The organism is Pseudomonas sp. NPDC089392, assembly GCF_044749595.1.
Lineage (GTDB): Bacteria > Pseudomonadota > Gammaproteobacteria > Pseudomonadales > Pseudomonadaceae > Aquipseudomonas.
On sequence record NZ_JBIVIF010000003.1, the window covers coordinates 172,024 to 229,694 of the forward strand.

Sequence of the window (57,671 nt, forward strand, 5' to 3'; positions counted from 1 at the left end):
GCAATGGTTTTGGGTGCAGCAGAACTGTTGTGCCAACGCCGCAACTTCAATGGAACCGTGCGCTTCATTTTCCAGCCAGCGGAAGAGCATGGCTGTGGCGCCAAGGCCATGATGGCGGATGGGCTATTCGAGCGTTTTCCCGTTGACGCACTCTACGGTGCCCATAACATGCCAGGTATGCCGGCCGGTCACATCGCAACCCGGGTAGGTGGGATCATGGCCAGCGAAGACAATTTCGTCATCCGCATCCAGGGGCAAGGAACCCATGCTGCTCGCCCGCACATGGGGATCGACCCGCTGGTCATCGGGGCGCACATCGTGCTGGCGTTGCAAACGGTGGTTGCGCGCAACGTGGACCCCAGCTTGTCGGCCGTTGTCTCCTGCACCGAATTCACCACCGACGGCATTCGCAACGCCATACCCACTCATGTGGTCATCAAAGGTGACACCCGCAGCTACGACCCCGGCGTGCAAACGCTGCTGCAAACGCGTATGCGCGAACTCTGCCTGGGTATATGCGCCGCACACGGCGCTACCTGCACGTTTGAGTACACCCACGAGTTCGCACCCACCGTAAACTGGCCTGAGCAAACCGCCTTGGCCGTTGCGGCGGCGCGTAATACCGTGGGTGACGCGGCGGTGGACGCCAATGTCATGCCGATGATGATCTCGGAGGATTTCGGCGCGTTCATTCAGCGGATACCCGGAAACTTCGTATTCATTGGCAACGGCGCGAGCGGGCAAAAAGGCGCCACGCCTCTGCACAATGCCGCCTACGATTTCAACGACGAAATTCTTCTCACCGGAGCCCGTTATTTTGCCGAGGTGGTTCGCCTGGCCCTGCCAGCCTGAGCAGCCCCCGATGAAGCGCCCGAGCCTTGTTTTCGGAGCGTTTAGACGCATGCCTGCAGGCTAATTGCGGGCGATGGGTTTGATCCCCTCACGTAACGGAAGCGACGCACCAGCCCGTCAAGCTCGTCGGAAAGCCCAGCACTATGGCGGCTTGCTTTGAAATACTTATTGGGGCCATCGTCCGCGCTGGCCACTTCCGGCTGAGCCGCCAGAAGATCCACATGCTGCGTGATGCCTTCGAAGAAAATGGTCATCGCATTACTGACGAGCCGCCAGAGCGGTTCGGTTGGCTGGACCAAGGTGGGTGCTGTTTAAAAAAAAAAGCCGCCAGCGTGGTGGCGGCCAGGTCTTGGGCCGAAGCTTCGACTAAGTGGTGAGGAGGTATGTGCCCGCCGCCCAGTTTGGCGGCGGGCAAACCGCAGAGAGCACTCTGCGTGCACGGATAACTGCTTCATCAATACGCTGGGTGAGAACAGCCGATGACGCCGATACCCGAACCTGTAGCCAACATCCAGGAACGCTGGCGCTGTACAACGATCAACCCAGTACCGAGCCGATCACTTCATCGAGGATGGCAATACCGGCCTCGATCTCTTCAGCGGTGATGATGCAGGGCGGCGCGACGTGGATGCGGTTCTCGACCACGAACGGCAGCAGCCCACGCTCCATCAGCTTGTTCTTCAGCACAAGCATGGTCTGGGCAGCCAACGGCGCACGGGTCGCCTGGTCGCTGACGAACTCCAGGGCCCAGAAGACGCCGGCGCCACGGACTTCGCCGATGGCCGGGTGACGCTGCTGCAGTTCACGCAGACGCGGGCCCAACTGCTTCTCGCCGATTTCCTGGGCGTTCTCGACCACGCGCTCTTTGCGCATGGTGTCGATCGACGCGACAATCGAGGCCATGGCCAGCGGGTGGCCGGAGTAAGTCAGGCCGCCTGGGAAGAAGTGGGTGTCGAAGTAGCTGCTCAGTTGCTCCGAGATCACCACGCCACCGACAGGTACGTAGCCCGAGTTCACACCCTTGGCAAAGGTGATCAGGTCCGGCACCACGCCATAGTGCTCGAAGGCGAACCACTTGCCGGTGCGACCGAAACCTGCCATCACTTCGTCGAGGATCAGCATGATGCCGAACTCGTTGGCCAATTCGCGCACGCCCTGCATGTAGGCGGCCGGGGTCACCAGCACGCCGGCGGTACCCGGCAGGCTCTCCAGCAGGATCGCGGCGATCGAGTTCGCGCCTTCGCATTCGATCACACGACGCAGGTGGCGCAGGGCGCGCTCGGTTTCTTCCGCCTCGGTCTGGGCGTTGAACTCGCTGCGGTACAGGTACGGGGTGAAAAAGTGCACATGGCCACGGGCGTATTCGTTCGGTACACGGCGTGGGTCGCCGGTGGCCACGATCGCCGAACCGGTGTTGCCGTGGTAGGAACGGTAGGACGACAGCACTTTGTCACGACCGGTGAACAAACGCGCCATGCGGATCGCGTTTTCGTTGGCGTCAGCGCCACCGTTGGTGAAGAAGACCTTCTTGAAGCCGGCCGGGGCCTGCTCGATGATGCGTTTGGCGGCTTCGCCGCGCACCAGGTTGGCTGTTGCCGGGGCAATAGTAGCCAGAGCGCCGGCTTGTTCCTGGATTGCCGCGATGACCGCCGGGTGCTGATGCCCCAGGTTGGTGTTGATCAGCTGGCTGGAGAAGTCCAGGTAACGCTTGCCGTCGTAGTCCCAGACAGTACTGCCCTCGCCGCCGGCGATCACCAGAGGGTTGAGTGTTCCTTGGGTAGACCACGAGTGGAATACATACTCGCGATCAAGATCTTTCACGTATTGATTGGTAATCGCCATGATGCTTGTCGACCTATTTATAGAGTGAGCCAGACGCTGTAAGGGTGACGAACGCCTGCGCCGTCGCGGTTCTCCGTCAGAACAGTGAATGACGCAGGCATCCGAACCAGGGGCTTGCCTTAGCTGTTGCTAGGGAAAGCGAATTGAGCAGCCTCATGGCTGGTGCGTTTCGGCCAACGCTGGGTGATCGCCTTCTTGCGGGTGTAGAAGCGCACACCGTCCGGGCCGTAAGCATGCAGGTCGCCGAACAGCGAACGCTTCCAGCCGCCGAAGCTGTGGTAGCTGACCGGTACCGGCAGCGGGACGTTGACGCCGACCATGCCGACTTCGATCTCGTCGCAGAACAGGCGCGCCGACTCACCATCGCGGGTGAAGATGCAGGTGCCGTTGCCGTACTCGTGGTCGTTAATCAGCTTGATCGCATCTTCCAGGCTGTTCACGCGTACCACGCACAGTACCGGGCCGAAGATCTCTTCCTTATAGATGCGCATTTCCGGAGTTACACGGTCGAACAGCGTGCCGCCCACGAAGTAGCCGTCTTCGTTGCCTGCCACTTTGAAGCCACGGCCGTCCACAACGACCTTGGCACCAGCGGCAACGCCGTCATCGATGTAACCCAGCACCTTGTCACGCGCAGCAGCGGTGACCAGCGGGCCCATGTCCAGGCCGCAAGAAGTACCGGCACCGATCTTCAGCGCCTTGATCTGGGGTTCGAGCTTGGCGATCAGGGCGTCTGCCACCTGGTCACCCACGCATACGGCCACGGAGATCGCCATGCAGCGCTCGCCGCACGAACCGTAGGCAGCGCCCATCAATGCGCTGACGGCGTTGTCCAGTTCGGCGTCTGGCATCAGCACCGCGTGGTTCTTGGCGCCGCCCAGGGCTTGTACGCGCTTGCCGCGCTTGGTGCCTTCGGCGTAGATGTATTCAGCGATCGGGGTCGAACCGACGAAGCTCAGGGCCTTGACTTCAGGCGCCTCGATCAGTGCGTCTACCGCTTCCTTGTCACCATGCACCACGTTCAGCACGCCTTTTGGCAGGCCGGCTTCGTGCAGCAGTTCGGCGATCAGCAGGGTCGAGCTTGGGTCGCGCTCGGACGGCTTGAGGATGAAGCAGTTACCGCAGGCGATGGCCAGCGGATACATCCACAGCGGAACCATCGCCGGGAAGTTGAACGGGGTGATGCCGGCCACTACGCCGATCGGCTGCAGATCGCTCCAGGCATCGATGTTCGGGCCTACGTTACGGCTGTACTCGCCCTTGAGGATCTCGGGAGCGGCACTGGCGAATTCGACGTTCTCGATACCGCGCTTGAGTTCACCGATGGCATCTTCAATGGTCTTGCCGTGCTCTTCGCTGATCAGCTGGGCAATACGCTGCTCGTTCGCCTCCAGCAGCTGCTTGAAGCGGAACATCACCTGGGCGCGCTTGGCCGGCGGCGTGTTGCGCCAGGCCGGGAAGGCGGCTTGGGCCGAGTCGATGGCCTTTTGCACGGTGGCGCGGCTCGCCAGGCCCAACTTGTGGATAGCCTGGCCAGTGGACGGGTTGAACACATCCGTGGTGCGGGCGTCGTCCGCGATGTGCTCACCATGGATCAAGTGCTTGATAGTTGCCATCTTCTTTCCTCGAGCTTGGTGACAAGCTGTCTATTTGTTGTATGAAGGGAGCCCCCGTCGCGCGGGAGCGTGCTGATCAGTCGATACCGTGCAAGGCTTCGCCCACGGCATCGAAAAGACGATCCAGTTCCTGGGGTTGGGTATTGAATGTTGGGCCGAATTGCAGCGTGTCGCCGCCGAAGCGCACGTAGAAACCTGCTTTCCACAACGCCATGCCCGCTTCGAACGGGCGAATGAGCGCATCGCCATCCCGTGGCGCAACCTGCAACGCACCGGCCAGGCCACAGTTGCGGATGTCGACGATGTGCCGGCTGCCCTTCAGGCCATGAATGGCCTTCTCGAAATGCGGTGCCAGTTCCGCCGACTGCTGAACCAGGTTGTCCTTTTCCAGCAGGTCCAAGGTGGCCAGGGCAGCTGCGCACGCAACCGGGTGGGCCGAATAGGTGTAACCGTGGGCGAACTCGACCGCGTATTCAGGAGATGCCTGGTACATGAAGGTGTTGTAGATCTCGCTGGAGGCAACCACGGCACCCATCGGGATGGCACCGTTGGTGACCTGCTTGGCGATGTTCATCAGGTCCGGCGTGACGCCGAAGTACTCGGCACCGGTCATGGTTCCCATGCGCCCAAAAGCAGTGATTACCTCATCGAAGATGAGCAGAATGTTGTGCTGATCGCAGATCTCGCGCAGGCGCTGAAGGTAGCCGTGCGGTGGCACGATGACACCCGCCGAGCCGGACATCGGTTCGACGATGACGGCCGCGATATTGGAGGCATCATGCAGCTCGATCAGCTTCAGCAATTCATTGGCCAAGGCCACGCCGCCCGTCTCGGCAGCTCCCTTGGTGAAGGCCAGGTCTGGCTGCAGGGTGTGCGGGAGGTGATCGACATCCATCAAGGGGCCGAACATCTTGCGGTTGCCGCCTATGCCACCCAGCGAGGTGCCAGCAACGTTCACGCCGTGATAACCGCGGGCACGCCCGATCAGCTTGGTTTTTTGTGGCTGACCTTTCAGGCGCCAGTACGCGCGGGCCATCTTGATAGAGGTATCGGCGCTCTCGGACCCCGACCCCGTGAAGAACACGTGGTTGAGATTACCGGGTACCAAACCGGCAATCTTCTCAGCCAGCTGGAACGACAAGGGGTGGCCATACTGAAACGCTGGCGAGTAATCCAGGGACACCAATTGCCTTGCAACAGCGTCAGCAATTTCCTGCCGGGAATGGCCCGCTCCGCACGTCCACAATCCCGAGAGGCTATCGAACACCTCGCGGCCATGCTCATCAATCAGGCGATTACCTTTGGCACCCACGATGAAGCGTGGGTCTTTCTTGAAATTCCGATTGGAGGAAAATGGCATCCAGTGCGATTCGAGCTGGAGGCCACTGGCCAAGGAGAGAGGTGTCTGCAAGGCCTGGTTCATGACGGTAATCCTGAGCGTGGTGTGATGGGCCTAGCTTGTGCTGGAAAGTCATGTGCGATAAATCTATATTTTCTTGCAGTCAGTTATTGGAAAACTCACGCATGACCAAGAAGACACCCCTGCATCAGGTAAGTGATTTTGACCTCAGGCTGCTGCGGGTTTTCAAAACCGTCGCCGAATGCGGCAGTTTCTCCGGCGCCGAAAGTGCGCTGGGCATCACCCGGTCCGCCATCAGCCTGCACATGGGCGACCTGGAAAAGCGCCTGGGAATGCGCTTGTGTCAGCGGGGGCGCGCAGGCTTCGCCCTCACCGACGAAGGCCGTGAGGTGCTGCGCGCCAGTGAAACCGTGCTGGTGGCCATCGAGGGCTTTCGCAGCGAAGTGAACCAGATGCACCAACAGTTGCGCGGCGACCTCAACGTCGCGATCGTCAACAACCTGGTCACCCAGCCGAAGATGCGCATCACCCATGCGCTCAAGGCCGTGCGCGCCGAGGGCAGCGGCGTGCGTATCAACCTGAGCATGAGTACCCCCGGTGAAATCGAGCGCGGCCTTCTGGATGGCCATCTTCACGTCGGCGCAGTACCACTGATTTCGCCCCTGTCCGGCCTGGACTACAGCCTGCTCTACGAGGAACGTTCAAACCTGTATTGCAGCCACGAGCATCCGCTGTTCGCCCATGCCGCCAGTGTCACCGACATACAACTGGCACAGGCCGATGCCGTAGTGCCGACCTACCGGATGACCGCCGAGGCGATCGGGCTGCACCAACTGCTCAACTTCGGGGCTTCGGCGACTGACCGTGAAGGGATCGCCTTTCTTATCCTCACCGGCAGCTACATCGGTTTCCTGCCCGATCATTACGCCGCCACCTGGGTGGAAAAAGGCATCATGGCAGCGCTTGACCCCAACCGCCTGTACTTCGATGCCAAGCTCGCCATCGCGACCCGCAAGGGGCGCCGACCTAACATGATCCTTGAGCGTTTTCTCGACGAATTGCAGTTGACCGGCAGCCCCGCCTAGCTTCGCCCCTCCTCCCCCACAGCGCCGTCCCCAATCACTTTTTGCAACTGATCGGGGGCGCTTTGCTTCAAAAAATTCTTTCAAGCGTGTTGACAGCTTGCGCAGAGTCGCAATAGCCTGAATGCATCGCTGCACACATTGCGGCATTCAAATAAAACACAGCGATTCGTTTGCTTGCTCTTCTGCCTACAAAAACAAATTACCGGAGAGATTCAACATGGCACGGTCCCTTTCACGCAAAGTCAGCGCTGGCGTTGCATGCCTTACCGCAGCCCTGGCGATGCTGTCGCATCCTGCGGCGCACGCCGACACGCAAACCTGGCAAAATGTCCAGAAAGCCGGCGTACTGCGGTGCGGCGCAGCTGTCGCAGCCCCCTATGTGATGCGCGACCCGGCCTCGGGCCAGTACAGCGGCTACTTCGTCGATCTGTGCCGCGATTTCGCCGAGAACGTACTCAAGGTAAAAGCGCAGTTCGTCGACACTAGCTGGGATAACCAGGTGGCTGGCCTGCAAAGCGGTAAGTGGGACATGGCCATGGCGCTCAACATGACCCCTGAGCGTGCAAAAGCAGTGGCCTTCTCCACTCCCGCCACTGACTACCAGGTTTCGTTGCTGATCAATGAGAAGAACCCGAAGTTCAGCGGTGCCGGTAACGCCATCACTGATTTCGACAAGCCTGGCGTCACCATCGCGGTCATCTCCGGTACCGCCGCTGACAAAGCTGTCACTGTTGCCATCAAGAACGCCACGCTGATGCGTCTGCCAGGCTCGGACGAAACGCGCATGGCACTGATGTCGCGCCGCGCCGATGTGCTGGCTGACGCCAACGACACCAACCACCTGTTCGCCATGGCCAACAGCTGGGTCAAGGAAGTGCTCCCTGTCCCCGCCATGGCCAAGCAAGGGGTGTCCTTCGCCCTCGCCCATGACACGCCTGCTGCAGACCTCGCCCAGCTCGATGCCTATCTGACCCAGCGTCGCGAGTCGGGCGAAATCGACAAACTGGTGGACAAGGCCAGCGCCGAAATCATCGCGGGCAGCAAAGCCCAGTAACTCCAGCGGACATACAGAGGGCCCGGCTCAGGGCCCTTCCGGAGACGACTGCAATGACCACTCCTCATTTGGTGGCTTCCCAGCCACAGGCTTCGCTCAACCCGAATTTCGACATGAACGGCAATTTCATCCAACTCCGCGACGTGCGCAAAGCCTACAGCGAACAACTGGTCGTGATGGACCAGATGAACCTGGACATGCGTGCCGATGACCGTCTCGTCATCATCGGCCCATCGGGCAGCGGCAAAAGCTCGTTGCTTCGTGTGTTGATGGGCCTTGAAGGCATCCAGGGCGGCAGCATCCAGTTCCAGGGCAAGCCTTACATCGACGGTGCGCGCAAACAGGGCAAACCTCTGGATGAAGTCCTGCACAAGCAGATCGGCATGGTGTTTCAGCATTACACCCTGTTCCCTCACCTGTCAGTGCTGGGCAACCTGATCCTGGCGCCAGTCAAGGTCCATGGCCTGAGCAAGGCAGAAGCGACCGAGAAAGCCCGCGCCTACCTCGCCCGCCTGGGCTTGGAGAGCAAACTGCACGCCTACCCGAGCCAGCTGTCCGGCGGCCAGAAGCAACGCGTGGCCATTGCCCGTGCACTGATGCTGGAACCGCGCCTGATGCTGTTCGATGAAGTGACCTCGGCGCTGGACCCGGAGATGGTCATCGAGGTTCAGAACGTGATGATGCAACTGGCCGAACAGAAGATGGCGATGATCATCGTCACCCACGACATGCACTTCGCCCGCCACATCGCCACCCGCGTGGTGTTCTGCGCCAACGGCAAGGTCGTCGAGCAAGGCCATCCCGAACAGATCTTCACCCAGCCCAAGGAAGCCCGCACCCGCGAGTTCCTGGAAAAGGTCGTGCATTTCGATTGAGGGCACTGCCATGAACTACCAATTTGACTTCCATTTCCTCAACGGCAGCCTCCCGGCGCTGCTTGACGGGCTCAAGGTAACGCTGGAACTGGCGCTGGTCTCGAACCTCATCGGTGTCGTCTGCGGCTTCCTGCTGTGCTTGATGACCCTCAGCCGCTGGTTCTTCATCCGTTGGCCAGCGCAACTGTTCATCGAGTTCTTCCGCTGCACCCCGGCGCTGTTGCAAATCGTCTGGTTCTTCTATTGCGTGCCGATGCTGTTCAACGTGTTCATCGACCCCATCGCCATGGGCTTCCTGGCGCTGGGTCTGAACCTCACCGCGTTTAATGCCGAGGCGTACCGCGCCGGTGTTCAGGCAGTGCCGCGCGAGCACCTGGACGCCTCGATAGCCCTGGGCTTGAAGAACTGGCAACGCACCGTGTACGTGATCCTGCCGCAATCTCTGCGTAGCGCGCTGCCTGTGCTGATCACCAACGGCATCGGCACCCTGCAGCAAAGCGCACTGGTGGCCATCGTAGCGGTCGCCGACCTGATGTACGTGGGCAAGAGCTTGGCCACCGAAGCTTATCGCCCATTGGAAACCTACACCCTGATCGCCCTCATCTACTTCGCCATGTCGCTGCCGATCGCGCAACTGGTGCAGTGGTTCGAGCGTCGCCAGGAACTGGCCGGACAGCGCTGAGGAAATCACCATGCCACTCGATTTTTCGGTTGTGCTGGGCTACTGGCCCGTACTGCTCAAGGGCCTGGCCCTGACTTTGGCCTTTACTGGCGTCTGCGCGATCTTGGGCAGCCTGCTCGGCTTCGTGGTCAGCATGCTACGTCAAGTCAAACTCAAGGTAGTACGCCTGCCATTGACGCTCTATGTAGAGTTTTTCCGCGGCACGCCGTTGTTGATCCAATTATTCTGGGTGTTCTTCTGCTTCCCGGTAGTGTTCGGCTTGGATATCCCTCCGTACGTCTCGGTGCTTATCGCCCTGACGCTGTTCATGGGTGCGATCACCAGCGAAACGTTCCGCGGTGCACTCAAGTCGATTGCCAGCGAACAACATGACGCCTGCACTGCCTTGGGGCTGACTTCCAAGGTCAAGGTGGTTTACGTGATCTTCCCCCAGGCCCTACTGCGTGCCGTACCCCCGCTGCTGTCGAACGTCGTCAGCCTGTTCAAGGAGAGTGCACTGATCTCCTCGGTAGGCGTCGCCGACCTGATGTTCGTGGGTCAGAACATTTCCAACAGCACCGCACGCCCGGTCGAGTTCCTCTCGGCGGTGGCGGTCATTTACTTCCTCGTAGCCTTCCCGCTGACGCGCTTGGTCGGCGTGGTCGAAGGGCGCCTGCTGCGCCGCTATGCCTACTGACCCGACCTGACCGGTCTTGACTACTGTAATAACCCTACGGAGATTCAACATGAAACTGAACGGTATCCTGCCAGCCCTCGTCACCCCATTCGACGCCGCTGGCAAAGTTGACCACGACACCCTGGCTTCGATCCTCGAACATCAACTGAAGGCAGGCGTGAGCGGCTTTGTACCACTGGGTTCGACCGGTGAGTACTACGCCCTGACCAATGAAGAGCGCCGCCAGATCCTGGCTACCGTCAAGGAAGTGGTCGGGGACCGCGGCACCCTGATCGCCGGCGCCAACGGCTCTTGCACCCGCGAGGTGCTGGAGCAGGTCAAGCAGACCGTCGATGCCGGCTACACCAACCTGCTGATCGCACCGCCTTACTACGCGCTGCCCTCCCAGGAAGAGCTGCTGGCCCACTACAACACCATTCTCGAGACCTTCCCCGAGATCAACGTAGTGCTCTACAACTACCCGATCCGCACCAACGTCGAAGTGGGCATGGACGTGATCGCCGCCCTCAACGACCACCCACGCGTGATCGGCATTAAAGAAAGCAGCGGCAACCTGTTGCGCGCCATCGAGATCGGTGAAAAATACAAAGGCATCCAACTGTCCTGCGGTTCCGACGACCAGGCGCTGGACTTCTACCTGTGGGGCGCCGACAGCTGGATCTGTGGCCCAGCCAACATCTTCCCGGAGAAAGTCGTTGCCTTCCACAAAGCCTTCACCAGCGGCGACATCCGTGGCGCCCAGCAAGTGATGCGCAGCCTGTTCCCGGCAATGGCCAACCTGGAAAGCGGTAAGTTCGTGCAAAAAGTGAAGTACGGCGCCGAGCTGGCCGGCTTCAAGGTCGGTAACGCACGTGCACCACTGCTGCCGCTGACCGACGAAGAAAAAACCGAGTTCCGCAAGGTTTTCGAAGCTTCGCAGCAGTAAGGCAACACGGGGCCGCCCAGCGGCCCCCTTCGTAATCTCTCTGGATACGAGACAGACTCATGAACACCCCACAATCGTCATCGCAGAACGCCGTAGTCATCGGTGGCGGTATCGTCGGTGTCTGCTGCGCCTTGTACCTGCAGCGCGAAGGCCACAAGGTCACGCTCATCGACCCCGCGACACCGGGCGACAGTACCGCCAAGTGGAGCTGCGGACAGATGGCGGTCAGTGAAGTCATTCCACTGTCCAAACCGGGCATCCTGATGAAGATCCCGGGCTGGCTGCTGGACCAGAAAGGCCCTCTGGCTCTGCGCCCGAGCGCGCTGCCGGGCATCCTGCCCTGGTTCCTGCGTTTTCTGGCCTGCGCACGCTCGTCGAAGATCCATGAGATCGCCGAGGACATGGCGCGCCTGACCCAAGACGTCTACACCGACTACGCCCCGTTGCTGGATGCCTGCCCGGACAAAGCCCTGTTGGGTGACCGCCCTATCCTGGAAGTGTTCGACTCTCCAGCCGGCCTGGCCCACGAGCGCCCGCACCTGGAGCTGCGCAAGCAGTTGGGGTTCAAGTCCGAAGAACTCGACGGCGCTGCCATCGGCGACCTGGAGCCGGCACTGGCCGGAAAATTCCAGCATGGGCTGATGTTTCCTGACTGGCGCGCCGTCAGCGATACCGAAGGCTTCATTGCCGCACTGACCGAAAGCTTCATCGCCCAAGGTGGCGTGCGCCTGCGTCAGAAAGCCGTGAAGATCGACGAAAACCACGACCGTGCAAGCGGCGTGACCCTGGCCGACGGCACCCGTCTGCCAGCCGACCACGTGGTAGTGGCGGCCGGAACAGGAGCCCGCCCGTTCTTCGACAGCCTTGGGGTGAACATCCCGCTGGCTGGCATTGCGGGCTATCAGGCCGTGTTGCCCACGCCTGAGGTCGAAATCCGCCACTCGGTGATCTACGCCGACGGCGGCTTCTGCTTCGCCCCGATGACGCGCGGCCTGCAGATCGGCGGCACCATCGAATTCGCCGCCCCTGGCGCCGAACCGAACTTCAAGCGCGCCGAAATCATCATGGAAAAGGCCCGCCGCGTACTGCCACAACTCAATACCCAGGGGATGGAGTTCGGCGTCGGCTACAGGCCGTTCTTGCCAGACACCAAACCGGTCATCGACCGCTCGCCCCGCCTGAACAACGTGATCATGGCCTTCGGCCACGGCCAGCTCGGCCTGACCCTGGGCGCCACCACCGGCCGCCTGGTCGCCGACCTGGCTGCAAACCGTACACCGGCACAAAACCTGTCCGCATTCAGCGCTCGTCGCTTCGCCCTTATTGGAGGTACTGCATGAACCGCTACGACCAGTTCTACATCAATGGCCAATGGGTCAGCCCTGTTCAGGGCGGCAGTTTCAATTCGTATGACCCGAGCGACGAAAGTCTGATCACCAGCGTGGCCTCGGGTACCGAAGAAGACATCGATATCGCGGTCAAGGCAGCCCGCGCCGCCTTCGACGAGGGCCCGTGGCCGCGGCTGAGTGGTGCCGAGCGTGGCGAGTACCTGCGCAAGATTGCCGACGGCATCCGTGCTCGCCAGGAAGAGTTGGCCGAGCTGGAGGTGCGCGACAACGGCAAGCCGTTCCCTGAAGCCATGTGGGACATCGGCGACACGGCCGGTTGCTTCGACTTCTATGCCAACCTGGCCGAAGAGCTGGACCGCAACCGCGAGAAGCCTGTGGCCCTGTCCGACGACCGTTTCAGCTCGCTCGCCCGTAAAGAGCCGATCGGCGTCGCCGGTGCCATCGTGCCGTGGAACTTCCCGATGCTCATGGCTTCATGGAAGATCGCCCCGGCCCTGGCCGCCGGTTGCAGCATCATCCTCAAGCCCGCCGAGCAGACCTCGCTGACCGCCCTGGAACTGGCTCGCATCGCCGATGAAGCCGGCCTGCCTGCTGGCGTGCTGAACATCGTCACCGGCCCAGGTTCCAAAGTGGGTGCCGCCCTCACCGCCCACCCAGGCGTGGACAAGCTGGCCTTCACTGGCAGCGTGCCGGTCGGCAGCCGCATCATGCAAGCCGCTGCCCAGGACATCAAGAACGTGACTCTGGAGCTGGGTGGCAAATCGCCCTTTGTGATCTTCGCCGACAGCGACATCGAAAAAGCCGTCGAGTGGATCATGTTCGGCATCTTCTGGAACAAGGGCGAAGTCTGCTCGGCCACTTCCCGCGTGCTGGTCGAGCGCTCCGCCTACGAGCCACTGCTGGCCCGCCTGGCTGAGGAAACCCGCAAGATCAAGATCGGCAACGGTATGGAAGAAGGCGTGCTGCTCGGCCCGCTGGTCAACCGCAGTCAATACGAAGGTACACTGAAAGCCATCTCGCGCGGCCTGGAAGAAGGTGCACGCCTGGTCTGCGGCGGCGAGCGCCCAGCGCACCTGGACAAAGGCTTCTACCTGCAGCCGACCGTGTTCGCCGATGTGCCGGAAGACAGCTGGATCTGGAACGAAGAGATCTTCGCTCCCGTCGTGTGCATCCGCCCGTTCGACACCGAAGAGGAAGCGGTCAAGTCGGCCAACAACTCGCGTTTCGGCTTGGGTGCCGCGGTCATGTCCAAGGACATCGAGCGCTGCGAACGTGTTGCACGCAAGTTCCGCGCCGGCATCGTCTGGATCAACTGCTCGCAACCGACCTTCACCGAAGCACCGTGGGGCGGCTACAAGACCAGCGGCATCGGCCGCGAACTGGGCGAATGGGGCCTGAACAACTACCTGGAAACCAAGCAGATCACCCGCTACGACAGCGAACAGCCTTGGGGCTGGTACATCAAGTGAGGTAACACCCATGCGTTGGAAACAGACGCTTCAGCTGGCTGAGGTGCACTGCGAGGGCGAGATCGGCAAGGTCATCACCGGGGGCGTCATCGGCGTCCCGGGTGCCACCATGCTCGACAAGATGAACTACATCAACGAAGTCGACGACAGCCTGCGCCGCCTGGTGACGCTGGAGCCGCGCGGCTGCCTGCAGATGTCGGTCAACCTGTTGCTGCCGCCGACCCGGCCCGAAGCTCAAGCCGGCTTCATCGTGCTACAGGCCGACAAAGCCCACCCGATGTCGGGCAGCAACTGCATCTGCGTGGTCACGGCCCTGCTCGAACTGGGCATGGTGCCCATGCAGGAGCCGGAAACTACGGTCGTCCTCGACACGCCAGCAGGCCTGGTCACCGCTCGCGCCCAGTGCGCAGACGGTCGCTGCCTGAACGTGTCGCTGGACATGGTGCCGGCCTTTGTCGAGCACCTGGACCTGGCGATCGAAACCGAAGCCTTCGGCACCATCAAGATCGATGTGGCTTTCGGCGGTGTGTACTACGCGCTGATCGACGTCGAGCAGGTCGGGCTGTCGATTGCACCGGAAAATGCCCGGCAGCTGGCCGATGCTGGCGTAGCGCTGAGGGAAGTGATCAACCGCCAATTGAACATCCAGCACCCCTTGCTTCCGTCAGTGAACGAGGTGGCCTATGTGATGTTCCGCAACCGCCTGGACGACCGCACCTACCAGACCTGCACTACCCTGCCCCCGGGCCGGGTAGACCGGTCGCCCTGCGGCACCGGCAGTTCGGCCAATCTGGCCACTCTGGCCGCGCGCGGCAAAGTACAGACCGGGGATCACCTGGTATCGCGCTCGACCATCGGCGGCCAGTTCCAGATTGCCCTGCTCGGCAATACAGAAGTCGCCGGCAAGCCGGCGGTACTGCCTCGGGTAACTGGGCGAGCCTGGCTGTACGGCCTTCAGCAGTTGGGGGTCGATCCAGATGATCCGCTCGCTGCAGGCTTCATGCTCAGTGACACCTGGGGAGAAGGCTGACCGCATTGCCCCTACAGCCATGCCCGGACACCCCGGGCACGGCTTTCTGATGCCCTCAACGGAGTAAAGCCATGCGTTTCAAGCAAGTGCTGTCTGTAGTGGATTGTCATGCTGAAGGTGAAAGCGGGAAGGTCATCGTCGGGGGTGTGGGCCAGGTGGCAGGCCATACCATGTTCGACAAACGGGTCCATCTGGAAACGCACATGGACCATATACGCAAACTGGTACTGTTCGAGCCGCGAGGCGCGGTTTGGCACAACGCCAACATCATTCTGCCCTCCAATCACCCTGAAGCAGACATGGGGTATGTGATCCTCGAGACTACCGAGTATCCCGCGATGTCTGGCTCAAATACCATGTGCGTTGCGACTGTACTACTCGAAACCGGCATCTTGCCGATGCACGAGCCGGTGACACAGCTGACGCTCGAATCTCCAGCCGGCCTCATTCGCGTCCGCTGCGAATGCAAGGACGGCAAAGTCACCAGCGTGCGTTTGGTGAACCAGCCTGCCTTCTGCTACCACCGCGACTGCAACATTGAGGTAACAGGGCTCGGTACCGTCCGAGTAGACATCGTCTATGGTGGTATGACCTACGCAATGGTCGAGGCCGCAGACCTCGGGTTCAGCATCGCCCCATCCGAAGCCCGGGAGCTGTGCGATGTGGGGCAGCGCATCAAGCAGGCAGCCGTTGAGCAATTGCCTGTAGAGCACCCGCTCAACCCGGCGATTCCGGGCATCACCAATACCGAGTTCACGGGCCCGCTGCGCCGTGAGAACGGTGTCCTCCATTCCAAAAACTGCGTGGTCGTATCACCGGGGCGCTGTGACCGCTCCCCTTGCGGGACTGGCTCCTCGGCGCGACTGGCTTTGCTACACGCTCGAGGCCTGATTGCTCCAGGTGAGTCATTCATCCATGAGTCGATCACCGGTAGCCGATTCACCTGTAGTATCGATGGCCTGAGTGAAGTCGGGCCCTACGCTGCCGTGATTCCCGCCATCGCGGGTCAAGCCTGGATCACGGGCTTCTACCAAATGGGTATAGATCCTACCGATCCTTATCAAACGGGCTTCACACTGTCTGATACCTGGATGGAAAGCATCTGATCAAGCGACTGCCATGACTCATTAGGCGGCCGACAGGAGTTGCACCATGACAAGGCCCGGCCTGTATGATATGGGCCAGAACTGATGAGACCTGATGATGACAAAAGATAACGATAAAGAAAGTGGGGTGCGCCGCCACAGTGGTCGCTATATCTATGAAGAGCTGCGCAAGCAGATTCTGACCCTGCAACTCAAGCCCGGGGTGCAACTTGACGAAGTATCGCTTGCCGCTCAGTTCGGGCTGTCTCGCTCCCCCGTGCGAGATGCACTGGCTCGGCTGATTACTGAAGGCCTGGTGGTCATTCTTCCGAACCGTACAACCTTGGTCACTCCATTCGAGATTGAGGAGTTCCCCAACTACATCTCTGCCCTGGACCTGATGCAACGTGCAGTCACACGCCTGGCAGCCACTCAACATCGTGCGGAAGATCTCGAAAAAATCCGCAAGGCCGACGCCGACTACCTCAAGGCAGTAACAACGGGTGACTTCCAGTCCATGTCGGAGTTGAACAAAGCCTTCCATATGGCCATTGCCCACGCTGGTCGCAACCCCTATTTCATCAACTACTACGAGCGCCTGTTGGGCGAAGGTCAACGTTTGCTTCACCTGCACTTTGACCACGTCGTAAGTTCGGCCAGCGCCCACAAACTGGGTCGCGACCATGACGAGATCATCGAGGCCATCGCTGCGCGGGATGCCGATGCGGCGGAAGCGGCTGCGCATGAGCACACCATGTTATTCCAGCGACGCTTCCTTGACTACATGCAGCAGAACCTGACAGCGCGCATGTCGGTGGCTTAAGGTACAAGCATTACCCAGGCGCGGACCGATGCCTCAATCTGAGAGCCAAAGGCCGCGCGTACCTGCACCGTAGCACCTCCCATCTTGGGGCCTCGAGGTTCTTGTGGGCCCGATATATTCCGGCGGCGTTTCATACAACGCCTGCGGCGCCCTTCTGGCATTACATCTGAACTGCCCTGGAGCGCAAGTAGCGAGCGCAAAGCCATTATCGACCTGACCTTGAGCACCGATGGCGAGCGCCCGTCAGCGAAGCGCTCGTCGCAACAACTTACCGGTGGCCGACCTGGGCAGTTCCGCCTTGATTTCCAGGATCCTGGGATACTTGTAAGCGGCAAGATTGGCTTTGCAATGTTCGATCAGAACCTGCTCTGTAACCTCAAAACCAGGGCGCAGAGACACCGCAGCCTTGACGGTCTCGCCCCGGTAGCTGTCACTCACGCCTACGACAATGGCTTCTAGAACTGCGGGGTGACTGTACAGTACATCTTCGACTTCTCTTGGCCACACTTTGTATCCACTGACGTTGATCATGTCTTTCTTGCGGTCGACCAAGTAAAACCAACCCCGCGCATCCATGAAACCAATATCGCCGGTGCGCAGCCAACCGTCTTGCATGACTTCGGAGGTCGCCTGCGGCTGCTGCCAGTAGCCCTTCATAACCTGCGGGCCCTGGTCGATGATTTCCCCGGGCTCACCCACGGGTACGACGCAGCCCAGATCATCGATGATGCGTACTGAAGTGTTGAACACAGGCACACCCACCGAAATGGCGCCTGACTGCGGATCTACCGGTGCCCGCTCGCCGAAAGGTACCAGGTGGGTGGGAGAGCAGGTTTCGGTCATACCAAAAGCGTTATGGATGTAGTGGCCGCTGAAGGATTCGAACGCCTGCGAAGTGGCAGGCGAAATGGGCGCACCACCGGAGTAGATAGCACGGAAGCTCGCAAAGTCTGCCCGGCTAGCACCGGGTGCATTCATAAGGCTCAAGAACGCAGTTATGGCGCCGATGGTGAAAGTAGGTCGCCGCCGGCGAATGTGCTCCAGCATCACCTCGGGGTGAAAGCGGTGGGCTAGAATCAAGGGGCAAGGGGTCGATAGCGCAAGTGCCACATGTGCCACGATCCCTGTGACATGAAATAACGGCGCGATACCCAGGATACAATCATCTGGCGTAATGCTTACCCAGTCCCGATAGGTCTGTGCGTTGAACACAAGATTGCCGTGCGTATTCATGGCAGCTTTGGGTTTGCCCGTCGTGCCGGAGGTATACGTCAACATGGCAACGTCGTCGGCGCTCAACAACGCAGGTGATATTACCGTCGAAGGACGAGCAGAAGCGATTACTGCCTGTAGGTCGACAACCCCTTGCTCCACCGCTAGCCGACTATTGCCTTCCATGACTCTGGTGTCGTTCGTCGACTGGCCATCGAGCATGGAGGTTGTCACGATGATATCGACCTGCGACCCCAGCTCTTCTATGGCTGCTTTGGCTACCTCCAAATACAGTGAATCCAGGCATAACAGCGCGCGGGCACCACTGTCCTGAAGAATGAACGCCAGTTCCCGAGCCTTGTTCATGGGGTTGATCGCTACGGCGATCCCACCCGCCTTCCAGCTCGCCAACATGCCGATGACGAAGGCAGGGTTGTTCTGGAGAAAAAGGCCGAGTCGATCACCCGGCATGAAGCCTCGCGCAATCAAGGCACCAGCCAACGCGGTAGAAGCCCGGTCTACCTCACCCAGCGTCATGCTGTTATCGAAATAGTGAAGTAGCACCTGATCCGGGGCTCTGCGAGCCGACTCAATAAAAGCCTCGAGCATGCTGTCGAAGGCCGGTGTGATCTCGGCGGGCTGCCCACTGCCGTAGAGTGAAAGCCAGGGTCTTCCGTCGTAATGCTCAACGCTCATGCGCGAAGTCTTCCTTGTTCTTGGTCCGCAGCGCACTGGCTGGTGCCAGCCAGCGCGCCTTCGATCATGCACTCAATGCCTGGTGCGCCGCTTCGTACTCGGCCTTTAGCAATCGCTTCATCAGCTTTCCTGTCGGTTCACGCGGCAGTTCATTTCGAAAATCGAACTGCTGCGGGCATTTGACTCCACCCAAGGCATCGCGAACGAATTTACGAAGCGCCTCAGCCAGCTGGGCGTCACCAGCGACCCCCGCACGGGGCTGAATCACCGCAACGACTCGCTCGCCCATTTCATCATCAGGGGCACCAAACACGGCAGCATCCTCAACCTGAGGATGTGTAATCAACAGATTCTCGATCTCCTGAGGGTAAATATTGACGCCGCCCGAAATGATCATGAAGCTCTTGCGATCGGTCAGGAACAGGTAACCATCCTCATCAACCCAACCGATATCGTTGAGCGTTGCCCAGCCCTTGTCGTTATAGGCCTGGCGAGTCTTTTCCGGATCATTGTGGTATTCGAATTTCGGGCCATCCGCGAAATAGACATCACCTTGAATACCGGCTGGGACCTCTTCGCCATCCGGCCCAAGGATCTTCACTTGCCCTAACACCGCACGCCCGACCGAACCAGGTTTGCTCAGCCACTGCGCTGAGTCCAAGGCGGTGATGCCACAGGTTTCGGTACCCGAGTAGTACTCATGAATGATCGGCCCCCACCATTCGATCATGGCATGCTTCACCGGTACCGGACACGGCGCAGCGGCATGTATGACTGCCTTTAGCGAACGGTGGTCGTGCTGTTGACGCGCTTGGCTGTCCAGCTTGAGCATACGCACGAAGTGAGTCGGCACAAAGGTCGCGTGGGTGATGCGATGCTGCTCGATCAAGGCCAGCGACTGCTGCGCGTCGAAGCGCTCCATGACCACTACAGTGCCGCCAAAGCGATGAATGACCATGGCCCAGCGCAAGGGTGCTGCATGATACAGCGGCGAGGTCGATAGGTAACGACTGGCACCGTCCATGCCGTACAAGCTTTCACCCAACTGCATGAGCGGCGTCTTCGCCTCGATCGGCCCTTCAGGCAACTGGGGTTTCACCCCTTTGGGGCGCCCGGTCATACCCGATGAATACAGCATGTCTGAGCCCGCGCTGGGGTCGCTGACCATCGTGACCGGCATCTCCTCGCAGGCCTTCAGGAACGGCGTGCGGCCAGGAGCATGACTGAAGACGCTCAACGCCATCGACGCCACTTGGTCGACAGCCTGCTCGGCAACCTGGGAGTAGTCCTTGCCAGCAATCAGTACTTTGGTTTCGGAGTTTTCCAGCACATAGGCCAGATCACCGGCGGAGGTCTTGGTCGAGACCGCCGTCAGGTACAGCCCGATACGTTGGGTGGCCCACGCCACCACAAAAATTTCGAAATCATTGCCCAGCACGACCGCAACGGTGTCGCCGCGCTTGAGACCCAGGTTTCTCAGCAGTTGCGCGCCTTGGTTGGCGAGTGCATCGAGTTCTCCATAGGTCATCACTTCATTGCTTGATGCCAGGATACAGGCCGGCTGATCGGGGCAGGTTCTGGCGTGAATCAACGGGTGCATGGCGTGTCCTCTTATTGTGATTGTTGGGTTGCGCAACACGTGCCGATCAGCGCCCCTGCCACCTTGGCGGGCGCTTCTCGGCGAAGGCCTTCGGTCCTTCGATGGCATCCTGGGACTTGAGCATGGCCTGCACTTGCGGGTAGTCCCATTGCTCAGCCAGCGCCTGTGCCACAGGCACATCCAACCCACGCATCACTGCCTCCTTGGTCGCACGCACGGACAGCGGACTGCACGACAGGATATCGTCCGCCCAGCGGCGCGCAGCACCCATGACGTCTCCTTCCACCACTTCGTTGACAAAGCCCAATTGGAGTCCTTCGGTGGCACTGACCCGACGCCCGGTCAGCAACATGCCCATGCTACGCTTCAAGCCAATCAGGCTGGGAAGGCGCTGCATACCTCCGGCAAGCGCCGCGAGGCCAACCTTGGCCTCGGGTAACGCGAAAGAAGCATTGGAGGCAGCCACGATGATGTCGCACGCCAATGCCAGCTCGAAACCACCGCCCATAGCCACACCGTTGACGGCGGCAATCACCGGTTTGTGCAAATCGAATCGTGAGGCGAGCCCGCCGAACCCTTTGTCAGGCGTGCCCAGGTTGGCATCATCGGCCTGTTGTTTGAGGTCATGCCCTGCGCAAAACGCCTTGGCCCCGCTGCCCGTGAGAATGGCCACCCACTGCTCGTCATCGTTGGCGAAATCATCGAAGGCCTGCTGAAGCTCTTCATGGGCCTTATAGTTCAGGGCGTTGTACGCTTCCGGCCGCTGCAGGGTGACGACGGTCAAGCGACCTTCACGCTCCACACTGATAAATTGATAGTCCATCACACGGTCTCCAGCGATTGGGCAAGCATGCCGCTGAGGCGGCGGTCGATGATGTTGCGCGCGTCACTGACCATTCGTTCAATAAGCACTTCACAGGTCGGGATATCCCGGATCAGCCCTTGGATCTGCCCGGCCCAGACCAGCCCGGCGTCCAGATTGCCAGTCTCGAGTGCTTCTCGCCCCTTGGCGCCCGAGACATAACCGCGGATATCTTCGAAGGTTGCGCCCGGCGCTTGCGACAAACGCACCACTTCATCGGAAACGCTGTTTCGCGCCACTCGGCCGGTGTTGTGGAAGCGTCGGAAGATCAGGTTGGTCGAGCGCTCGTCGTTGTTCACCAGGAAGGATTTGATCGCATCGTGGATGGGGGCTTCCTGGGTCGCGCAGAAACGCGTGCCCATGTTCACGCCTTCGGCGCCCAACGCCATGGCCGCCGCCAGACCACGGCCATCGCCGATACCACCACTGGCGATGATCGGGATGCTGACCTGATCGGCAGTAGCGGGTATCAACACCAGTCCGGGAATGTCATCTTCCCCCGGGTGCCCCGCACATTCGAAGCCGTCGATGGAAATGATGTCGACGCCCATGCGCTGTGCCGAAACGGCATGACGCACCGCCGTACATTTGTGGATCACGGTCAGACCGTGGGACTTGAAGGCTTCCACGTGTTCTTGAGGCTTGTTACCCGCTGTTTCGACAATTCGCACCCCCGACTCGATGATCGCCTGCCGGTACTCGGCGTAAGGTGGCGGATTGACCGAGGGCAGAATGGTCAGGTTCACCGCAAACGGTTTGTCGGTCATGCTGCGGCAGCGGTCGATTTCCCGGCGTAAGTCGTCCGGTGTGGGCTGCGTGAGCGCGGTGAGAGTACCCAGGCCACCGGCATTTGATACCGCACTGGCCAGCTCGGCACGCCCCACCCACATCATGCCGCCCTGTACGATGGGATGGCGAATGCCCAGCAGTTCGGTCACACGGTTGCGAAAGGCCATTACAGTACCTCCAGGATCGTCACGTTGCTGACGCCACCGCCTTCGCACATGGTCTGCAAGCCATAGCGCTTGCCGCGGGCCTTCAGGGCATGGATCAGGGTTGTCATCAGTTTGCTGCCCGACGAACCCAGCGGGTGGCCAAGGGCGATGGCACCTCCGTTCACGTTCAGGCGTTCAGGATCTGCTTCAAGAGCGTCGAGCCAGGCCAGCGGTACCGGTGCGAACGCTTCATTGACTTCGTACAGGTCGATATCGGCGATGCTCATGCCAGCCTTCTTCAATGCCTTTTTGGTGGTGAAGACAGGTTCCTCGAGCATGATCACAGGGTCACCTGCAGTCACGGTCATGTCGACGATACGGGCAATGGGTGTCAAACCGTGGGCCTTCAGGGCTCGCTCGCTGACCACCAGCACGCCAGAGGCGCCGTCGCACACCTGGCTGGCATTTGCGGCGGTTACTACACCGCCTTCCTGCAACGGCTTGACCGCGGCGATGCCCTCCAGCGAGGCATCGAAGCGAATCCCTTCATCCACCAGATGCAGGCCATCGCCGACGGCCAGGCCGATGATTTCGTCCTTGAAGGCTCCAGAATGGGTGGCTTGAGCAGCCCGCTGATGGCTCTGCAAGGCAAATCGATCCAGCGTCAGGCGGTCATAGCCATACTTCTCGGCCAGCATTTGCGCGCCACCAAACTGGCTGAAGGTGTTGACGCCGAAGCGCTGTTTGATGCGCTCACTGAATGGACCAATGCCGATGCCCTCTTTTTCGTGAAAGGACATGTTGGAGAACATCGGCACGCGGCTCATGCTTTCCACGCCGCCGGCAATCACCACATCCTGCATGCCTGACATCACCGCTTGCGCGGCGAACTGCACAGCCTGCTGCGAACTGCCGCACTGGCGATCGACCGTAACCGCCGGCACGCTCTGGGGCAGCTTCGAGGCCAGCACCACATTGCGCGCAAAGGCAAATGCCTGCTCACCCGCCTGGGTCACGCAGCCGATGATGACATCGTCCACCGCAGCCGGGTCGATGCCCGTGCGATCCACCAGCGCATTGAGCACCTCAGCGCCCATGTCGGCCGGATGCCACCCGGCCAACTTGCCGTTACGGCGCCCACCAGCCGTACGCACCGCCGCAACTATGTAAGCATCAGCCATGACTCAACTCCTTCTTGTTCTTCTGGGTTCGCTGCGCGACGAAAGCGCCGACTTTGTCGAGGACATAAGCGTGGGTCGCCAGCATGGAAATACTGCGCGCTTCATGTTCGAGCTGTGTTTCAAGGGGCGTCCCGAGGGTATCGAGCAGAAGCCTGCGAACCCGACCCAGTGCTGGAACATGCATCGCTGCCAGGCTTCGCGCCACCGCCATGCCTTCGACATGCAGTTGTTCAGCCTCGACTACCCGCGTGATCAGGCCAAGCGCCTTGGCCTGGTCCGCACCCACGCGTTGATTGAGCATGATGATTTCCTGGGCACTGCGCAGCCCCACCAACCGGGGCAGCAGCCAGCTGAGGCTGCCGTCAGGGCTTAATCCGATGGCGCCATAAGCCGGCGTGAACGATGAGCCCGCCTCGGCCAGCACAATATCGCCCACCAGCGAAAGGCTCATGCCCGCACCCGCCGCAGCGCCGTTGACCAGCACGACCAGGGGCTTTTCCATCCTCATCAGCCTGGAGACCGCCAAGTGCAAGGTACCCGCGAGTTCACTGAGGAACCCCGGTATACCGTTGCCGGCGGCCACGAATGCATCCAGGTCGCCGCCGGCGCAGAACAGCTTGCCGCTGCCGGTCAACAACACGCACTGCACTTCGGTGGCCTGATCGCACGTGATGACAGCCTTGAGCAGCGCCTGGGCCAACGGCAGGTCGATAGCATTGCCTTGCAGCGGCCGGTTCAAAGTGATGGTGGCTATACCCTGTTCTATCTTGAGCAGTACACAATCGTTCATCGGCAACCCTCCAGGGCACGGCAGGCGAGCTCGGCGAGTACGGGGAAACTTTTTGCCCGTTCACGCGCATGCGCTGATGCGGCGGTACCACGAATGACCCGGCCTTTGATGCCATGGAATATGGCAGCCATGCGGAACAGGTTGAAGGCGATATAGAACGACCAATCCGGGATCGAATCGCGCCCGGTCCGCTCGCAGTACGCCTGCACGTATTGCGCTTGCGAAGGTATGTTCAAGCGCTGCAAGTCTGCACCCGCCAACCCTGCAACGATATCGGGTGGCATCTGGTACATCATTGCGTGGTTGGCGAAGTCGGCCAGCGGATGCCCAAGGGTGGACAGCTCCCAATCCAGTACAGCCACGACTTTCGGCTCGGTGGGATGGAAAATCATGTTGTCGCAGCGAAAGTCGCCATGCACGATACGTGTTTCGTCACCTGCCGGAATATGCTTAGGTAACCACTGCACCAGCCAGTCCATGTTCGGGTTGCGATCCGCCGCCTCATCTTCCAGGTACTGGCGGCTCCAGCGGCTGATCTGCCGGGCGAAGTAGTTGCCGGTCCTGCCGTAATCCTGCAGCCCGACCTGCGCAGGGTCGATGCTATGCAACGCGGAAAGCGTCTGGTTCATCGCATCGAAGTACCTGGGGCGTTCATCGTGGCGAACATCCGGCAGGGTAGCGTCCCAGAAAATTCTGCCTTCGACCTTTTCCATCACGTAGAAAGGTGTTCCTAGCACAGACGAGTCTTCGCAAAGGCCGAAGATCTTCGGCACGTTGAAACCCACCTTACCCAGCGCCTGCTGCACCTGAGCTTCCCGCTCGATCGAGTGGGCACCTTTGAGCAATACACCCGCCGGTTTGCGTCGCAGCACATAGCTGCTGGTCGGCGTAGTGATCTGGTAGGTTGGGATGGACTGCCCACCCTTGAATTGCAGCACGGTCATAGGCCCACTGAAGCCCTCGACATTGGCCTGCATCCAGCGTGCAAGGGCCTGCTCATCAATGAGCATTCCTGGCCGGATGGCATCCGCACCGGCATTGGCTTGCTGCTCCAGAATATTCATTCCCTGGCCCTCGCCCACTCGCGCTTGATTGTCTTCGCCAGCGACCACTTGTGAACTTCAGTGGGGCCGTCGTAGATGCGGAATGCCCGTATTTCCCGGAACACCTGTTCAACGATGGAGTCTTCGGTGAGGCCGCTGCCACCCATGACTTGTACGCATCGATCCGCCACCCGCATCAGGATCTCACTGACCGCCACCTTGGCCATGGAGCTTTCGGTGCCGCCTGCGGCGCCGCCGTCCAGCACACTCGCGCACCACTGAATCATCAACTCGACCTGTTTGAGATCGATCAGGTTTTCGGCCAGGCTGAAGCCAGTGCCTTCGTGATCGATCAACAACTTGCCGAAAGCCATGCGGCGGTTGGCGTAATCGGTGGCGATTTCGTTGGCCCGCAGACAAGCCCCGTACCAGCGCATACAGTGCGACAGTCGGGCAGGTGCCAGCCTGACCTGGGCATAGCGAAAACCTTCACCCGCGTTACCGAGCATCTGCTCGGCGGGCACCCGCAGGTTGTCCAGGGTGACCACCGCATGGCCACCCGGCATCGAGCTGTCGATCGTGCGAGGAATGCGCTCGATGCGAATGGCCGGGTTCGGTAGCGAGACCAGGAACATGCACGCACCTTCCTCGGCCTTGGCCATGACAATGCCGATTTGCGCACCTTGGGCGCCGGTGATGAACGCTTTGCGCCCATTGATCACCCAGCTATCACCCTCACGGTGACAATGGGTACGCATCATGGATGGATCAGAGCCTGCGCCCCCGTCTTCGGCTGGCTCGGTCATGAAGAACGCTGATCGCGCCCTGCCAGTCACCATGGGCTCCAGGAAATGCTGCCTGATGTAGGCACTGCCGACTTTACCCAGCAGGTACATGTTGCCTTCATCTGGCGCGCAGGTGTTGCAGGCCAGCGGCCCCAAAGGCGACAGACCGGTACGTGCGAGCACCAATGCGGTACCTTGCTGGCTCAGGTGATTACCGTCAGCGAGAATATGCGGTGTGAGCACACCGGCCTCACGTGCTTTTTCGCGCAGCTCCAGCACCAGTTCGTCTGTCGGGCAGTCGTGGTGGTCGCGACGGCGGTCCTTTTCGTAGGGCACCACGACCTCACGGACAAACCGCTCGACACGTTCGGCAATCGCAGACGCCAGTTCGAGGTCATTCACGTTCATCGGGCTGCCATCCTGATTGCGCCGTCCAGGCGAATGACTTCACCGTTAAGCATCGGATTCTCGACGATCGACTGGACCAGTTGGGCAAACTCGTCGGGTTGCCCCAAACGACTAGGGAACGGCACTTGCTGCCCGAGCGACTGCTGGGCGTCTTGTGGCAGCGAAGCCAGCAGTGGTGTGAGGAAAATGCCCGGCGCAATGGTCATTACGCGGATGCCATAGCGGGCAAACTCACGGGCCAGTGGCAAGGTCATGCCCACGATTGCGGCTTTGGAGGCAGCATAAGCAGGCTGTCCGATCTGCCCATCGAAAGCGGCAACGCTGGCGGTGTTGATGATAACGCCACGCTCCTCGCCCTCCTGCTCGGACGCGTGCAAGCGGGCCGCAAACTTGGACAAGACGTTGAAGCTGCCGTTGAGGTTGATATTGACGATGCGTGCAAAGTCGCTCAATGCCAGCGCCTTACCCTCACGATTGATCGCTTTGGCGGGCGGACCGATGCCTGCGCAGTTGACCAGGATTCGCGCTTTGCCGTGCACGCCCTCGGCGGTTTCAAGCGCGTGCTCCACCGCCGCCTCATCGGTGACATCGGCCTGGATGAACAAGCCGCCAATAGCGGCCGCATGGCTTTCACCCAACGCTGGGTTGAGGTCAATGATCGTCACCTTGGCCCCCGCCGCAGCCAGGCGAGCGGCAACCGCACCACCCAGCCCGGACGCGCCGCCGGTAATCACTGCTGGCACATCTTGAATCTTCATCGAGCACATCCTCTTGCTTGTTCTTATCGGGATAGACATCGCTGGAGCGTGCAGGTGGAGACACTTAAAAACCAGAAAGTAGACCACCTACTCGTGAGTAGGCTAGAATTCTGACCATGGCCCTGTCAAGGTTGTGCACGATGAAAAAACGGCCGGGCCGCAAGCACACGAGCCGTATTCGATACCGCGAACTGGATGACCAACGTGACTGAAACCTCACCCTTTCAAACTGCAAGTCAGAAACAGAACGAACGTGAGGCGAAGCGCCAGGCTGTACTGCGCGCTGCCGTGCGCATATTTAACGAGCGAGGGTTTCATGCCACCTTGTTGGAGGATGTCGCGGTCAGCCTGGGCATTTCCAAACCCACCATCTATCACTATCTGGGTAACAAGGAGCAGGTCCTGCTCCAATGCGTCCTGCATGGCCTGGAGCAACTGATCGAAGCCGCGGCTTCTGCCCGACAGGAGCCTGGCCGCGGCATCGACCGGTTGCGCAACTACCTGAAGCGCTACGCCGAGATCAACATGGATGACTTTGGCCGCTGCGTGATTCGCACCGGAGATGAAGCCCTCTCCGAGGAAGGCCGCAGGCAGTTCAGGGCATTGAAAGGGGAAATCGATCTGGCCATGCGCGCACTGATCGAAGAGGCCATCAGCGACGGCTCGATCGCACCCTGCAATTCCAAGTTGCTAGCGTTTACCCTGGCGGGTGCGCTCAACTGGCCCGCTCGCTGGTTTTCTCCGGAGGGCAAGCAAACCAGGGAAGAGGTGGCGGCGCAGATGGTCGACCTGCTAACGGTTGGTTTCGCACCGCGCTGAAGGCCTATTGCGACAGGGAAAGTACGTGGAGACAAAGGAGAAGATCATGCTCACCCTGCACAGCGATCCGGATCCAACCTTTACGGGCCCCCTGGTTTTGTCTACGCAAGTCAACCGCTCCCACCTGCTACCGATGATTAGCCGGGCAGCGGGTACCATGACGCTGCTGTGTGCATCCGCCGGCTTCGGTAAAACCACGACCTTGGCACAGGCCTTCGAACAATTCACTCAGGCAGGTATTGCAACTGCATGGCTCAGTGCGAAGCCCACTGACAACGACTTGTCGCAGTTTCTCAATTGCCTGGACAGGATCGTCAGGCATCTGCGCATCGCGCAAGCGGGTTGCGATGCCATTACTAGCCTGACGAGCCACAAAGCGCCCTTTGCCCTGTTCGTGGACGAACTGGAAAATATCCAGGAGGCATCCGTCCTGGCACTGCTTCAGGAAATCGCGCTGCATCTTCCACACCGCGCCTACCTGATTGTGGCGACACGCTCGACCCCGCCCATGGCGCTTTCCCGGCTGCGGGTCAGCGGCCGGCTCACCGAAATCAGCGCCAGTGAGCTGCGCTTCGATCTCGATGAGAGCAAGGCGCTTTTCACCACTCAACTCAACGCGGGCAACCTTTCGCTCGCAGATGTCGAGCACTTGCATGGCAAGACTGAAGGCTGGCCAGCCGCCTTGTGGCTGGCAGCGATTGCCCTTAAACGCAGCGAGTCGCGGATGGACTTCATCGACCAGTTCTCCGGCTCGACGGGCACTGTGGCCCAGTATTTGAGTGAAGTGGTCCTGGCCGAACAGCCCGCGGCTGCCCGAGTTTTTCTTTTGCGCATCAGCGTGCTGAGGTCATTCAACCTGGCATTGTGCGAGGCCCTCAATCAGCAGGCTAACAGCCGGGAGATGATCGAACAGCTTCAAGCTCAGAGCCTGGTACTGTCCATAGAATCGAAGTGCGGATATTGGCGATTCCATGGCCTTTTCGCTGAGTTTCTGCGCGACCGGTTGATCAAAGAAACGCCCAGCCTGTGGCAAACCCTGCACTTGCAGGCATCGCAGTGTTACGAGGCCTTGGGGCACGCTGTGCTGGCCATCGATCATGCTGTTCAGGGACAGGCATTCGAACAGGCCATCGGGCTGCTTGAACGGCACACCGAGTCGCTTCTGGAACAAGGTCGTATGCGCCTGCTGCGCCACTGGTTCACATCGATTCCGCAAGGCCTGATTGAAGCGCGTCCGGCCTTGTATACGATGTCCATCTGGGCGACCGCTCTGACCGAGGGGGCGCATGTCGCGGGTGAACAACTGGCACGCATCGACTGGCGCAACAGCTCGGACCTGGTTGTACGCAACCACGGCGCCGCGCTCTATCCCACATTGCTCGGCATGCAGGATCGCTGCGAAGAGGCTGTCACTGCCGGCAGACACGCCCTGGAAAACATGCAGGCTGGGCACAACTTTGCCAGCGCCACGCTACTCAATGCGATTGCACACCAGACCCTGATCATCGGCGATGCCAGGGATGCCCAGTTGATGCTCGATACGGCCCGCCGGCTGCATGGAGGTAAAAGCCTGTTCAACCGGATGTATTCGGAAACCACCGAAGGGTTGATTGACCTGCTTCACGGTCGCCTGCGCCATGCTTCTGCCCGCTTCCGGCTGGCCATCGAGGCCACCCGTGCCACACGCAACAAACATACTCATGGCAATGCCTGGGCGGGAGTGCTCTACACCGCGACCACCTACGAGGCCAATGATCTCGACACAACGCGGCACCTGATCAACGTCTATCTGCCGCTGGCCCGTGAAGTCGGGGTGCCTGACCATCTGATCCTTATCTACTTGCTCAAATGCAGGCTCGCCTTTGCTGAAAACGATCTCGATACTGCGCTGCAGGCGATGACCGATCTGGAGTACCTCGGCCACAGCCGAATGCTGCCCCGCGCGGCAGCGGCTGCGCAACTTGAGCGCGCCAAGATGCTGTTGATCCAGGGCAAGGCAGCCGCCTCGCATGATGAGTTGACACGTGCGGACGACCCGGCAATCTGGGCGCGCGAATGTCGCCAGCGCTTACTGGCACACGACATTCATTACCTGCGACTGGCCAGGCTGAGGTGGGACATACATTTCGCTGATCCTGTTGCAGCGCTACGGCAGATTAACGACGACCTCGACGAAGCCTACGCTTCGGGGCGGCGCCATCGTGCGTTGGTTCTGCAGTTACTCAAGGTGCTCGCGTTGCACCGTTGCGACAATATTCTTGCTGCTCACAAGGAACTCCAGGAGGCGCTGATTTTTGCCGCCCAGGAGGGCTATGTGCGCACACTCCTTGATGAGGGCCCTTTGCTGGCCAGCATTGTTGCAGAGTTCAAGCACGCCTATGAAGCGCGAAAATCCAGGGACCCCCTCCTCTCGGACTACTTGCGCGGCCTCGCCCTTGCCTTCGGCGCAGTTGATGTGGACGAGCATTGCAACACCGCACTACCGCCATCGTTGGCAGACCCGCTGACGCGCAAGGAAATCGAAGTACTCAAACTGCTGACCGAAGGTTGCTCGAACCTCGACCTGGCTGACCGGCTGCACGTGTCCAACAGTACCGTTCGCACTCACTTGCGCAACATCAACGCCAAGCTCGACACCAACAGCCGCACCCAGGCAGTAGCCGTGGCTCGCAGGCTGGGCCTGGTGTCCTGACGCCATCGGGAAAATCGTCTTTTACGACGATTTTCCTCGCCCCCCTTCTCCATAGACTGGACCTAGACACTCGCGGTTTGCACACAGAGGCAAACCTGGCGTCCGGCTATGCAGTTTCGCCGATCCAACAACAATAATTAATGGGATTACGCAATGAACGAGCAGAGTACGTCCTTCACCTATGCCGACAGTAAAGTGCACCCTGGCCGCTGGTACGCGGTAGGTTGCCTGATCATCTTCTACGCCATCTCGATGGTCGACCGCTTCATCCTTTCCGCAGTTGCTCAACCCGTCAGTCAAAGCCTGGGTTTGACGAACACACAGATGGGCCTGCTGCTGGGGGCAGGGTTTGCCATTCTGTATTCTGTTGCGGGCATACCGGTCGCCTACCTCATCGATAGAGGCAACCGCACACGCATTATCCTCATCGGCGTGTCGCTGTGGTCGCTGATGACCGCTGCATCGGCATTTACCACCGACTTCAGCACGCTGCTCATCTGCCGTGCGGGTGTCGCCATCGGCGAAGCCGTGCTGACACCTGCCGCAATGTCCCTGATCGGCGATATGTACCTGCGCAAGGAAAGAGCGCTGCCAACCAGCCTGTACATGGCGACCGGCAATATCATGGCTACGGGCGCATTTCTTATTGGCGGAGCCGTGTACCAATACGCAGGTACGCAACAGCTGATGCCTGCAATGGAAGCTTGGCGCTTCACCCTGTTCGCCGTGAGTTTGCCTGGGTTCCTGATGGTGGTGTTGTTTGCACTGAGCGTGCGTGAGCCTGCACGGGTCACATCGCAACCCACCGAACACAAAACCACGGTTGATGCGCTGCTGCCATTCCTCGTCGGTAACAAAGCGATGTTCATCCCATTCTTCCTTGCGACCGGGATGATTTCATCGTTGACGCTCGGGGTCATTTCCTGGGCTCCAACACTGTTGATCCGCCTGCATGAACTCACCGCCTCCCATGCCAGCTATGTGTTCGGATCTGTGGGGCTGCCCACCTCGGTTTTCGGCACTCTGTGCCTGCCCTGGCTGGCCGGCAAACTGCAGAAAGCTGGTCGGCCGGATGGCATCATCCTGATTCTGATGCTGTCGGTTGCCATTCCGGTACCCGCCATCATTGCGGGCTTGTTATCGGGCCAATACTGGCTGCTGGTTACGGCATTCGCCATTTGCATGATGTTCCTGCCCAGCATCTCGGTGATGACCTGCCTGGGCATGCAGATGATCAGCCCTTCTCGCCTCAGGGCACGCACCGTTGCGGTGAACCTGCTGGTGATCAACCTGTTCGGCTACACCGTTGGCCCATTCCTCAGCGGCCTGCTCGCTGACCGGGTGTTCAGCGGGCCTGCCGCCATTGCCTTTGCGCTGGCCACCATGGCCGCAGTCATCGGGCCCGTCGCGATTCTGGGCTTCCTGTTCGCACGCCGTCACTTTGGCCAGATGATGAGCGCGCAGAAAGACTGAGCACGCGGTTCACCCAGGCCAACAGTACGGCCATGACTCCAAACAAAAATAAGACTGGAGCCTTTACATGACTTTTCGCACCGCAGCGCTGCTGATCTCGACGTTGCCACTGTCGATTTACGCCCAAGCACAAAGCCCGTTCTTCACCGAAAGCTCGGCCAGCGTTCTGCTGCACAACTACTACATGGATCGGGACTACAAGGACCCGCAAAACCCTGCGCTCAAACGCGAGCTGCGCGAGTGGGCCCAGGGTGTGACGCTTGACTTCAAGTCAGGCTATACCGAAGGGCCGGTGGGCTTCGGGCTGGACCTGAGTAGCATGACCGGCATAAAGCTCGACTCCTCCCCGGACAGGGCGGGTACACAACTTTTACCCGTAGATTCGAAAGGACGCGCCGAAGACGACTTCAGTACTTTCGGTGGGATTGCCAAGATGCGTGTTGGCCAGTCGAAGCTCAACAGCGGTCGAATGGTACTTCTCCTCCCTGTTGCATACTCGAGCCCCGGCAGACTGCTGCCACAAACTTTCCAGGGCACCACCTTCCAGTCGGAGGACATTGATAATCTGACACTGATGGCTGGCTACCTGGACCGGATCAAGTTCAGGGACTCAAGCAACTACGAGAACATTCGGGTCACGGCGCAGAACGGCCGCTTCCGTGACGTGGACTCCAGCGGTTTCACCTATGTTGGCGCGAAATACAAGGCAACCCCGAACCTCACTGCCAGCTATTACCACGCCACCTTGAACGATATCTATCGCCAGGATTATGTGTGGCTGGTGCATGACTTGCCGCTGGGCCCTGGTAGCCTCAAGACCGACTTCCGTTGGGCCAAGTCGAGAGAGGACGGTGCGGCCAATGCCGGCAAGGTCGACAACGACAACTACGGCGTCGTGTTCCGCTACTCCCTGGGCGGCCACACGTTCAGCACCGGTTATATGGCCCTGTTCGGCGACACCGCCCAGCCTTACATGGGCCGCAGCGAACCCTCCCCAACCGTGGAAGGTGCCATCGCCACCGACTTCCTGAATGCCAAGGAACGCACCTGGCAAATACGTTATGACTACAACTTCGCCGCCGCCGGCATTCCTGGCCTTACCGCCATGCTCTGGCACATGCGTGGTGACAACATCGAATTACCAGACCGCATGGGCGGTAGCGGCCGCTACGAACGCGAAAGCCAGGCCCAGGTGGCCTATGTAATCCAGTCCGGCCCCCTGCAAGGCCTTGGCTTCAAGGTCCGCCATGCCTGGTATCGCAACGACTTCACCCAGGCGGCGACCTTCCGCGACAACAACGATCTGCGTGTGAACGTCCTTTACACCTGGAAACTCTGGTGAGACCGGTCAGGGCGCCGTTTGGACGCGCCCTCAACAGGAGACTGTATGCAACGTTTCGGCTTCAGTACTGAACATGACATTTTTCGTGAGAGCTATAGGGCGTTCCTGCAAAAAGAGGTATTGCCACACAAACAATCGTGGCGTGAGGCAGGCATCGTTCCGCGGGAGATGTTCAAGAAGATGGGCGAACTCGGCTATCTGCTGGTCTGGGCCGACGAAGAACACGGCGGGCTGGGGATGTGGGATTTCCGTTACCAGCAGATCATGATCGAGGAAGATAACCGCTTCGGTGAAGTGGGCTTCTATCACACCTTGCACAGCCGACTGGTGGCCCCCTACATCAAGCACTTCGGCAGCCCGGCACAGCAAGCCCGCTACCTGCCGGCATGCGCTACCGGCGAGAGCATCCTGGCTATTGCAATGACCGAGCCGGATGCCGGTAGCGATCTCGCAGGCATGAAGACCCGCGCCCAAGAGCGAGATGATCACTGGCTGCTCAATGGTGCGAAGACCTATATTTCCAACGGTATCAATGCCGATGTGGTGCTGGTCGCCGCCAAGACCTCCCCGGACAACCCTCGGCAGATTGGCCTGTTTCTGGTTGAGCGCGACATGCCAGGTTTTGCCCGCGGCAAGCGCCTGGAGAAAATGGGCCTTCATGCACAGGACACCGCCGAGCTGTTCTTCAATGATGTGCGAGTCCCCAAGCAAAATGTGCTGGGCGACGTCGCATCGGGGCTGCAGTACCTGAAAACATCGCTGGTCGAGGAACGATTGATCTCCGCGGTGGGCTCGCTGGCCAATGCTCAATGCGGATTCGACCTGACGCGCGACTATGTGACGGAGCGCAAGGCGTTCGGCAAGAAAGTTGCCGACTTCCAGAACACCCGCTTCATCATGGCCGACCTGGCTGCAGAGCTTGAGGTCGCTCAAGTCTATGTCGATCATTGTGTGGCCCAACACAATGCTGGTGAGCTATCAGTGCAGTCGGCCGCCAAAGCCAAGCTGGTCACCAGCGAGTTGGAGTCGCGGGTCATGGATGCGGGCGTACAGCTGCACGGTGGCGCCGGCTACATGCAGGAATATGAAATCTGCCAGCGCTTCCAGGACGCCCGTGTCTCACGCATCTTTGCCGGTAGCTCGGAAATCATGAAAGAAATCATCGCACGCGCGGTCTTTGCCTGACCAACGCCAAAGGAGGAAACATGGGACCGCTCAAAGGGATCAAAGTCGTGGAGCTTTCCGGGATCGGGCCAGCCCCCTTCGCGGCAATGGTACTGGCCGACCTCGGCGCAGACGTCGTGCGTATCGTGCGGCCCGGTACCCCGGTCGACCCCGCGGATGTGCTGAGCCGCAACCGACCTACCGTGGAGGTCGACATACGCAGCGTTCAGGGGCAAGCCGACGTGCTAGGCCTCACCGCGAAGGCTGACATCCTGATCGAAGGCTTTCGGCCGGGGGTAATGGAAAAGAACCATCTTGGGCCAGTTGAATGCCACGCCGTCAATCCGCGCCTGGTGTACGGGCGCATGACAGGCTGGGGGCAGACCGGTCCACTGGCGCCTGCAGCGGGACATGACATCAACTACATCGCCCTCACCGGTGCACTGCACAGTATTGGCCGGCCGGGCGAAGCGCCACCTCCTCCCGTGAACTATGTGGGTGACTTCGGCGGCGGTGGCATGCTGCTGCTCGTCGGCGTGCTGGCCGCCCTTCATGAAGTCACGCGCTCCGGAGCCGGCCAGGTGATCGACGCGGCCATGACCGACGGAACCACACTGCTGACCAGCTTCATTCATGGTTTGCGAGCAATGGGGCATTGGGGCAACAAACCGGGCAGTAACCTGCTCGATGGCGCGGCGCCCTTCTATGATACCTACCGGTGCGCCGACGGCCGCTTCGTAGCGATCGGGGCGATCGAGCCGCAGTTCTATCAGCAGCTGCGCACACTGTGCGGCCTTGAGGACAGCCTGTTCGCCGAGCAGATGAACTGCTCGAAATGGCCATCGCAAAAGCAGGCCATGGCAGAAATCATCGCCAGCCGCAGCCGTGACGAATGGTGCACGCTGCTCGAAGGGACCGATGTCTGTTTTGCACCCGTGCTTGATTGGGAAGAGGCGCCACAGCACGCCCACAATCAGGCCAGGGAAACATTTCTTACTGTCGGGGGTGTGGTTCAACCCGCCCCGGCGCCCAGGTTTTCTCGCACCTCGCCAGCCACACCGCAACCCGCCCGTGCCTCAAGCCTTGGGCAGGTTCTGCAAAGCTGGAGCAGCTGAGGCGCAAATCGCTCAAAGCTGAAACAAACAAGGGGGCCCGGATCGGGCCCCCTTGTTCGTTTCAGCCGAGATTCAGCCCTCGGCCACTTGCACCACAGTTTTGCCAAGGCCCTTGCCAGAGAGTGCAAACTCAAGCGCCGGCGCGAATGCATCAAAACCGAATACTTTGCCAATGGGGGGCGCCAATCGCCCTGCCGCCACCCAGGCCAGCAATTCCTGTACATGGGCGGCGCTCTTTTGTGCTTCGTAGATCTGGAACTGCCGCACATCGACGCCCACCAGCGAAGCGCCTTTGAGCAGCGGCAGGTTGGCACGAAGCGACGGGATGGGGCCACCGGCAAAGCCCACGACCAGATGGCGGCCACCCCAGGTCAGGGATCGGAAGGCTGGCTCGAACAGCGGACCGCAGACGGGATCGAACACCACATTCGGCCCTCTCTGATCACACAGTTCCTTGACCTGATCACGGAAGTTTTCTGCAGCCGATTCAATCACATGATCGGCCCCCAAGCGCTTCACGAACGCGCGCTTCTCGTCTGACGATGCGACGGCGATTACCCTGGCGCCCAGGCATTTGCCAATCTGCACGGCAGCGCTGCCAACCCCACCGGCAGCACCGATGACAAGCAAGGTATCCCCTGCCTGCAGATTGGCTCGATCACGCAATCCGTGCAGCACGGTCAGATAATTGATCTTGAAGCCAGCTGCCTGGGCAAAATCCATGTTCGCCGGAATACGGGTGACCATCGACGCCGGGGCAACTGCCAATTCCGCCAAACCTCCGTGGATCTGGGTGATAACACGATCACCGGCGGCAAACCCTTCGACACCTTCGCCGACCGCCTCGACCCAGCCGCTGACTTCTTGCCCTGGAACATGAGGCAAGGGCGGCTTGACCTGATAACGCCCTAGCGACTCCAGCGCGTCGACATAACCGAGGCCGCAGGAGGCTATACGCAGCAGCAGTTCGCCTGCCGCGGGTACCGGATCAGGTGCGTGCACCATCCGGTAATGATCGATCGACTCCAGATTATTGGTTTCTACCCGCTTCATCTGTCTCTCCGGTCTAGGTATTTACAGGTCGCTAAACGGACATCCGCTTATCTGAAGCCTCTGAATTCGGCAATGGCCGAAAGCGGCTCACGTTCGGTGCGCAGCGTGTTGATGGGATGCTCGGGGTCGGCATAGCCCAAGGAGATCCCACAGAACACCATCAACTCCTCAGGGAGTTCCAGTTGCCGCTCCAACGTTTCATGCACCAGCGTCCAGCAGGCCTGCGCACAGGTAGCCAAACCCCGCTCCTGGGCAAGCAGCATCAGCGTCTGCAGGAACATGCCGAGATCCGCCCACTGCCCTTGGCCCATGCTGCGATCGACAGCGAGCAGCATGCCAACCGGGGCATCGAAGAAAGTGAAATTGCGAGCGAACTGTTTGCCACGGCCAATGCGGTCATCGCGCGCGACCTTCAAGGTGGCATAGAGGTCTTCACCACACTTGACCCGCCGCGCCTGGTAATCGGCCTTGAGATCTGGCGGATAGATTGGATAGCCCATGCCCTCGCCGCGAGGATGACGGGCAAGCGTGTCAGCAACCTCCCCCTTGAGCCGGGACAGGCTTGACCCCGCGAGCACGTACAACTTCCAGGGCTGAAGGTTACCGCTGGAGGGTGAATAACGGGCCGTATCGACGATCTCCCGCACTAACGCCTCGTCTACTTCACGTGGCAAGAAGGCACGGCTTGAGTGCCTGTTCATCACTGCATGCTTTACCGCGGACATGGCGCCTCGCCTTTTCTTCTCGGACTTGGAAGAATCCTATCCTTGCGAAATACGGATTAAAATAGTAGAAAACCGATTTCACTAATGCATTTTGTCGATGAAAATAACCTCCCTTGCCGAAGTAGAAGCGTTCCTCGCTGTGGCCGAGTGCAAGAGTTTTGGTGGCGCTGCACGTGACTTGGGCATCGCTCAATCAACCGTCAGCCGCCGTATCACCAACCTGGAAGAGCGCCTCGGGCATCAGCTGCTTCTCAGAACCACCCGCAAAGTTGCCCTCACCGACGCCGGCATTGGTTACGCGGCCGATCTGCGCACCGTGCTGACCGAACTGGAAAATGCTGACGCCCGCCTGCAGCAAGGCTTGCTATGTGCCGAAGGGGTAATTCGCGTGACAATGCCCACTGCCTTTGGCCGTGCATTTGTGCTCCCCCGGATCGCTCGCCTCACCGCCCACTACCCGCGCCTGCGTTTCGAGATCGATCTCTCGGACCGTTATGTCGATCTGCTCGACGGGGAATACGATGTGGCCATTCGCATGGCTTCACCGGCTCAGTCGGGTGTGCGCTACGAAAAGATCCACCAATTCACCTTGGCGCTCTGTGCAGCGCCTGATTATTTGCACGAACTCGGTACGCCTGACGATATTTCCCAGCTGGCCGATCACGCGTGCCTGGCGCAGCGCGTCTATGCGCCAGTCAACAGCTTCCCGGTTACTTGGAAAGGCCATCAGACCCAATTGCAGATCAATCCGCGGATCAATGTAAGTGATTCCACATCACTGCGCACACTGGCCTTGGCTGGAGCCGGCCTGGCGGTGTTGCCGGATTATCTTGCAGACGAGTCCCTCGCCTCAGGAGAACTCACCCGTGTGCTGCCAGAGCTGAAATTTGCCGATTACGATGTTTTTGCGAGTTACCTTCGGCACCGGGGCGAGACGGAAAAAGTGAAGGTTTTCTTGAGGGCCTTGCGTCGCTGAGTTCGCGCCACGAGCGGGTGCCTACACCGGTTGAGATTAACTTTCGATCATAGAACTGTTGGTCGATGCTCTAGCGCAAAGCTTTCAGGGTTTCGCGTACAGCATTTCGGTGGATAGCCAGAGAAGACCATCATGGAAGCGGCGCTCCACAGGGGCCAGGAGCGCCCGAGCGCCGTCAGCCCATGTGGATGACGGCCTCGATTTCAACCTCGCTGCCCAACGGCAACGCTGCCACGCCAATAGCGGCCCGTGCCGGATAGGGAGCGTTGAAATACCGAGCCATCACTTCGTTCACCATCGGGAAACACGAAAGGTCCGTGAGAAAGATATTTACCTTGAGGGTATTCTCCAGCTTTCCACCGGCAGCCTCGACGATGGTCTTGACGTTCTCGAACGCCTGCACGATCTGACGCTCCGTGCCTTCGACGATTTTCATGGTGGCGGGGTCCAGCGGCACTTGACCAGAAAGGTACAGGGTGTCGCCTGCCCGTACGGCGTGGGAATAAGTACCAATGGCAGCAGGTGCTTGCTGGGCGATGATGTGTTGCATAGCCTGAATGCTCTCCAGTTCAGTATCAGAATTTCCAACCCACTCGACGGCTGATAGACCGTAAGCGCTGGTTTTCATTCTACGAATCGATCGTCCTGTGGAACTCACAATGTCTGGACACATTGTGTAGACGACACGTCAATCGCCACCTGAAACCCGGAAAACTTGTGCCTTCTAAAGATATTGTGGCTGGTGCATTTGCCTGCGGGCGGCAATCATGAGAACAGCCGCACATCGCCATGCACAACGTGAACAGCGAGTAACCGCTCATGCAGAGCCTTTTGAACAGCAACCTACAGACAACCGTGCTGATGCACGCTGACGAACAACCCTGGATCGCCAGCCCACAGGCTGGGGTGATGCGGCGCCTGCTATTTCGTATTGGGGAGGAGCAGGCGAGGGCCACATCACTGGTTCAGTACAGCGCTGGCAGCCAGTTCCCCCCCCATGTGCATACCGGTGGTGAAGAGTTTCTGGTGTTATCTGGCGTGTTCGAGGATGAGTGGGGCAGTTACCCGCAAGGCAGCTATGTTCGTAACCCTCCAGGCAGCCAACACACGCCCCGTTCGCCGTTGGGCTGCACGATTTTTGTCAAACTGCGCCAGTTTCATGCAGACGATGATCAACGCGTTGTCGCCCTCCTGCCCACGAAAGGCAGCAAGATGCTCTGGCACGACGCGAACGAAGAAGTCTGGTTGCATGATGTACCGTCTGGCGTTGCCCTGAACGTCGACAGCATCCAAGGCCTGGAAGTGTTCGTCCTGAATGGCACGTTGCGTGGCGACGGTTTCACATTACGCCCCTGGAGCTGGATGCGGCTACCGCCGGCAACCCCGTTGCACCTTGAGGGAGGCGAGCAAGGGGGCAAGGTTTGGGTCAAGCATGCCGCCTTGGACCTAGGGTATTGAAACGAAGACACCGGCCTCGGCCATCAACCAGTCGCGAAATACCCGCACGTTAGACAAATCGCCACGCTCGGGTCGGTAGACAATGTAATAGGCCTGCTGCAGCGGCCACTCCACTTCACCTTCAAGCAACGGCCGGATCAACCGGCCTGCATTGAGGTCATCCTGCACCATCACGCTACGCGCCAGCGCCAGCCCCTGCCGCTCCACAGCAGCTTGCAGCACAGCCGCGGAATTGTTGATACGCAGGCCATGATCGGCACGTACTTGCGTGTACCCCACCCGGTCAAGCCAGGCCCGCCAACTGGGATAACCAGGGTCATTGCTCATCGACAAGTCATGAATCAACGTACACTGCATCAGCGCGGACGCGTCCAGTCGACCATGGCGTAACAGTGGAAAATCTGGCGCGCAGACCGGGAAAAGTGACTCGCTCATGAGTTTTTCCGAGGCCAACCCCGCCCACTGCCCGCTGCCATAACGAACGCCGATATCCAGACGTTCCACCGTGAAGTCCAACGACCGTGCGTCGGTATCCAATTGCACATCCAAGGCCGGATAAGCCCGCTGAAAACGCTCAAGGCGGGGCACCAGCCATTTCGCGGCAAACGCGGGGCTAACCGTGACATTGATGCCAGTGTGAGCGCTGGCCTCCTTCAGCCGGGCAACGCCGACTGCCAACCGCTCGAAAGCGGCCTGGATATCGGGCAAGGCACGCTGTGCATTAACCGTCAGCTCAAGCTGCCCTGCCCCACGCCCAGCCCTGACGAACAAGGCAATACCCAGCCAGGCCTCAAGGTTTCTCACCTGCTGACCGACTGCCGCTGCGGTGACGTTCAATTCAGTGGCCGCCGCGGAAAAACTGCCATGCCGGGCAGTGGCTTCGAAGGCCCGAAGCGCGTTGAGATAGGCAGGGGTAGCCATGTCAGATTTCCTTCTTCGTTCAGCAAGATTTAATGCGTTGAGCACCGAACGTCAGCACCCGAGAATACTGCAAGGTTCACGAAAACAACTGAACCGGTTTCCTATTGCGTGCGAGCCAGTCGATGACCTCTGCAGACCCTACCCAACACACCATCGCCATCGTCGGGGGCGGCTTGGCCGGCCTGCACGCCGCATGGCAGCTTCAGCAACGCGGGGTAGCCTTCGAGTTGTTCGAAGCGCGCTCGCGATGGGGTGGAAGGATCCTGTCCACGCCCGAATCCGGGATCGACCTGGGCCCTACCTGGTTCTGGCCAGCCTTCCAGCCGCGCATGAGCAAACTGCTCGAAATGCTCCAATTGCCAAGCTTCGCCCAGTACACCGAAGGGACGAGCCTGGTGGAGCATTGGAACGGGCAGATCGCCCGGTATGACGGGCCATTGATGGCAGATACCAGCCTGCGCATCGCGGGTGGCTGCGCTCGGTTGATTCAGCGACTCGTCGACCACCTGCCCAGCGAAAGGCTGCATCTGAACGCGGCGGTCGAGTCGATCAGCATCGGTGCCGAAGGCATCTCCATCACTGCCCCTGCTGCCAGCACCCTGCCCTACCGGCAAGTCTGGCTGGCAATTCCACCGCGACTGATACCAGCAATCCACTTCGCTCCCGCCCTTGCGCCGGCGACCGTGAATGCGCTGAAGGCAATCCCCACCTGGATGGCAGCCCACGCCAAGTACGTGGCTCTGTACGACAAACCGTTTTGGCGAGAGCAGCGCCTGAATGGCGACGCGTTCAGCCATGTCGGCCCGTTGGCTGAGATACACGATGCCAGCCAAAGCGGACATGCAGCACTTTTCGGCTTTTTCCGCATCCCCCACGGCGAACGCGCAAGCTGCGGTGAGCAGGCCCTCAAAGCTGCATGCCGTGCCCAACTGGCCAGACTCTTCGGCCCGCAAGCCTTGGATCCGATGCAGGATTACCTTCAGGACTGGGCACAGGAGCCCCACACCGCGACAACCCGTGACCATGCCAATGGACATGAACACGCTATTGCTTCGCTGGCCAACGTCTTCCCGACGCCTTGGCAAGCGTGTTTGCGCCTGATCGGCAGTGAGGCCGGCTCGGACCAGGCTGGCTATATGGAAGGCGCCCTGCATGACATCGACGCACTGCTTGACAGTGCATGATTTCCAGTTGACGCGCGGCCTCGAGCGACGATGATTGCCTTGACCGTCGCCGGCTATCGCTGCCCGGCCTTTCAAACCCTGAACCGCTCCACCTGGGACGTGAGATTTTGCACTTGATCGCGCAATTTCGCACACGCATCCAGTGTTGAACGCATCTGCTCGGTGCCGGCCTGATTGAGCCGTTCGATTTCGCTAATGTCGTCCTGTAGCGCATCCACTACCGCACTCTGTTCCTCGGTGGCAGCTGCCACCGACTGGTTCATGCCATCCATCTGCTCGATGCTGCCTATTACCTGCGCCAGGCTCTGCCCTGCAAGCCGGGCGATTTCCACACTCTGCCCACTGTGCGACTGACTCTGTGCCATGGCATCGACCACAGCCCCCGCACCGTTCTGCAGTTCTTCGATCAGAAGCTTGACCTGTTGCGCTGACTGCTGGGTCCGGTGAGCAAGGTTACGCACCTCATCCGCGACCACTGCAAAGCCGCGGCCCGCTTCACCCGCACGTGCTGCTTCAATGGCTGCGTTGAGTGCCAGCAGATTAGTCTGCTGCGAGATAGCACTGATGACTTCGAGGATCTGACCGATGTCCTCGGTCTTACCGTTGAGCTGGCCTATGTGCGCGCCAGAACTGGCAATCAATGTCGAGAGATGGGTCATGGCCTCAATGTTGCGATCCACCACTGCGCGCCCCTCTAACGACTGGGCCCGTGCAGTGCCGGCCTGAACCGAGGCATGTGAGGCGTTACTGGCGATTTCCTGGGCGGCCGCGCCCAATTGGTTGATGGCAGCAACCACGCTACGGGTGCGATCAGTCTGGATTTCGGAGTCCTCAAGGGTTCGTGTGGTCGAGCCAATGACCTGGCTGGCGACCCGTTCGACCTGCCCCATGGTCAGGCCCACATCACGAATCGACCCCTGAATTCGCTCGACGAAGTGATTGAAGGCACCTGCCAGCCGACCTAACTCGTCTCGACTGTTAACGGGTAACCGCCGGGTGAGGTCGCCCTCTCCGTGAGCAATGTTCGTCATTGCCTTTGCCATGTCACGCAACGGCCGCAAGAGCAGGTGGACCAGGCTCCCCATTACGACCAGGAGGCTGCACACCGCCACCAGCGTTGCGGTCAGCACCGTCCACCTGAATTCCTGTTGCATTGCATAGGCATGATTACGTGCCAGCGAGATGCCCAAATACCAGTCAACACCCGGCAGCCCCTGCACAGGCATGAACATGACTACCCGCTCACCTTCAAGGCTGGCCGCTTCACTCAGGGTGCCCGCCTTCAGGCTGGGCACAGCGCCTGGAAACAAAACACTCAAAGGCTGCATCAGGAACTTGGTGTCGGGATGCACCAGGACCTTGCCTTTGCCGTCGACCAGGAACGCGTAGCCCATGCCGTCAAAGTCCAGCGCATTGATCGACTTGACCAGCGCCTGAAGGTCGAGGTCAGCGCCTACCACCCCAAGCCCCGCCACCGGTGCTGCAATCGTCATGGTCAGCTGCCCGGTATTGGCATCGACATAAGGCTCGGTGAGTTGGCTGCCTGACGCATTGCGTGCAGCTGCGTACCACGGTCGAGTACGTGGATCGTAGCCTTCCGGCATTTGGGTAGGAGGTGACACATCGAACTGACCTTGCTCGGTACCGAAGTAAACGAAGGCAACCGCGTCCTTGAGGGTTTGCTGGCGCAACCACTGACCACGCTGCCCTTCGTCTGACCGGGACAGTACTTCGGCAAGGCTTTCAAGCAAGCGCTGCCTACCTGCCAACCAGTTTTGGATGTTCCCCGCAGTGACCTGCGCAATGCCGTGCAAGTTACGCTGCAAGTCGCGATGTATAGCCCTGCCCTGCTGCTGGTCGTTGTACACGGCGAAAGCACCGAATGCAGCCACCAACAGCAGCGCGGCAACCAGCAGAATCTTCTGACCAAAGCCAAGTCGATTGTTCACGTCGTCTGTACCTGCCGCGCTGGTGGAGTCAAAGGGCCTGCGCCACGCCCAGCACCACGAAGCCCGCGAGGGCGATACCCGCCGCAGTCAGGCAATAGGGCAACTGAGTCTTGATATGGTCCATGAGGTCATTGCCCGTGGCAGTCGCCGTGACGATGCCACTGTCGCTGATAGGCGATGTGGTATCGCCGAAAATGGCCCCAGAGATGGCGGCACCGACCACCAGGTAAGGATCGGCACCCGACGAGACAGCTAACTGGATACCGATCGGGATCATGATCGAGAACGTGCCCCAGGATGTACCGGTAGACAACGAAATCAGCGCAGCCACCAGAAACACGAACGCGGCGATCAGGCTGACCGGCATCAGCACACTGAAATGCGTGGAAAGGAACTGACCAATCTTGAGCTGGCTGGAAAGGTCACCAATCAGAAACGCCAGGGTGAGTACCACCACCAGAGGGACCATGGCCTGATAACCTTCGACCAGATGGTTGATGTAGGCGCTGATGTTCATCACGCGCTTGATCCATACGTAATGGATGCAACCCATGACCTGACCGAAAATCACGGCCCAAAGGATCGCGGTGGAGGCAGAACCATCACCGATGACACCGTTGCCTGTAATGTACAAGCCCACAGGAACGAACATGAACAGCGACAGCAACGGCACCAGCAGGTTGGACACACTGGCTGGGGCAATCACTTTCTGTTCGCCAAGCGCCGCCAGCGGTGCGGCGCCCGAGCGTACTTCGACACCCGCAGCCGCACGCTGTTTGGCACGGCGCATCGCCGGGAACGCGAACGGGGTGAAGATGCTTATCAGCACCAGGGCAAGGCTAGCCCAGGCGAACAGGTTGTAGGCAATCGAATGGGCAAGAATGTTGAGAGGGTTGCCGTGAATACTGCCGTTTTCTACCTGAACGGCGATGATGCCCAGCATCATCGCCCCCCAGCCATTGAATATCATGGACGACCAGGCACTGATACCCGCATTTTTGATGACGTACGCCACCTGCTCTCGAGCGATGCGGTGCTTGCTCACCAGCTCTGCGCTTGCAGCTCCGGATGTCAGCATGGCCAGGTAGCTGTCGATGAATACCACGACGGCCAGTAAGCCCGCCAGCAATTGCGTGCTGACAGGCCCTTTGACGATTTTCAGTCGCTCCGAGATCAGGTTGACCAACCCCTGCATGCCGCCGGTGAGCCTTGCGAGGTGAATCACACCACTGATCATGACGGTGAAGATCAGGGTTCTGACTACGCCATCAGACTTGAACACGTCGATCGCACCCTGGATCGAGCTCTGCAGACCTTGCCCAATATGGAAATTGGAGAGCACCAGGAAGCCGGCTACGCAACCGACCATCAGGGACAGAATCACCTGTCGAGTGAGAATTGCCAGACAAATCGTCACTGCTGGGGACAACAACCCCCATACACCTACTTCATGCATCGCAAAGACCTCAAGTTTTGTTCTTATTCGAAAAGTTGTGCTGCAAACGCGGCAGTCAGGCGTCCGTTTGCCGATAGGACCAGATGAACCCGAGCAGCCCTAGCACCGGCCCTGGCACCAGCAGCCACAAGGCATCGACACCTATGCGGCCGAATAACCAGGTAGTGCAGGCAATCGACACGACGGTAATGGCAAAGCCGATGCTGTTCTGAATGGCCAGTGCACTGCCCACTGCATCCCGTGGGCAAGCCTTGGCAGCCAGGGCAGAGAATTGCGGGGAATCGGCCACGACACTGGCGCCCCAGAGACCGAGCAGCGCCAACAGCACCCAAGGCTCCATCTGATTACGCAACAGCACGAATACCAGGCCGCAAAGCCCCGAGATACTCAAGGCACCAAGTGCTACCCGAGCGCTGCCAATGTGCTGGGACAGCACACCTCCCAGCAAAGAACCAACAGCGCCTACGGCCATCACACCGAAAGACAGGCCCGACACTCCTAGGGCGGGATAGGCCTTGGCCAGTGATGTACTGCTCACAATCAGTGGCACGACGGTCCAGAAGGTGTACAACTCCCACATGTGGCCGAAGTAACCGAGCGTCGCTGCGCGGAATCGGCTGATCCTGAACGCGCCAAGAATGGCCCCCGCTCGCTTGACCTGCCCCGCACCGCTCACCTGACCACTGCGGGCATGGGGCCCGTCGCCCAGCACCGCGATTAATACAGCACCGAGCAAAGCCAACACCGAGGATGCGGTAATGATCAGTTGCCACGGCCAATCAGCCCCCAGCAGCCGCAGGGCATGGGGCAACGCAGTACCCAGCGTCAACATCGACACCAGCTGCGCCAAGGCAAGGCCCGTGCGCTCGGGCGCCCAGCCAACGATCAGCTTCATGCCCATGGGGTAGATACCCGCCAGGGTGACGCCCACGCAAAAGCGCAGCGCAGCGCCAACTGCCAGGCCATCGGCCAACCAGGCAAAGGCCAGGTTGAACAGTGACCCGGCAATGGCACAGCAAAGAAACAGGCTGCTGGCTCGAAACCGATCCGCTGCACCACTCAATGACAGCGTCAGCGTACCGAGGATGAACCCCAACTGGACGGCATTGGTCAGCCATCCGATATCGGCAGCGGTCGCCTGCCAGGACGCCATGAGCGACTCGGCCGCGCCATTGGCGCTGAACCACAACGAAGTACCGAACAACTGGGCGATGGCGATGATCGCCACCGGGCTCAGCCACTTCAACAGTAAACCGCGAGGCCCGATGGGGCCTGCAGTGAGGGTAATGCTCATGGTGCAAATCCCCTTCGCCAGGGTGCAGAACAGCGGGCCGACCTGTTAACAGATCAGCCTGCCGAATCGCGCATCAACGGTTTGTACGTGGGTCAGCTTGCGGCCAGGCCTGCCAGCCAACGGCTGTCGCGCGGCGAAGGCCGACGGTGCAGGCGCTGATCGAGCAGCGCCCGGGCCTTCTCGGCCTCACCGGCGCGCATGAGCGAAACCAGGAGTGTGTCCTGAACGATTTCCCGCTGCGCACCGCTACCGCCGATACGCACCACTTCATGGGCGACCGGTTCGAGGATTCGGGCACAGTCGCTGTAGTGTCCGTCGGCGAAAGCCCTCACGGCGTGGCACAGCGCAGGCACCACCGCGCCAGCGCGCAGCTTGCCATCGCCCACCAACGTGGACAGCGCTGCGGCCCGCTGTTCGAGCGCATGCTGGTCACCCGTAGCAGCAGCCAGCAGCGCCATATGGAAGTCCGCGAACGGGAAGCCAGGCTGCTGGAAATAGCTGGACGCATAACGCGCCGCGTCCTCCCACATGCTCGCTGGCACTTCATGCCCATAGGCCTGCATGCGCCAGAGGAACGAAGAGGTGTCACTGATCACGTTGATAGGCAGGCCAGTGGCGACTGCCGGCGCGACATTGTCAGCGTAAATGCCGAGGGCAGATTCCAGATCACCCCGCTCAAGCGCGACCAGCGCACCATGCCAGGCGATGTGGTTGTGCAACGTGCCACTGCGGTCGTAACCGGGTAGCCAGGCCTTGATGACCTCGCCTGCCTCATCGTTGGCACCGGCCTCGTACAACACGTGCGCCACGGCATGCACCGCGTTCACGTTGTTGCGGCGCAATTCAAGCGAACGTTGAGTGAGCGCGCGCCCCAGGGATACGTCGCCATTCTCACCATGAGCCCAACCGCGGTAGTTGAGGAACCACCAGTCGTTCTCAGGGAAGTGGCGAGCGTGGCGTTCGCAAAGGTCCACACGGGCTTGGTCATGGTCGTGCATGCCGGAAAATGCGAACAGGCCGAACGCCCCCAGCGGCAGCGACATGATCACGATGTCGTTAGGCCAGCTGTCCAAATGTTGCAAAGCATTGGCCAGGGCTTTGGCCGGCTCGCCGTTGATTACATAGGACAACGTCTGCACATGGCTGCGTTCACGCTCGGTGCCATTCTTCTGCACCAACTCACTGGCCTTGGCAATCTTGGCCTTGGCATCCACGATTTCGGTACGCACTGCGTGAAAACGGGCACGCGCCGCGTAGGCCAGGGCGAATTCAGGGTCTGCTGCAATGGCCTCATCCAGCGTTTCTGCGACACCGGTCCACAGCGAAAGGAGCAAATCCACACCTGCTCGGTAACGCTCGGCCGCGGTTTCGGAAGTGGTCGAAAGAGGCAGACTGTAACGGTCGACACAGGCCATGGTGATTGCAACTCCTCATAGGGCTCGAAGCGAAAAAGTACGAAATGGCCGCTTTGAATCAATGCCCTGTGCGCGGTCGGGCGGGCCATCTCGTACTCACATTAGATCGCAATCCACCCTGGCAGGCTTTCGACTACCCGCCACGTGATGTAGAGCAAAAGACACAACGCCACACAACATGAGTAAACTTGCAGGACGCGTGAAAATGGCTCCGTTTACATGCCTTAGCCATCCACTACTTTTGTCTTTGCACTTGCTCTTATAAACGAGTCCATCCATGAACTGGGACACCATTGAGGCACCTCACGGCCTAGCACCACCTGATCCGCTGAAAGTCCGCGCGCAGTCCATTCCAGCGCGGCACAGCTTTCCTGAACACGCCCACGACTGGCACCAGATGGTCTATGCCATTTCAGGTGTATTGACCGTCGCCACCAAAGCTGGTTCTTTCGTCATATCGCCGGAACAGGCGGCATGGCTGCCAACCGGGCTGGATCACAAGGTCGGCTCGATGTTCGGTGCCGAGTTTCGCAGCCTGTGGATTAATGACCGCATCGCTTCAGGCTTACCGGCAGAGCATGCAACATTATTAGGCGTATCGCCGCTGCTCAAGGCCTTGATCGTCGAGGCGGCACGTATCGAGGGTGAGCCAGATGCGGACGGGTACGCTGGCCGGATCACACAGCTGATACTGGACCAGCTACGACGGGCCACGCCTATCTCGACAGCACTGCCTTGGCCAACCAGTACGGCGCTGGTGAGCCTGTGCGAGACCCTCTATGCCGACCCCGCCGATCCGACTGAAATGGAAGCATGGGCTCGGACACTGGGAATGTCTGAGCGAACGCTTGCCCGCCGCTTCCTGGGGGAGACCGGCATGAGTCTGCGTACTTGGCGCAGACGTTTACGTTTGTTCAGAGCCATCGAAATGCTCGGCGGCGGCCTGGATGTAACACGCACTGCCCTGGAACTGGGGTACGGCTCAACTTCAGCATTCATCTACGCATTCCGCCAAGAATTGGGGAGTAGCCCGCAGGCCTATATGAAGGGTGACGCGCCCAACACAGCGACTAGGTGAGTACGAAACAGGTTTTGTTGCCAAGGCTAAACATTTTCTGCTTTGCAGCCATCTCAGCGGCTTACCGAGAATGCGAACCGTGCGCCCTTACCTGAAGCTTGCGGAAAATCTCTATGTCCAGAGCCAGAATCAATCCGAATGTATTTCGCCTCACAGTCGCACAGGCACTGTCAGGCGCCAACTCCGTCGTGGTGTATGCCACCGGGGCGATCATCGGCAACATGCTTGCCCCCAACGCAGCATTGGCCACCCTGCCCATTACGGTATTCGTCATCGGAATGGCATTGGCAACACTGCCGATAGGCCACGTCGCTCGCCGATGGGGGCGTACCGTTGCCTTCATGATTGGCAACGGTTGCGGCGTCTTGATGGGCGCCCTTGCCGCCTACGCCTTGGCCCTTGCTTCCTTCACCCTGTTCTGTGTGGCCATGCTGTTCGGCGGCGCCTACGCGGCGGTGGTGTTGACCTTCCGCTTCGCCGCCGCCGAATGCGTCGAGGCTCAAGAGCGCCCCAAAGCACTGTCGACCGTGCTGGCCGGGGGCGTCGTCGCAGGCGTGCTGGGGCCACAATTGGTCAGCGCCACCATGAGCCTCTCGGACCATGCCTATGTGATGACCTATCTCGCGGCAGCTGCCGTGGCAGCACTTTCGGCCTGCGTACTGATCGGTGTGCGGTTCAACCCGTTGCCCATGCCATCTACTCGGCAAACTGTCGGAAGTATAAGTGCCGTGGTCCGCCACCCCAGATTCATCATTGCCATGCTTTGTGGCGTGGTCAGCTACATGATGATGAACTTCATGATGACCTCTGCCCCACTAGCAATGGAGCTTTGTGGCATCGCCAGGGTGCATTCGAACACTGGCATCGAAATGCACGTGATTGCCATGTACGCGCCAAGCTTTTTCACCGGGCGTCTGATCAGCCGTTTCGGTGCCCCGATGATGATTCAATGTGGTTTGGTACTGATTGGCCTGGCGGCGCTGGTGGGGATGTCTGGTATGGCCATCGGAAACTTTTGGGTGGCGCTGGTCCTGCTCGGTGTTGGCTGGAACTTCGGTTTCCTGGGCGCTTCGGCGCTGGTCCTGACCTGCCACACACCTGAAGATGGTCCCAAGGTTCAAGCGGTCAACGATTTCGTGGTGTTCGGCACGATGGTCGTCGGTTCGTTTCTCTCCGGCGGCCTGCTCGATGCGTTCGGCTGGACAGTCGTGTCCGGCATGATCCTGCCCCCCGTCTTGTTGGCAATGGCAGGCTTGTTGTGGCTTCAGCGCAGACAGCGCATGGTGCAGACACAACCTTTGTCCTGAGCCCTGAAGTCATGAGGTCGTCCCGCCCCCGGGACGACCACCGGGTCAGAAGATCAGAACCTTGTCGGCTTCGAACGTCCAGTCTGCCAGCTCACCTGGTGCCGCACGCCGCGCCCCTGCCACCAATTCGACTTCCTTCATGCCACGGGCATCCATGCCGTCGCCACATAGCGCCACTTCACCTTTACGCAGGATCTTGTTCAAGACCAGTTCAAGATTGTAGTGGCCGGTTGGTACCTTTTGCCCCGCACGGGCACAGCCAACCGCGTCCGACTGCAGGTACACACGTACCTGCGCTTGCTTGCGCGCCGAAAGCGAGCCTGCCAGGCGCAGTGCGTTGTAAGCTCGCTCCGAACCATAGCTGGCATCGTTGATGATGAATAGAAATGCACCCATGTGCGGCTCCTCTGATAAAAAAACGAGGAGAGGGACGAGCCCACCTCCCCGAAAACGGATGACGCCTGAAACAACGGTAAATCAGTGCCGCAGGATCTGGCTCAGGAACGCCCTGGTACGATCGGACTGCGGGTTGCTGAAGAAAGCCTTGGGCTCGTTCTGCTCGACGATCTGACCTTGGTCCATGAAGATCACGCGGTTCGCGACCGCTTGGGCAAAGCCCATTTCATGGGTGACGCAGAGCATGGTCATGCCCTCCTCCGCCAACTGGATCATGGTATCGAGCACCTCTTTGATCATTTCCGGGTCCAGGGCTGAGGTGGGCTCATCGAACAGCATCACCCGCGGGTTCATGCACAACGCTCGGGCAATCGCCACCCGTTGCTGCTGGCCACCGGAAAGCTGCCCAGGAAACTTGTGGGCATGCTCTGGAATCCTGACCTTGGTCAGGTAGTGCATGGCCAACTCCTCAGCCTGCTTGCGCGGTACCTGGCGCACCCAGATTGGCGCCAGCGTACAGTTTTCGAGGATCGTCAGATGGGGGAACAGATTGAAGTGCTGGAAGACCATCCCCACTTCCTGGCGCACTTCGTCGATCTTGCGCAGGTCGCTGGTCAGTTCAGTGCCATCGACTACGATTCGTCCTTGCTGGAATTCTTCCAGGCGGTTGATGCAGCGAATCATGGTGGACTTGCCCGAGCCAGACGGGCCGCAGATCACGATCCGCTCCCCCCGACTAACCGTGAGGTTGATATCACGCAGGGCATGGTAGTTGCCATACCACTTGTTCACGCCAGTGATCTGAATGGCAACTTCCTGGGTAGACGCCAGGTTGGCGTCGAGTGGCGCGTTTTTCATTGTTGTGGGCTCCTCAACGGTGATCGGTCTTGAGTCTGCGCTCAAGGTGAATCGAATAACGCGACATGCCGAAGCAGAAAACGAAGAACACGCCGCCGATGAACAGGAACAGCTCCCAGTAGATGCCTTGCCACTGCGTACTGGCGCGAATGGCCGTAGACAACGCAATGGGGTCGAGCAGACCGATGAACACCACCAGGGTGGTGTCCTTGAACAGGCCAATGAAGGTGCTGACGATCATCGGGATCGAGATCTTCAGCGCCTGCGGCATGATCACCAGGCGTTGTGCCTTCCAGTAATCAAGGCCAAGTGCCTGGGCGGCCTCCGTCTGCCCTTGCGGCAGCGCTGCCAGGCCACCACGAATCACCTCCGCCATGTAGGCCGTGGAAAACACAGTCACCATGATGATGACCCGCAGGATCAGGTCGAACGAGGTCCCGGGCGGCAGGAAGTAGTTGAGCAACAGCGAGGCGGTGAACAGCAGCGTGATCAACGGCACACCACGCACGAACTCGATGAAGGTCACGCTCATCAGCCGGATTAGCGGCATCGAGGAACGACGCCCCAAAGCCAGCAGGATGCCCAGGGGCAAAGACATGGCAATGCCGCTGACGCCCACCACGAAAGACAGCAAGAAGCCGCCCAGCTCACGGGAGCTGACTGCAACCAGCTGCAATGGAGCTTGATGATCGACAACAGCCAACAGCACGTGCATGCCGTGCAGCCACCAGGTGCTCGCAACGCCGAGCGCGCATATCAGCGCAATACCGATCCCAAATCGCCGCGCCAGTGAAAAGCTCAGCACTGCCAGGGCAAGCCCTGCGTAAGCCAGCACCGGCGCCCACAGCGAGCCGCCCCAGACAAGCCAGAATGCGAGCCCCGGGTAACCTGCACTGAACCACATCACACCGCGCGGCACACGCTTGAAAAGGATTGGCCCCAGTGCCACGAACAACAGCACGAACGCCGCCAACGGACGCCAGTACAACGCCTGCGGGTAGAAGCCGAACAGCAACTGCGGCCAACGCTCGCGAATGACACCCCAGCAAGCGCCCGACTCGCCATTGAGCACACGGCGGCACTCGCCCAGCGAGTCGGCCTGCCAAACCGAGTTGGCCAACCATGGCAATACGGCGTTGACCAAGGCAAAGAGCGCCAGCAAGGCGACGACCGTCAGCAGGCTGCTCCACCAGCCGTTGAACAGCCGAGCACGCAGCCAGTGAATGACGCCGGTCTGCCCGGCCGGTGGTTCAGCCTGCGGCAGCAACGTGTCGCGGAACCAGGCAATGGAAGAATGGCTCATTTCAGCGCACCTGCAGTTTCACGCGGTTGTTGAAGAGGTTCATCACGCCAGAGATCAGCAGGCTCATGGCCAGGTAGATCAGCATCATCAGCAGGATGCCTTCCAGCTCGCGACCGGTCTGGTTGATGGTGATGCCGCCAAGGGTGGAACGCAGGTCCATGTACCCCACCGCCAGGCCCAGCGAAGTGTGCTTGGTGATATCCAGGTACTGCGAGGTGAGCGGCGGTACGATGACCCGCAGCGCCTGCGGCAGGATGACCAGGCGCGTGGTACGCCCAGGACGCAGGCCCAGTGCATGGGCAGCTTCGGTTTGCCCACGCGCTATGGACTGGATGCCGCTGCGTACGATTTCGGCGATGAACGCCCCGGTATAGACGCTAAGGCCAATCCACATGGCGATCAGTGCGTTACCCAGTTGCAGGCCGCCCTGGAAATTGAACCCACGCAACTGGGGGTAGCCAAGGTGAAAGCCCAACGCGTAGAGCAGAATGGCGGTTGGTAGCAGCAACACGGCCAAGCGCTTCCACCAGAGCACTGGGCGCTTGCCGGTGGCGCTTTGCACGCCGTCGGCATGACGGCGCAAGCGCCGGTCCGCCCACAGACACAACAAGAACAAGGCGATGATTGCCAGGGCGCTCAGGCTGGGCTGCACAATCCCCAGGTCCACGCTCCCCAGGTCATGGGTGAACAAGGGCTCCGGCACATAGATTCCGCGATTGGTGACCGCGATCGCCGTTTCGGCAGCCCCCCGATAGCTGCTCGGAGCGGGCATCGACTGAGCCATCACCGCACCGATCACCAGAATGCACAACAGCGCTGGAACGTTGCGGAACAACTCAATGTAACCGCCCATCAGGCGGGAAACGATCCAGTTGTTGGACAGGCGCAGTACCCCCGCCATCACGCCGATCGCCGTCGCCGTTACACAGGCAAGGACTGCCAGAATGACCGTATTGAGTAGCCCGACCAATGCAGCCCGGCCATGGGTCATCTGGCTGTCATAGGCAATGGGTTGCTGGTTGATATCGTAGCCCGCGGCGCTCCACAGGAAACTGAACGAGAAATCCTTGCCGAGCGCAGCCAGGTTGCGCACGGTGTTGTCCAGCAGCCAGGCTGCGGCGAGCATCAGGCCCATCAGGGCAATGATCTGAATGGTGTATCCGCGGTAACGTTTGTCATGAATAAGCATGCTCAACGAGAAAGCCGAAACTGCAGCTTTCTGGTCGGTCACTGTAAGGGTGGACATCAGACATCACTCCCGGTGAGGCGGGCGAGTCGGGCACATGTCGCACCCGATAAGCCCGTTGCAACAATGGTCGTAGGGTGCGCCTGCAGGCGCACCGGCTCAGCGAAACGGCTCGGCGTACAGCAGGCCGCCCTGATTCCATTGGGCGTTGAGGCCTCGTTCAAGGCCAATGGGCGTGTTCTTGCCCAGGGAGTTGTCGAAGATTTCGCCGTAGTTGCCACCTGCGGCAATGGCACGGCTGGCCCATTTGGCATCCAAGCCCAGTTGCTCGCCGTAGTTACCCTCGCTGCCCAGCAGACGATTGATCTCCGGGTTGTTCGAGGCACTGGTCATTTGCGCGACGTTAGCTGCGTTGATACCCAGCTCTTCAGCCGCCACCAGTGCATTGAGCGTCCAACGCACCACATCGGCCCACTGGTCATCACCCTGGCGCACCATCGGGCCGAGCGGTTCCTTGGATATCAGTTCCTTGAGCACCACATGCTCATCAGGAGAAGCAAAGCTGGCCTTGGAGGCAGCCAACCCGGACACGTCATTGGTGAACACATCGCACGCACCCGCCAGGTACTTCTGCTCACCTTCGGCGGTTGAATCGATCGGAACCGGCTCGTATTTGATGCCATGGTTGCGGGCATACTCGGCCAGGTTCAATTCATGGGTCGAACCGGTCTGCACACAGATCGAAGCGCCATCGAGGTCTTTGACCGAACTGGCCCCCAGGTTCTTGTGCACCAGGAAGCCCTGACCGTCGTAATAGTTGATACCAGCGAAGGTCAGTTTGAGGTCGACGTCGCGGGTGAAGGTCCAGGAACTGTTGCGCACGAGCAGGTCGACTTCACCCGAGGCCAGGGCGGTAAAACGCGTCTGCCCTGTGGTAGGTACAAAGTTGACCTTGTTGGCATCACCCAAAACAGCAGCGGCTACGGCACGGCACATGGCAACGTCCAGCCCTTGCCAGGCACCTTTGGCATCGGGCGCAGACAGCCCGGTATTGCCGGTAGAGACCCCGCAGTTGAGCTTTCCACGGGCTTGCACATCTTTGAGCGTACCCGCATACGTGAGACCAGAAACCAGCGACGCAGCGAGGCATACCATCGGAACGAGGGCGGACTTTCTCATCATGTTCACCTTGTTGTTGTGATGTTTATTAAGGCGGCAGTTCAGGCACAGGTGCAGCAAGGGCTCGCGTGCTTGGCGCGAACATAGAGGGTGGTGTACTGACCTGAGGCAGAGCGCCCCAGGCAGGTTCGTGTGGACTCAGCGCTGATGGACGGCGCGCGTGATGCGCTGAATGGCTTCGTTGACGGTGACCCGGCTGCAACCAAGGTTGGCACGCATGAAACCGTGACCTTCGATGCCAAACTTCTGGCCCTTGTCGAGCCAGACCCGAGCCTTGGTCAACATGAAGCGATCCAGGGCTTGTGCGTCCATGCCAAGACCGCGGCAATCCATCCAGGTCAGGTACAACGAATCAGTGGGGATGACTTTGATTTGCGGCGCGCCGGCATGGATTGCCTCGGCAAAATGGGCCTGGTTGCCCCGAACGTAGGTGAGCATCTGCTCCAACCAAGGCTCGCCGTGGGTATAGGCCGCTTCGGCAGCGACCATGCCCAATGCGTTGACGTAGCGGTAGAGATTACGATCGTACTGACGAACCAACTCTTCACGAATTCGTTTGTTCGGGATGAAGATATTGGCCGTCTGCAGCCCCGCCATGTTGAAGGTCTTGCTGGGCGCAGTGCAGGTGATGCTGTTCTGGGCGAACGCCTCGCTCAGCGAAGCGAAAGGAATGTGCTTCTTGCGCGGGTTGAGGATAAAGTCCTGGTGAATCTCATCAGACAGTACCAGCACATTGTGACGTGCACAGATTTCACCCATGGCGCGCAACTCGGCTTCCGACCATACATTGCCGGTCGGGTTATGCGGATGGCTCAGGATAAACAGTCGGGTAGCCGGGGTAATGGCGGCTTCGAACTTGCGCTCATCGAAGTGGTAGCGCTCACCGTCAAAATCAAGTGGGGCCAGCGCCAGATGACGCCCATTGATCCGTGCGTCATCATGGAAGTGCACATAAACCGGCGGCTGGATCAGTACCGAATCGCCCGGCGAAGTGAACGCCTGAATGGCAGTTTTCATTACGGTGATGATACCTGAGGCCTGAATCAGCCAGTCGCGCGATACATCCCAGCCGAAGCGCTTGCCCTGCCAGCCAACGACAGCGTCCACGTACGACTTGCGAGCACCACCGGCGTAGCCGAAGACACCGAACTGCACCGCTTCGCTCAGCGCATCGATGACAGCCTGGGGCGACCGGAAGTCCATGTCTGCGACCCACATCGGCAGTGGATCCGCGGCGCGCTCCTCTGGGGTGAGGAAGTTGTGGCCGTAGTCCCATTTCATCGAGTTGGTGTGCCGACGGTCGATGACTTCATCGAACAGACAGGCCTGATGATCACTGATCGAAGGGGCACATACTTGGGTAGTCATTTTTGTTGGTATCCAGCCTGATCACGAAGGTTGGGGCTAAAGCGCCTTGCGGTATTTGTAGCAACATCGGATCATGAACAGAAATGGTATTACTTCATCGAACCATGAATGGAAGACATGTATGATTGATCTTCAGCATCTTTCGATCTTGCGCGAAGTTTCCCGCACCGGCAGCGTTACGGCCGCGGCCGAACGGCTGAATGTCAGCCAGTCGGCGCTGTCACATGCCATTGCCAAATTCGAGGAACGCAGCGGCATCAAAGTCTGGATGAAGGACGGCCGCAACCTGCGCTTCACTCAAGCCGGCAGCTATTTGCTAGCCCTTGCCGAGCGGTTGCTACCGCAGGTCGAACATGCGCAACGGGTGCTCTCGGACTTCGCGGACGGTCGCCGCGGCGCCCTGCGTGCGGGGATGGAATGCCACCCCTGCCAGAAGTGGCTGATGGGCGTAACCGGCCCGTATCTAAGGCGCTGGCCAGACGTCGACTTCGAGGTGTGCACGGCATTTCGCTTCGATGGCATCGCCGCATTGCTGGGCCACGAAATCGACCTGTTGATCACCCCGGATCCGATTGATCAGCCAGAACTGCTGTTCACACCGGTGTTCGACTACGAACTGGTGTTGATCCTGCACGAGGACCATCCATTGGCAGGTAAACCCTGGGCAGACCCGCAGGACCTGGTCGCCGAAACGCTCATCACCGTGCCGGTAAGCCTGGAGCGGCTGGACGTCTACAGCCGCTTCCTGGTGCCGGCGAATTGCCGACCCCACCATCGGATCACCGCTGAAACCACAGAACTGATGTTGCAGCTGACCGCAGCCGAACGTGGCATCAGCGTGCTGCCGGAGTGGCTGTTGCACGAAGAGGGCCAGAACCTGCCGTTACGTGCATTGCGCATTGGCCCGCACGGCCTGCACAAAAGCATTCACCTGGGTGTGCGCAAGGCTGAAGAGAACATCGACTAC

Annotated in this window: 51 protein-coding genes and 1 pseudogene (2 of these 52 only partly in view); 24 read left to right on the forward strand and 28 right to left on the reverse strand. The window is 59.9% G+C overall.

Going from position 1 to position 57,671, the window contains the following annotated elements; all coding sequences use genetic code 11:
• Positions 1-852, forward strand: partial view of a M20 aminoacylase family protein gene (locus ACIP1G_RS04405; RefSeq protein ID WP_400734182.1) — the 3' portion only. It extends 315 nt beyond the left edge of the window; the window shows 852 of its 1,167 coding nt (coding positions 316-1,167); its start codon lies off the left edge, out of view; its stop codon occupies positions 850-852.
• A gap of 41 nt (positions 853-893) precedes the next feature.
• On the opposite strand, the gene ACIP1G_RS04410 is transcribed toward ACIP1G_RS04405, so the two are convergent.
• The 4 genes from ACIP1G_RS04410 to ACIP1G_RS04425 form a co-directional block, all read right to left on the reverse strand.
• A complete protein-coding gene (locus ACIP1G_RS04410) occupies positions 894-1,151 on the reverse strand; it encodes a hypothetical protein (protein WP_400734185.1) in 258 nt (85 codons plus the stop codon).
• 238 nt (positions 1,152-1,389) lie between these two features.
• A complete protein-coding gene (locus ACIP1G_RS04415) occupies positions 1,390-2,694 on the reverse strand; it encodes an aspartate aminotransferase family protein (RefSeq protein ID WP_400734188.1) in 1,305 nt (434 codons plus the stop codon).
• Positions 2,695-2,813: 119 nt separating this feature from the next.
• Positions 2,814-4,310 carry a CoA-acylating methylmalonate-semialdehyde dehydrogenase gene (locus ACIP1G_RS04420; protein ID WP_279839668.1) on the reverse strand — a complete coding sequence of 499 codons (1,497 nt, stop codon included), beginning with the start codon at positions 4,308-4,310 and terminating at the stop codon, positions 2,814-2,816.
• Positions 4,311-4,386: 76 nt separating this feature from the next.
• Positions 4,387-5,733 (reverse strand): aspartate aminotransferase family protein, encoded by a 1,347-nt coding sequence (locus ACIP1G_RS04425; protein ID WP_400734191.1) that lies wholly within the window; start codon positions 5,731-5,733, stop codon positions 4,387-4,389.
• A gap of 101 nt (positions 5,734-5,834) precedes the next feature.
• On the opposite strand from ACIP1G_RS04425, the gene ACIP1G_RS04430 reads away from it, so the two are divergent.
• The 11 genes from ACIP1G_RS04430 (at position 5,835) to ACIP1G_RS04480 (ending at position 16,723) form a co-directional block, all read left to right on the forward strand.
• Entirely contained in the window at positions 5,835-6,755 is a 921-nt protein-coding gene (locus ACIP1G_RS04430) for a LysR family transcriptional regulator (protein ID WP_400734193.1), read from the forward strand.
• 217 nt (positions 6,756-6,972) lie between these two features.
• Positions 6,973-7,809, forward strand: a complete 837-nt coding sequence (locus ACIP1G_RS04435; protein WP_400734195.1) for a transporter substrate-binding domain-containing protein — start codon at positions 6,973-6,975, stop codon at positions 7,807-7,809.
• 53 nt (positions 7,810-7,862) lie between these two features.
• Entirely contained in the window at positions 7,863-8,684 is an 822-nt protein-coding gene (locus ACIP1G_RS04440) for an amino acid ABC transporter ATP-binding protein (protein ID WP_400734197.1), read from the forward strand.
• Positions 8,685-8,694: 10 nt separating this feature from the next.
• Positions 8,695-9,366, forward strand: a complete 672-nt coding sequence (locus ACIP1G_RS04445) for an amino acid ABC transporter permease (RefSeq protein WP_400734199.1) — start codon at positions 8,695-8,697, stop codon at positions 9,364-9,366.
• 10 nt (positions 9,367-9,376) lie between these two features.
• A complete protein-coding gene (locus ACIP1G_RS04450) occupies positions 9,377-10,042 on the forward strand; it encodes an amino acid ABC transporter permease (protein WP_400734200.1) in 666 nt (221 codons plus the stop codon).
• Positions 10,043-10,091: 49 nt separating this feature from the next.
• Positions 10,092-10,967, forward strand: coding sequence for a 4-hydroxy-tetrahydrodipicolinate synthase (gene dapA / locus ACIP1G_RS04455; protein WP_400734202.1), 876 nt, complete (start codon positions 10,092-10,094; stop codon positions 10,965-10,967).
• Positions 10,968-11,026: 59 nt separating this feature from the next.
• Positions 11,027-12,307 (forward strand): NAD(P)/FAD-dependent oxidoreductase, encoded by a 1,281-nt coding sequence (locus ACIP1G_RS04460; RefSeq protein WP_400734203.1) that lies wholly within the window; start codon positions 11,027-11,029, stop codon positions 12,305-12,307.
• Positions 12,304-13,785 (forward strand): aldehyde dehydrogenase family protein, encoded by a 1,482-nt coding sequence (locus tag ACIP1G_RS04465; RefSeq protein ID WP_400734204.1) that lies wholly within the window; start codon positions 12,304-12,306, stop codon positions 13,783-13,785. The genes ACIP1G_RS04460 and ACIP1G_RS04465 overlap by 4 nt, the downstream gene beginning before the upstream one ends.
• Before the next feature lie 10 nt (positions 13,786-13,795).
• On the forward strand, positions 13,796-14,815 hold the full coding sequence (locus ACIP1G_RS04470) for a proline racemase family protein (RefSeq protein ID WP_400734206.1): 1,020 nt from the start codon (positions 13,796-13,798) through the stop codon (positions 14,813-14,815).
• Positions 14,816-14,886: 71 nt separating this feature from the next.
• Positions 14,887-15,921 (forward strand): proline racemase family protein, encoded by a 1,035-nt coding sequence (locus ACIP1G_RS04475; protein WP_400734208.1) that lies wholly within the window; start codon positions 14,887-14,889, stop codon positions 15,919-15,921.
• Positions 15,922-16,015: 94 nt separating this feature from the next.
• On the forward strand, positions 16,016-16,723 hold the full coding sequence (locus tag ACIP1G_RS04480; protein ID WP_400734211.1) for a GntR family transcriptional regulator: 708 nt from the start codon (positions 16,016-16,018) through the stop codon (positions 16,721-16,723).
• Between the two features lie 243 nt (positions 16,724-16,966).
• On the opposite strand, the gene ACIP1G_RS04485 is transcribed toward ACIP1G_RS04480, so the two are convergent.
• From ACIP1G_RS04485 to ACIP1G_RS04525, 9 genes are all read right to left on the reverse strand, one after another.
• Positions 16,967-18,631, reverse strand: a complete 1,665-nt coding sequence (locus ACIP1G_RS04485) for an AMP-binding protein (RefSeq protein WP_400734212.1) — start codon at positions 18,629-18,631, stop codon at positions 16,967-16,969.
• 64 nt (positions 18,632-18,695) lie between these two features.
• Positions 18,696-20,231, reverse strand: a complete 1,536-nt coding sequence (locus ACIP1G_RS04490; RefSeq protein WP_400734214.1) for an acyl-CoA synthetase — start codon at positions 20,229-20,231, stop codon at positions 18,696-18,698.
• A gap of 46 nt (positions 20,232-20,277) precedes the next feature.
• On the reverse strand, positions 20,278-21,054 hold the full coding sequence (locus ACIP1G_RS04495; protein WP_400734217.1) for an enoyl-CoA hydratase-related protein: 777 nt from the start codon (positions 21,052-21,054) through the stop codon (positions 20,278-20,280).
• Positions 21,054-22,049 (reverse strand): NAD(P)H-dependent flavin oxidoreductase, encoded by a 996-nt coding sequence (locus ACIP1G_RS04500; protein WP_400734220.1) that lies wholly within the window; start codon positions 22,047-22,049, stop codon positions 21,054-21,056. The genes ACIP1G_RS04495 and ACIP1G_RS04500 overlap by 1 nt, the downstream gene beginning before the upstream one ends.
• Positions 22,049-23,209 (reverse strand): acetyl-CoA C-acetyltransferase, encoded by a 1,161-nt coding sequence (locus tag ACIP1G_RS04505; RefSeq protein ID WP_400734223.1) that lies wholly within the window; start codon positions 23,207-23,209, stop codon positions 22,049-22,051. Before ACIP1G_RS04505 ends, ACIP1G_RS04500 begins: the two co-directional genes overlap by 1 nt.
• On the reverse strand, positions 23,202-23,999 hold the full coding sequence (locus ACIP1G_RS04510; RefSeq protein WP_400734226.1) for an enoyl-CoA hydratase/isomerase family protein: 798 nt from the start codon (positions 23,997-23,999) through the stop codon (positions 23,202-23,204). Before ACIP1G_RS04510 ends, ACIP1G_RS04505 begins: the two co-directional genes overlap by 8 nt.
• On the reverse strand, positions 23,996-25,063 hold the full coding sequence (locus tag ACIP1G_RS04515) for a phosphotransferase (RefSeq protein WP_400734228.1): 1,068 nt from the start codon (positions 25,061-25,063) through the stop codon (positions 23,996-23,998). The genes ACIP1G_RS04510 and ACIP1G_RS04515 overlap by 4 nt, the downstream gene beginning before the upstream one ends.
• Positions 25,060-26,235, reverse strand: coding sequence for an acyl-CoA dehydrogenase family protein (locus tag ACIP1G_RS04520; protein ID WP_400734230.1), 1,176 nt, complete (start codon positions 26,233-26,235; stop codon positions 25,060-25,062). The genes ACIP1G_RS04515 and ACIP1G_RS04520 overlap by 4 nt, the downstream gene beginning before the upstream one ends.
• On the reverse strand, positions 26,232-26,993 hold the full coding sequence (locus tag ACIP1G_RS04525) for an SDR family NAD(P)-dependent oxidoreductase (RefSeq protein ID WP_400734232.1): 762 nt from the start codon (positions 26,991-26,993) through the stop codon (positions 26,232-26,234). The genes ACIP1G_RS04520 and ACIP1G_RS04525 overlap by 4 nt, the downstream gene beginning before the upstream one ends.
• A gap of 195 nt (positions 26,994-27,188) precedes the next feature.
• On the opposite strand from ACIP1G_RS04525, the gene ACIP1G_RS04530 reads away from it, so the two are divergent.
• From ACIP1G_RS04530 to ACIP1G_RS04555, 6 genes are all read left to right on the forward strand, one after another.
• A complete protein-coding gene (locus tag ACIP1G_RS04530) occupies positions 27,189-27,812 on the forward strand; it encodes a TetR/AcrR family transcriptional regulator (RefSeq protein ID WP_400734234.1) in 624 nt (207 codons plus the stop codon).
• Positions 27,813-27,858: 46 nt separating this feature from the next.
• Positions 27,859-30,504 carry a LuxR C-terminal-related transcriptional regulator gene (locus tag ACIP1G_RS04535; protein ID WP_400734236.1) on the forward strand — a complete coding sequence of 882 codons (2,646 nt, stop codon included), beginning with the start codon at positions 27,859-27,861 and terminating at the stop codon, positions 30,502-30,504.
• A 153-nt stretch (positions 30,505-30,657) separates the two neighbouring features.
• Positions 30,658-31,977 carry an MFS transporter gene (locus tag ACIP1G_RS04540; RefSeq protein ID WP_400734239.1) on the forward strand — a complete coding sequence of 440 codons (1,320 nt, stop codon included), beginning with the start codon at positions 30,658-30,660 and terminating at the stop codon, positions 31,975-31,977.
• A 67-nt stretch (positions 31,978-32,044) separates the two neighbouring features.
• Complete coding sequence (locus ACIP1G_RS04545; protein ID WP_400734240.1) at positions 32,045-33,319, forward strand: OprD family porin; 1,275 nt, start codon at positions 32,045-32,047, stop codon at positions 33,317-33,319.
• Between the two features lie 45 nt (positions 33,320-33,364).
• A complete protein-coding gene (locus ACIP1G_RS04550; RefSeq protein WP_400734242.1) occupies positions 33,365-34,504 on the forward strand; it encodes an acyl-CoA dehydrogenase family protein in 1,140 nt (379 codons plus the stop codon).
• A gap of 20 nt (positions 34,505-34,524) precedes the next feature.
• Positions 34,525-35,598 (forward strand): CaiB/BaiF CoA transferase family protein, encoded by a 1,074-nt coding sequence (locus ACIP1G_RS04555; RefSeq protein WP_400734245.1) that lies wholly within the window; start codon positions 34,525-34,527, stop codon positions 35,596-35,598.
• Positions 35,599-35,670: 72 nt separating this feature from the next.
• Here the strand turns inward: ACIP1G_RS04555 and ACIP1G_RS04560 are convergent, their stop codons facing one another.
• Positions 35,671-36,651, reverse strand: coding sequence for an NADPH:quinone oxidoreductase family protein (locus ACIP1G_RS04560; RefSeq protein WP_400734248.1), 981 nt, complete (start codon positions 36,649-36,651; stop codon positions 35,671-35,673).
• Between the two features lie 47 nt (positions 36,652-36,698).
• The gene (locus tag ACIP1G_RS04565) at positions 36,699-37,376 is read right to left on the reverse strand and encodes a nitroreductase (protein WP_400734250.1); all 678 of its coding nucleotides are present in this window, start codon (positions 37,374-37,376) and stop codon (positions 36,699-36,701) included.
• A 97-nt stretch (positions 37,377-37,473) separates the two neighbouring features.
• Between ACIP1G_RS04565 and ACIP1G_RS04570 the strand changes: the two genes are divergently transcribed.
• Entirely contained in the window at positions 37,474-38,352 is an 879-nt protein-coding gene (locus ACIP1G_RS04570) for a LysR family transcriptional regulator (RefSeq protein ID WP_400734252.1), read from the forward strand.
• Positions 38,353-38,527: 175 nt separating this feature from the next.
• On the opposite strand, the gene ACIP1G_RS04575 is transcribed toward ACIP1G_RS04570, so the two are convergent.
• A complete protein-coding gene (locus ACIP1G_RS04575) occupies positions 38,528-38,902 on the reverse strand; it encodes a Rid family detoxifying hydrolase (RefSeq protein WP_400734514.1) in 375 nt (124 codons plus the stop codon).
• A 311-nt stretch (positions 38,903-39,213) separates the two neighbouring features.
• Here ACIP1G_RS04575 and ACIP1G_RS04580 point away from each other — a divergent pair, with 311 nt between their 5' ends.
• Positions 39,214-39,810 (forward strand): cupin domain-containing protein, encoded by a 597-nt coding sequence (locus ACIP1G_RS04580; RefSeq protein WP_400734254.1) that lies wholly within the window; start codon positions 39,214-39,216, stop codon positions 39,808-39,810.
• On the opposite strand, the gene ACIP1G_RS04585 is transcribed toward ACIP1G_RS04580, so the two are convergent.
• Positions 39,799-40,731: a LysR substrate-binding domain-containing protein gene (locus ACIP1G_RS04585; RefSeq protein WP_400734255.1), complete on the reverse strand. Its 933-nt coding sequence runs from the start codon at positions 40,729-40,731 to the stop codon at positions 39,799-39,801. The two genes, ACIP1G_RS04580 and ACIP1G_RS04585, sit on opposite strands and share 12 nt — an antisense overlap.
• A gap of 122 nt (positions 40,732-40,853) precedes the next feature.
• Here ACIP1G_RS04585 and ACIP1G_RS04590 point away from each other — a divergent pair, with 122 nt between their 5' ends.
• The gene (locus tag ACIP1G_RS04590) at positions 40,854-41,915 is read left to right on the forward strand and encodes a flavin monoamine oxidase family protein (RefSeq protein WP_400734258.1); all 1,062 of its coding nucleotides are present in this window, start codon (positions 40,854-40,856) and stop codon (positions 41,913-41,915) included.
• Positions 41,916-41,986: 71 nt separating this feature from the next.
• Here the strand turns inward: ACIP1G_RS04590 and ACIP1G_RS04595 are convergent, their stop codons facing one another.
• The 5 genes and pseudogenes from ACIP1G_RS04595 to ACIP1G_RS04615 all read right to left on the reverse strand — a co-directional run bounded on the left by ACIP1G_RS04595 (position 41,987) and on the right by ACIP1G_RS04615 (position 47,954).
• Complete coding sequence (locus tag ACIP1G_RS04595) at positions 41,987-42,805, reverse strand: methyl-accepting chemotaxis protein (RefSeq protein ID WP_400734516.1); 819 nt, start codon at positions 42,803-42,805, stop codon at positions 41,987-41,989.
• 39 nt (positions 42,806-42,844) lie between these two features.
• A pseudogene (locus ACIP1G_RS04600) lies at positions 42,845-43,864 on the reverse strand (cache domain-containing protein); the annotation flags it as partial.
• Between the two features lie 28 nt (positions 43,865-43,892).
• On the reverse strand, positions 43,893-45,320 hold the full coding sequence (locus ACIP1G_RS04605) for a Na+/H+ antiporter NhaC family protein (protein ID WP_400734259.1): 1,428 nt from the start codon (positions 45,318-45,320) through the stop codon (positions 43,893-43,895).
• A gap of 55 nt (positions 45,321-45,375) precedes the next feature.
• Complete coding sequence (locus tag ACIP1G_RS04610) at positions 45,376-46,614, reverse strand: MFS transporter (RefSeq protein WP_400734261.1); 1,239 nt, start codon at positions 46,612-46,614, stop codon at positions 45,376-45,378.
• Between the two features lie 92 nt (positions 46,615-46,706).
• Positions 46,707-47,954 (reverse strand): tetratricopeptide repeat protein, encoded by a 1,248-nt coding sequence (locus ACIP1G_RS04615; protein WP_400734263.1) that lies wholly within the window; start codon positions 47,952-47,954, stop codon positions 46,707-46,709.
• A 352-nt stretch (positions 47,955-48,306) separates the two neighbouring features.
• On the opposite strand from ACIP1G_RS04615, the gene ACIP1G_RS04620 reads away from it, so the two are divergent.
• Both ACIP1G_RS04620 and ACIP1G_RS04625 read left to right on the forward strand, forming a co-directional pair.
• On the forward strand, positions 48,307-49,107 hold the full coding sequence (locus ACIP1G_RS04620) for an AraC family transcriptional regulator (RefSeq protein WP_400734266.1): 801 nt from the start codon (positions 48,307-48,309) through the stop codon (positions 49,105-49,107).
• 113 nt (positions 49,108-49,220) lie between these two features.
• On the forward strand, positions 49,221-50,414 hold the full coding sequence (locus ACIP1G_RS04625) for an MFS transporter (protein ID WP_400734268.1): 1,194 nt from the start codon (positions 49,221-49,223) through the stop codon (positions 50,412-50,414).
• Between the two features lie 45 nt (positions 50,415-50,459).
• Here the strand turns inward: ACIP1G_RS04625 and ACIP1G_RS04630 are convergent, their stop codons facing one another.
• From ACIP1G_RS04630 to ACIP1G_RS04655, 6 genes are all read right to left on the reverse strand, one after another.
• Positions 50,460-50,810, reverse strand: coding sequence for a DsrE/DsrF/TusD sulfur relay family protein (locus ACIP1G_RS04630; protein ID WP_400734270.1), 351 nt, complete (start codon positions 50,808-50,810; stop codon positions 50,460-50,462).
• An 81-nt stretch (positions 50,811-50,891) separates the two neighbouring features.
• Positions 50,892-51,668 (reverse strand): amino acid ABC transporter ATP-binding protein, encoded by a 777-nt coding sequence (locus tag ACIP1G_RS04635; RefSeq protein ID WP_400734273.1) that lies wholly within the window; start codon positions 51,666-51,668, stop codon positions 50,892-50,894.
• A 13-nt stretch (positions 51,669-51,681) separates the two neighbouring features.
• A complete protein-coding gene (locus ACIP1G_RS04640) occupies positions 51,682-52,971 on the reverse strand; it encodes an amino acid ABC transporter permease (RefSeq protein WP_400734274.1) in 1,290 nt (429 codons plus the stop codon).
• Position 52,972: 1 nt separating this feature from the next.
• Positions 52,973-54,217, reverse strand: coding sequence for an amino acid ABC transporter permease (locus tag ACIP1G_RS04645; RefSeq protein WP_400734277.1), 1,245 nt, complete (start codon positions 54,215-54,217; stop codon positions 52,973-52,975).
• A gap of 99 nt (positions 54,218-54,316) precedes the next feature.
• Complete coding sequence (locus tag ACIP1G_RS04650) at positions 54,317-55,336, reverse strand: amino acid ABC transporter substrate-binding protein (RefSeq protein WP_400734279.1); 1,020 nt, start codon at positions 55,334-55,336, stop codon at positions 54,317-54,319.
• 138 nt (positions 55,337-55,474) lie between these two features.
• Positions 55,475-56,704, reverse strand: a complete 1,230-nt coding sequence (locus ACIP1G_RS04655) for a MalY/PatB family protein (protein WP_400734281.1) — start codon at positions 56,702-56,704, stop codon at positions 55,475-55,477.
• A 121-nt stretch (positions 56,705-56,825) separates the two neighbouring features.
• On the opposite strand from ACIP1G_RS04655, the gene ACIP1G_RS04660 reads away from it, so the two are divergent.
• Positions 56,826-57,671, forward strand: partial view of a LysR family transcriptional regulator gene (locus ACIP1G_RS04660; protein ID WP_400734283.1) — the 5' portion only. 45 nt of this gene lie beyond the right edge of the window; 846 of the gene's 891 nt are visible here — the first part of the coding sequence; the start codon lies at positions 56,826-56,828; its stop codon lies beyond the right edge, outside the window.

Coding starts and splice junctions, on each gene's coding strand:
- ACIP1G_RS04415 (WP_400734188.1), bottom strand. CDS start 2,694: ATGGCGATTACCAATCAATACGTGAAAGATCTTGATCGCGAGTATGTA.
- ACIP1G_RS04420 (WP_279839668.1), bottom strand. CDS start 4,310: ATGGCAACTATCAAGCACTTGATCCATGGTGAGCACATCGCGGACGAC.
- ACIP1G_RS04425 (WP_400734191.1), bottom strand. CDS start 5,733: ATGAACCAGGCCTTGCAGACACCTCTCTCCTTGGCCAGTGGCCTCCAG.
- ACIP1G_RS04430 (WP_400734193.1), top strand. CDS start 5,835: ATGACCAAGAAGACACCCCTGCATCAGGTAAGTGATTTTGACCTCAGG.
- ACIP1G_RS04435 (WP_400734195.1), top strand. CDS start 6,973: ATGGCACGGTCCCTTTCACGCAAAGTCAGCGCTGGCGTTGCATGCCTT.
- ACIP1G_RS04440 (WP_400734197.1), top strand. CDS start 7,863: ATGACCACTCCTCATTTGGTGGCTTCCCAGCCACAGGCTTCGCTCAAC.
- ACIP1G_RS04445 (WP_400734199.1), top strand. CDS start 8,695: ATGAACTACCAATTTGACTTCCATTTCCTCAACGGCAGCCTCCCGGCG.
- ACIP1G_RS04450 (WP_400734200.1), top strand. CDS start 9,377: ATGCCACTCGATTTTTCGGTTGTGCTGGGCTACTGGCCCGTACTGCTC.
- dapA (WP_400734202.1), top strand. CDS start 10,092: ATGAAACTGAACGGTATCCTGCCAGCCCTCGTCACCCCATTCGACGCC.
- ACIP1G_RS04460 (WP_400734203.1), top strand. CDS start 11,027: ATGAACACCCCACAATCGTCATCGCAGAACGCCGTAGTCATCGGTGGC.
- ACIP1G_RS04465 (WP_400734204.1), top strand. CDS start 12,304: ATGAACCGCTACGACCAGTTCTACATCAATGGCCAATGGGTCAGCCCT.
- ACIP1G_RS04470 (WP_400734206.1), top strand. CDS start 13,796: ATGCGTTGGAAACAGACGCTTCAGCTGGCTGAGGTGCACTGCGAGGGC.
- ACIP1G_RS04475 (WP_400734208.1), top strand. CDS start 14,887: ATGCGTTTCAAGCAAGTGCTGTCTGTAGTGGATTGTCATGCTGAAGGT.
- ACIP1G_RS04480 (WP_400734211.1), top strand. CDS start 16,016: ATGATGACAAAAGATAACGATAAAGAAAGTGGGGTGCGCCGCCACAGT.
- ACIP1G_RS04485 (WP_400734212.1), bottom strand. CDS start 18,631: ATGAGCGTTGAGCATTACGACGGAAGACCCTGGCTTTCACTCTACGGC.
- ACIP1G_RS04490 (WP_400734214.1), bottom strand. CDS start 20,231: ATGCACCCGTTGATTCACGCCAGAACCTGCCCCGATCAGCCGGCCTGT.
- ACIP1G_RS04495 (WP_400734217.1), bottom strand. CDS start 21,054: ATGGACTATCAATTTATCAGTGTGGAGCGTGAAGGTCGCTTGACCGTC.
- ACIP1G_RS04500 (WP_400734220.1), bottom strand. CDS start 22,049: ATGGCCTTTCGCAACCGTGTGACCGAACTGCTGGGCATTCGCCATCCC.
- ACIP1G_RS04505 (WP_400734223.1), bottom strand. CDS start 23,209: ATGGCTGATGCTTACATAGTTGCGGCGGTGCGTACGGCTGGTGGGCGC.
- ACIP1G_RS04510 (WP_400734226.1), bottom strand. CDS start 23,999: ATGAACGATTGTGTACTGCTCAAGATAGAACAGGGTATAGCCACCATC.
- ACIP1G_RS04515 (WP_400734228.1), bottom strand. CDS start 25,063: ATGAATATTCTGGAGCAGCAAGCCAATGCCGGTGCGGATGCCATCCGG.
- ACIP1G_RS04520 (WP_400734230.1), bottom strand. CDS start 26,235: ATGAACGTGAATGACCTCGAACTGGCGTCTGCGATTGCCGAACGTGTC.
- ACIP1G_RS04525 (WP_400734232.1), bottom strand. CDS start 26,993: ATGAAGATTCAAGATGTGCCAGCAGTGATTACCGGCGGCGCGTCCGGG.
- ACIP1G_RS04530 (WP_400734234.1), top strand. CDS start 27,189: ATGACCAACGTGACTGAAACCTCACCCTTTCAAACTGCAAGTCAGAAA.
- ACIP1G_RS04535 (WP_400734236.1), top strand. CDS start 27,859: ATGCTCACCCTGCACAGCGATCCGGATCCAACCTTTACGGGCCCCCTG.
- ACIP1G_RS04540 (WP_400734239.1), top strand. CDS start 30,658: ATGAACGAGCAGAGTACGTCCTTCACCTATGCCGACAGTAAAGTGCAC.
- ACIP1G_RS04545 (WP_400734240.1), top strand. CDS start 32,045: ATGACTTTTCGCACCGCAGCGCTGCTGATCTCGACGTTGCCACTGTCG.
- ACIP1G_RS04550 (WP_400734242.1), top strand. CDS start 33,365: ATGCAACGTTTCGGCTTCAGTACTGAACATGACATTTTTCGTGAGAGC.
- ACIP1G_RS04555 (WP_400734245.1), top strand. CDS start 34,525: ATGGGACCGCTCAAAGGGATCAAAGTCGTGGAGCTTTCCGGGATCGGG.
- ACIP1G_RS04560 (WP_400734248.1), bottom strand. CDS start 36,651: ATGAAGCGGGTAGAAACCAATAATCTGGAGTCGATCGATCATTACCGG.
- ACIP1G_RS04565 (WP_400734250.1), bottom strand. CDS start 37,376: ATGTCCGCGGTAAAGCATGCAGTGATGAACAGGCACTCAAGCCGTGCC.
- ACIP1G_RS04570 (WP_400734252.1), top strand. CDS start 37,474: ATGAAAATAACCTCCCTTGCCGAAGTAGAAGCGTTCCTCGCTGTGGCC.
- ACIP1G_RS04575 (WP_400734514.1), bottom strand. CDS start 38,902: ATGCAACACATCATCGCCCAGCAAGCACCTGCTGCCATTGGTACTTAT.
- ACIP1G_RS04580 (WP_400734254.1), top strand. CDS start 39,214: ATGCACGCTGACGAACAACCCTGGATCGCCAGCCCACAGGCTGGGGTG.
- ACIP1G_RS04585 (WP_400734255.1), bottom strand. CDS start 40,731: ATGGCTACCCCTGCCTATCTCAACGCGCTTCGGGCCTTCGAAGCCACT.
- ACIP1G_RS04590 (WP_400734258.1), top strand. CDS start 40,854: ATGACCTCTGCAGACCCTACCCAACACACCATCGCCATCGTCGGGGGC.
- ACIP1G_RS04595 (WP_400734516.1), bottom strand. CDS start 42,805: ATGGGGCAGGTCGAACGGGTCGCCAGCCAGGTCATTGGCTCGACCACA.
- ACIP1G_RS04605 (WP_400734259.1), bottom strand. CDS start 45,320: ATGCATGAAGTAGGTGTATGGGGGTTGTTGTCCCCAGCAGTGACGATT.
- ACIP1G_RS04610 (WP_400734261.1), bottom strand. CDS start 46,614: ATGAGCATTACCCTCACTGCAGGCCCCATCGGGCCTCGCGGTTTACTG.
- ACIP1G_RS04620 (WP_400734266.1), top strand. CDS start 48,307: ATGAACTGGGACACCATTGAGGCACCTCACGGCCTAGCACCACCTGAT.
- ACIP1G_RS04625 (WP_400734268.1), top strand. CDS start 49,221: ATGTCCAGAGCCAGAATCAATCCGAATGTATTTCGCCTCACAGTCGCA.
- ACIP1G_RS04630 (WP_400734270.1), bottom strand. CDS start 50,810: ATGGGTGCATTTCTATTCATCATCAACGATGCCAGCTATGGTTCGGAG.
- ACIP1G_RS04635 (WP_400734273.1), bottom strand. CDS start 51,668: ATGAAAAACGCGCCACTCGACGCCAACCTGGCGTCTACCCAGGAAGTT.
- ACIP1G_RS04640 (WP_400734274.1), bottom strand. CDS start 52,971: ATGAGCCATTCTTCCATTGCCTGGTTCCGCGACACGTTGCTGCCGCAG.
- ACIP1G_RS04645 (WP_400734277.1), bottom strand. CDS start 54,217: ATGTCCACCCTTACAGTGACCGACCAGAAAGCTGCAGTTTCGGCTTTC.
- ACIP1G_RS04650 (WP_400734279.1), bottom strand. CDS start 55,336: ATGAGAAAGTCCGCCCTCGTTCCGATGGTATGCCTCGCTGCGTCGCTG.
- ACIP1G_RS04655 (WP_400734281.1), bottom strand. CDS start 56,704: ATGACTACCCAAGTATGTGCCCCTTCGATCAGTGATCATCAGGCCTGT.